The following is a 55,989-nucleotide window of genomic DNA, read 5'->3' on the forward strand; positions in this document are numbered from 1 at the left end:
AGGCGCACTCCGCGGCGTACGGCCTCGTCTCCTACTGGACGGCCTACCTCAAGGCGAACTACCCGGCCGAGTACATGGCGGGCGTGCTCACCTCCGTCGGCGACGACAAGGACAAGAGCGCCCTGTATCTGTCGGAGTGCCGCCGGATGGGCCTGAAGGTGCTGCCGCCCGACGTCAACACCTCCGAGGCCGACTTCACCCCGCTCGGCGACACCGAGATCCGCTTCGGGCTGTCGGCCGTCCGCAACGTCGGCACCAACGTCGTGGACGGCATCGTCGCGGCCCGCCGCGAGAAGGGCGCCTACACCGACTTCAACGACTTCCTCAACAAGGTCCCGCCGCCGGTGTGCAACAAGCGGGTGGTGGAGTCGCTGATCAAGGCGGGCGCGTTCGACGAGCTCGGCCACCAGCGCAAGGCGCTGCTGATGGTGCACGAGCAGGCCATCGACTCGGTCATCGACATCAAGCGCAAGGAGGCCGTCGGCCAGGACTCCCTGTTCGGCGCCCTGGAGGACGACGGCGGCGAGGACGCGTTCGCCGTCGCGATCCCCGAGGCCGAGGAGTGGGACAAGACCACCCTGCTCGCCTTCGAGCGGGAGATGCTCGGCCTGTACGTGTCGGACCACCCGCTCCTCGGCGTCGAGCACATCCTCGAACGGGAGGCCGACTGCACGATCGCCGTCCTGAACGGCGGCGAGCGCCCCGACGGCCAGGTGGTCATCGTCGCCGGCCTGCTCTCGGGCCTCCAGCGCAAGGTCACCAAGCAGGGCAACTCCTGGGCCATGTTCCAGCTGGAGGACCTGGGCGGCTCCATCGAGGTGATGTGCTTCCCGTCGTCCTACCAGCTGTGCTCGACCCTGCTGGCCGAGGACGCCATCCTCGTCGTCAAGGGCCGCCTCGACCGCCGCGAGGACGTCGCGAAGATCATCGCGATGGAGGTCGTCCAGCCCGACCTCAGCGTCACCGACGCGACCGGTCCGCTCTCGGTCACGCTCCCGCTGGGCCGCTGCACGCCCCCCACGGTCTCCCGCCTCAAGGAAGTGCTGATCACCCACCCCGGCACCGCCGAGGTGCACCTCCACCTCCAGAACGGCCCGCGCACAACAGTCGTCCGCCTGGACGACCGCCTCCGCGTAGCCCCGTCCCCCGCCCTGATGGGCGACCTCAAACAACTCCTAGGCCCCTCCTGCCTGGGTTAAATAGCTGGGCTCGACCAGGCCACTCGCGCAGACCAGAGCCAGAGCACAGACCGCAACCAACACCCCCGACAACCGCAACCAACACCCCCGACAACCGCAACCAACAGTCCCGACGGCCGCAACCAACGCCCCCGACGACCGCAACCGGCACCTCAGCCACCGGTGACCCTGGGAATCGCGATCGCGTCCGAAGGCAGTTTCGAGCGAAGCAAGAAACTGATCGCGCAGCGAGCCGCTAGGCGAGCCGGAGCGATGCCAGCGATCGCCCGCAGTGCCCGACGATGGAGGGCCGCCAGGCCCGAAGGAGGAGGGCACTGCAATAGACACAGCAGCGAGCCGCAAGGCGAGTCGGAGCGATGCAGCGATCGCACGCGGTTTCTTAGTTGTGGGCCCCCAGGCCCACAACTAAGAAACCGCAATAAGCTCAGCTTTCCAGTCGACGAAGCGGCCTGTGCCGTCGAAGTGGGCGCGGGCGGTGCCGCCGCCGGGGAGGGTGACTTCGGTGAGGTCGTCGCTCTGCCGGTAGGGGACGCGGTGGTGTGACAGGAGCCCGGCGAGGGTGAGGCGCGGCTCGTGGGGGAAGAGGCTGGCGGCGTTGGCGACGAGGCGGGGGAGCGGGACGGGGTCCCACTGGGCGGGCGGTGCCTGGGGGTCGTCGACGTGCAGGTAGGCGGAGCCGCCGTCGTAGCCGGCGCCGATGTAGCCGGAGCCGCCGAGGACGCCGCCGGCGGCCATCGCGATCAGTTCGCCGCCGTGGCCCGCGGGGCCTTCGTACCAGGACAGGTCGACTTCGGGGGTGGTGAACTCGGTGATGCCGAGTCGTTCGCCGAGGGCCCGGAGGATCAGGGTGGGGGCGACGGCGGGGTGGGCGTCGCCGAACTGGGGGTTGGCCCAGCCCCACAGCCAGGTGCGCTCGCGGGCGGCGTAGCTGCCGAGCAGCGAGACGCGGACCGTGACGCCGCCGCTGGTGTAGGTGCGGGCGGTCAGGTCGGCGCTCCAGTCCTCGCGCGGCAGGAACTCGGCGAGCGTCTCCTGCTGCTGCAGGACGACGGCCGCCAGGGCGGCGCCGAGGCGTTCGAACGCGGGGCTGAATCCGGACATGTCGGGCACATTATCCCAGTTATCGGGGCTGCCGTGGGCGGGAATCGGACACCCTTCGAGAGTCGATCGGCTGACCTGGGCAGGCTAGGCTTTCGCTGTCGGACGACTTGCAACTAGGAGCGTACGAGGTGCGGCGACCCACCGGGAGGCTCTTGGCGATCTGGGCGGTCACCAGCGCCGTCGTCACGTTGCTGGGGCCGCTCGCCGGCCTGTTGTGGGCGGCGGTCGTCCCGAAGGTGACGTACGTCGTCGTGCAGGGTGAGGCTCTTCTGGCCGACCCGGAAGGCCAGGGCCCGATCGGCATCGACGCCCGCTTCGCGCTGATCGTGCTCGTCGCCGGGATCGTCTGCGGTGTCGGCGCCTACCTGGCGGGCGGGCGCGGCAACGATTCCGCGCTGCTGCTCGGGCTGGCCGTGGGCGGCGCCGCGGCGGCCGTCCTCGCGTGGCAGACCGGGCACCTGATCGGGCTCGGGCACTACGAGGACGTGGTCCGCCACGGGCACGACGGCACCACCGTCACCGGCGTCGCCGACCTGCGCGCCAAGGGCGTGCTGGTGTTCTGGGCGCTGCCGGCGGTCGCCGCCTACGGGCTGCTGGAGCTGGTCGTGCGGCGGCTACCCGCGGGCGATGGCGGCGACGCGGGCGCCGGTGAGGCGGACGAGGTCGGCGGGGACGAGCTCGATCTGGAGGCCGCGCCGGCCGGCCGAGACGTAGACGGTCGCGAGCCCTGACACCGACGCGTCGATCACGGTGGGCAGCCTCCTGCGCTGCCCGAGCGGGCTGATCCCGCCGACGACGTACCCGGTGGCGCGCTCGGCGTCCCGGGGGTCGGCCATCCGCGCCTTCTTGCCGCCGGCGGCCGCCGCGAGCGCCTTCAGGTCGAGGGTGGACGACACCGGGACGACGCCGACGGTGAGGTTCCCGTCCACCTCGGCGAGCAGCGTCTTGAAGAGCCGGTCGTGCGGCACGCCGAGGGCGTCGGCGGCGGCCTCCCCGTAGGACTCGGCGTTCGGGTCCACCTCGTAGGCGTGCAGCGTGAAGTCGGCGCCGGCTTTCGCCGCGGCGATGGTCGCGGGGGTGCCCTTGCCGCCCTTGGCCTTGGCAGTGCTCATGGGGGCAGTCTGCCGTGGGCGTTCAGTTCGGCGTGAACGACCCGTCCAGGAACTGCCCGGCGGGGATCATCGGGAGCACGTCCAGGATGCGGTTCTCTCTGGCCAGCAGGTCGCTCTCCGCCTCCAGCCGCAGCGCCGCGTCCTCGTGCTCCAGCAGGCGCTGCTTCTCGTGCCCGTCCAGGACGAGGGACGCCGCGATCGCGTACGACAGCGCGACCGGGTCGCCGGGCGGCTCGATCTCCTCCAGCGGCCCGGCGCCGGCCGCGCCGAGGCGCTGCCGGTAGCGCCGGAACAGCCGCCGGACCCGCGCCGCGGCGGGCGCCGGGTCGGCGCCGGGCTCCTCGGGCAGGAACTCGACCTCGCCCCGCAGGTAGGGCCGGGACCGGTCCAGCTCCTTCACCCGGAACCGCCGGGTGCCGACGGCGACGATGTCGTACCGCCCGTCGGGGTGCGGCGTGACCTCGCGCAGCTCCGCGACGCAGCCGACCTCGGCGAGGCGGTGCGCCGCGTTCTCGCCGACCTCGTGGCCGAGTTCGATGCCGACGACGCCGAAGCCGCGGGGCTCGGGCTGTTCGAGGAGGTCGGCGACGAGCCGGCGGTAGCGGTCCTCGAACAGGTGCAGGGGGAGCACCAGGCCGGGGAACAGCACGGTGCCGAGGGGGAACAGGGCGAGGCGCTCGGTCACATCTTCTCTCCCGCGCTCCTGGGCGCTACCGGAAACGCCCGTGCCGTCAGGGTACGTCGCAAATGATGATCTTGGTAAGGGGTGATTTTTCACAGTGTGAAGCAGGTGTAGCGTCGGCGCCATGAGGATGCTCGTCGTGGACGCCTTCACCGGCCGCGCGTTCGCAGGCAACCCCGCCGGGGTGTGCCTGCTCACCGGTGCCGCCGACGCGGAGTGGATGCAGCGCGTCGCCGCGGAGATGAGGCATTCCGAGACGGCGTTCGTCCGTCCGCTCCAGGACGGGGACGCCGACTTCGAGCTGCGGTGGTTCACCCCGAAGACGGAGGTCGCGCTCTGCGGGCACGCCACCCTCGGTTCCGCCCACGCCCTCTACGAGACGGGGACGGCCGCGAAGGGCCGCCCGATCAGGTTCCGCACGCTCAGGAGCGGCGTCCTCACCGTCATCCCGGAGGGGGACGGCGCCCTGGCGATGGACTTCCCGGTGATGCGCGCCGACCCGGTCGAGGTGCCCGAGGGGCTCGCGGAGGCGCTCGGCGCCAAGGTGCTGCGCACCGGGCGCAACGCCCAGAACGACCTGCTCACGGAGGTCCCGGACGAGACCTCCGTGCGGGAGCTCGCCCCGGACGTCCGGGCGCTCGCCGCGATCGACGCCCGCGGCGTGATCGTCACGGCGGCCGCCGACCCCGGCGGGGAGCACGACTTCGTGTCCCGGTTCTTCGCCCCGCGCGTCCTGCCGGGCGACGCCGAAGACCCGGTGACCGGCTCCGCCCACTGCGCCCTCGCGCCCTACTGGGCCGAACGCCTCGGCCGCGGCGCCCTCACCGGCTACCAGGCGTCGCCGCGCGGCGGGCACGTCCGCGTGGCGCTGCACGGCGACCGGGTGACCCTCGCCGGCCGGGCCGTCACCGTCCTGGACGGCGCCCTGCGCGTCTGACGCGCCGCCCCGGGGCGCTCGTCCCGGAGAACGCCGCCGCGCCCGCGACGACACGGCGTCTCGGGACGTGAGACGGTGCGCGAGGGACGGAGGGCACTCCGTAGACTGGACGGGTGATTTCCCGTATCGACCTGCGCGGCTCGCTGCCCGGCGATCTGCGCTCCGTGCTGCCCCGCGCCGAACTCGACGTCGAGGCCGCCCTGGACAAGGTGCGGCCCATCTGCGAGGACGTGCGCCATCGCGGCTCGGCGGCGGTACGGGAGTACACCGCCCGGTTCGACGGGGTCGAGCTGGAGCGCGTCCGCGTCCCGGTCGAGACCGTGCACCGTGCGCTCGCCGAGCTCGACCCGGCCGTCCGGGACGCGCTGGAGGAGAGCATCCGCCGCGCCCGGGCCGTGCACCGCGTCCAGCGCCGCACCGACGTCACCACGCAGGTCGTGCCCGGCGGCACCGTCACCGAGCGGTGGATCCCGGTCGGCCGCGTGGGCCTGTACGTGCCGGGCGGCCGCGCCGTCTACCCGTCCAGCGTGGTCATGAACGTCGTCCCCGCGCAGGAGGCGGGCGTCGGCTCCCTCGCCGTCACCTCGCCCGCGCAGAAGGACTTCGGCGGCCTGCCGCACCCCTCGATCCTCGCCGCGTGCGCGCTGCTCGGCGTCGACGAGGTGTACGCCGCGGGCGGCGCGCAGGCCGTCGCGATGTTCGCCTACGGCACCGACGAGTGCCCCCGCGCCGACCTCGTCACCGGGCCCGGCAACGTCTACGTCGCCGCCGCCAAACGGCTGCTCAAGGGCGTGATCGGCATCGACGCCGAGGCCGGCCCGACGGAGATCGCGATCCTCGCCGACGGCACCGCCGACCCGGTGGAGGTCGCCGCCGACCTGATCAGCCAGGCCGAGCACGACACGCTCGCCGCCTCCGTCCTGGTCACCGACTCGGTGCGGCTCGCCGACGAGGTCGAGGCCGAGCTGAAGGCGCAGGTCGCCCGGACCCGGCACGTCGAGCGGGTCACCGAGGCGCTGGCCGGGCGGCAGTCCGGCATCGTCCTGGTCGACGGCGTCGACGTCGGCCTGAAGGTCGTGGACGCCTACGCCGCCGAGCACCTGGAGATCCAGACCGCCGACGCCGCCGCGGTCGCCGCGCGCGTCCGCAACGCCGGGGCGGTCTTCGTGGGCCGGTACGCGCCGGTGTCGCTCGGCGACTACCTGGCGGGGTCCAACCACGTCCTGCCGACCGGCGGGTGCGCCTGCCACTCCTCGGGGCTGTCGGTCCAGTCGTTCCTGCGCGGCGTGCACGTCGTCGAGTACGACCGCGACGCCCTCGCCGACGCCACCGCGCGCGTCGTCGCGCTCGCCGAAGCCGAGGACCTGCCCGCCCACGGCGCCGCCCTCAAGGCCCGCTTCGACTGGGAGATCCCTTCGTGACCTCGCTCAACGACCTGCCGCTGCGGGACGACCTGCGCGGCAGGGAGCCCTACGGCGCGCCCCAGCTGGACGTCCCGTACGCGCTCAACACCAACGAGAACCCCTACCCGCCGTCCGAGCGGCTCGTGAAGGCTCTCGGCGAGGCCGTCATGGACGTCGCCGGGTCGCTGAACCGCTACCCCGACCGGGACGCGGTCGCGCTCCGCGGGGACCTCGCCGCGTTCCTGAACGCCGACACGCCCGGCGCCGGCCTCACCACGGCCCGGGTGTGGGCCGCGAACGGCTCCAACGAGATCATCCAGCAGATCCTGCAGGCGTTCGGCGGCGCGGGCCGCACCGCGCTCGGCTTCGAGCCGTCCTACTCGATGCACCCGATCATCACCGGGGTGTCGGGGACCCGCTGGGTGAACGCCTTCCGCGACGAGGACTTCGGCCTCGAACCCGAGCGGGCCGTCGCGGCCGTCGAGGAGCACCGGCCCGACGTGGTGTTCCTGACCTCGCCCAACAACCCGACCGGCACGGCGCTGCCGCTCGACGCGATCGAGGCCGTCCTCGCCGCCGCGCCCGGCATGGTCGTCGTCGACGAGGCCTACGCCGAGTTCCGCCGGGCGGGCACCCCGTCGGCGCTGACGCTGCTGGACGGCCACCCGCGGCTGATCGTCACCCGGACGATGTCCAAGGCGTTCGCGATGGCCGGGGCCCGGCTCGGCTACCTGGCCGCCGGCCCCGCGGTGATCGACGCGCTGCTGCTCGTCCGGCTGCCCTACCACCTGTCGGCCGTCACCCAGGCCGTCGCGCGCACCGCCCTCGCCCACGGCGAGGAGCTGCTCGGCGGCGTCGAGGCGCTGCGCCGCGAGCGCGACGACCTCGTGGAGTGGCTGCGCGCCGAGGGGCTGCGGGTCGCCGACTCCGACGCCAACTTCGTCCTGTTCGGGACGTTCCCCGACCGCCGCCGCGTCTGGGAGGACCTGCTCGGACGCGGCGTGCTGATCCGTGAGGTGGGCCCGCCCGAGTGGCTGCGGGTCAGCGTCGGCACCCCCGCGGAGATGGCCGCCTTCCGCACCGCGCTCCGCGAGGCGCGCGGCGCGGGCACCGAGAACAGTGAGGAGAGTCCGTGACGCGCAAGGGACGAGTCGAGCGCGGGACCGGGGAGACCCAGGTCCTCGTCGAGATCGACCTCGACGGCACCGGGCGGGTCGACGTCGCGACCGGCGTGGGGTTCTTCGACCACATGCTGGCGCAGCTCGGCAAGCACGGGTCGTTCGACCTGACCGTCAAGACCACCGGCGACCTGCACATCGACAGCCACCACACCATCGAGGACACCGCGATCGCGCTTGGCGCGGCGTTCCGCGAGGCGCTCGGCGACAAGTCCGGCATCCGGCGCTTCGCCGACGCCTCCATCCCGCTCGACGAGGCCCTCGCCCAGGTCACCGTGGACGTCTCCGGGCGCCCCTACCTGGTGCACGTGGAGCCGGACGGCATGGCGCCGATGATCGGCCCCGAGTACGACACCACGATGACCCGGCACGTCTTCGAGTCGTTCGTGTCGAACGCGCGGGTCGCGCTGCACGTCCACGTCCCCTACGGCCGCAACGCCCACCACATCGTCGAGGCGCAGTTCAAGGCCCTGGCCCGCGCGCTGCGCGACGCCGTGGCGTTCGACCCGAAGGTGCACGGCATCCCCTCCACCAAGGGGGCCCTGTAGCCGTGGACGTCGGGGGCCTGCACCTCACCTACGGCACCGTGGCGATCTTCGCGGTGGCCGTGTTCCTGCTGGCGGGCGTGTACAGCTTCGTCAAGCAGGGCCTCAAGATCGCCGCGCTGCTCCTGCTGGTGCTCGCCGGGCTGGCGCTCGCCGGGGGAGTGATGTGGTCGTGAGGGTGATCCGGCCGTGAAGAAGATCGTCATCCTGGACTACGGCTCGGGGAACCTGCGCTCCGCCGAGCGCGCCGTCGCCCGCGCCGGCGCGGAGGTGACCGTCACCGCCGACTGGGACGCCGCGCTCGGCGCCGACGGCCTGGTCGTCCCGGGCGTCGGCGCGTTCGCCGCCTGCATGGCGGGCCTGCGCTCGGTGCGCGGCGACCAGATCATCGGCCGCCGCCTGGCGGGCGGCCGTCCCGTCCTCGGCATCTGCGTCGGCATGCAGATCCTGTTCTCCAAGGGCATCGAGCACGGCGTCACGACCCAGGGCTGCGACGAGTGGCCGGGCACGGTCGACCGCCTGAACGCCCCGGTCGTCCCGCACATGGGCTGGAACACGGTGGACGTCCCCGAAGGCTCCGCGCTCTTCGAGGGCCTGCGCGACGAGCGCTTCTACTTCGTCCACTCCTACGCCGCCCGCAGCTGGGACCTGGAGTCCGACCCGACCGGCACCATCCCGGCGCCGCTGGTCACCTGGTCCGAGCACGGCGACCGCTTCGTCGCCGCGGTCGAGAACGGCCCCCTGTGCGCCACCCAGTTCCATCCGGAGAAGTCCGGCGACGCCGGCGCCCGGCTCCTGCGCAACTGGCTCGCCACCCTGGCCTAGGCCCCCGTCCCATCTGCATCGATAGGGTTTCCGCATGACTTTGACGCTCCTTCCCGCCGTTGACGTCGCCGACGGCCGGGCCGTCCGGCTGGTGCAGGGCGAGGCCGGCACCGAGACCTCCTACGGCGCTCCGCTGGAGGCGGCGCTCGCCTGGCAGAAGGCGGGGGCGGAGTGGATCCATCTGGTGGACCTGGACGCGGCGTTCGGGCGCGGCTCCAACCGGGAGCTGCTCGCCGAGGTGACCGGGAAGCTGGACGTGAAGGTGGAGCTGTCGGGCGGCATCCGCGACGACGCGTCGCTGGAGGCGGCCCTCGCCACCGGGTGCGCCCGGGTCAACATCGGCACCGCCGCGCTGGAGGACCCCGCCTGGTGCCGCAAGATCATCGCTTCGCACGGCGACCGGATCGCGGTGGGGCTGGACGTGCGGGGCACGACGCTGGCCGCGCGCGGGTGGACGCGCGAGGGCGGCGACCTGTGGGAGGTCCTCGCGCGGCTGGAGGACGACGGCTGCCCCCGGTACGTGGTCACCGACGTCACCAAGGACGGGACGCTGCGCGGCCCCAACACCGAGCTGCTGCGCGAGGTCTGCACCCGGACGGACAAGCCCGTCGTCGCCTCCGGCGGCGTCTCGTCGCTGGACGACCTGCGGCAGCTGGCCGGGCTCGTCCCCGACGGCGTCGAGGGCGCGATCGTCGGCAAGGCGCTGTACGCGGGGGCGTTCACGCTGGAAGAGGCCCTGGAGGCCGTGAAGTGACCGTCGCCGTGCGGGTGATCCCGTGCCTGGACGTCGACGCCGGGCGCGTGGTCAAGGGCGTCAACTTCCAGAACCTGCGGGACGCGGGCGACCCCGTGGAGCTGGCCCGCCGCTATGACGCCGAGGGCGCCGACGAGCTGACGTTCCTGGACATCACCGCCTCCAGCGCCGACCGCTCCACGACCTACGACGTGGTGCGGCGCACCGCCGAGCAGGTGTTCATCCCGCTGACCGTCGGCGGCGGCATCCGCACGGTCGACGACGTCGACCGGCTGCTGCGCGAGGGCGCCGACAAGGTCTCGATCAACACCGCGGCGATCGCGCGGCCGGAGTTCCTGCGGGAGGCCGCGCACCGGTTCGGGTCGCAGTGCGTCGTGCTGTCGGTGGACGCCCGGCGCGCCGGGGGGACGCCGTCCGGCTTCGAGGTCACCACGCACGGCGGCCGCAAGGGCACCGGCATCGACGCCGTCGAGTGGGCCCGCCGCGGCGCGGAGCTCGGCGTCGGCGAGATCCTGCTGAACTCGATGGACGCCGACGGCACCAAGACCGGCTTCGACCTGGAGATGCTGCGCCGCGTCCGGGAGGCCGTCACCGTCCCGGTGATCGCCAGCGGCGGCGCGGGCGCCGTCGAGCACTTCGCGCCCGCCGTGGCGGCGGGCGCGGACGCCGTCCTGGCCGCCAGCGTCTTCCACTTCGGGGAGCTGAAGATCTCCGACGTCAAGGACGCGCTGCGCGCCGCCGGCAACCCCGTTCGCTGAAGAGGAAACCCCCCGCATGACCATCGCTCTCGCGACCTGCTCCCTGCTGCCCGACGGAAGCGACGACGTCCAGGACCTGATCGGCGCCCTGGCCGCCGAGGGCGCCGGCGCCGAGCCCGTCATCTGGGACGCCGGCGTCGACTGGACCCGCTACGACCTGGTCGTGATCCGCTCCACCTGGGACTACACCGCCCGGCGGGACGAGTTCACGGCATGGGCGCGGAGCCTGCCCCGCGTCCTCAACCCCGCCGAGGTCGTGCGGTGGAACACCGACAAGCGCTACCTGCGGGAGCTCGCCGGCGCGGGGGTCCCCGTCGTCCCGACCCGGTGGGACCCCGACGACGTCCCCTCCGACTGGCCCGAGTACGTCATCAAGCCGGCCGTGTCGATCGGCGCGGGCGACACCGCCCGCTGGGGTCCCGGCGAGGAGGACGCGGCCCGCGCGCACCTGCGCTCGCTCCGCGAGGCGGGCCGGACGGTGATGGTCCAGCCGTACCTGCCGGCGGTCGACACGGTCGGGGAGACGGCGCTGATCTTCTGCGACGGCGAGTTCAGCCACGCCTGCCGCAAGGCGCGGATCCTCACCGCCGGGGCGGGCGTCCAGGGCCACGTCCGGGACGACCCGGCGCGCGGCCAGGTCACCGCGTCCACGGCGACCGACGGCGAGCTGGAGGTCGCCCGCCGCGCCCTGGCCGCCGTCCCGCACGGCGACGATCTCCTCTACGCCCGCGTCGACATGATCCCCGGCCCGGACGGCGCCCCGATGCTCATCGAACTCGAACTGACCGAACCCGCCCTCTACCTCCACCACGCCCCCGGCAGCGCCGGGAGACTGGCGAAGGCGATCATCTCCCGGCTGCGCTGAGCCGTCTCCCGGCCGCGGTCAGGGCGCGTCCTCGTCCGGGGCAGGGGCCGCGGTCTCGGGGGAGCGCGCCGAGACCGGGAGGATGATCGCGGACGGGTGGTCGGGGTCGTGGAGGACCTGCTGCCGGGCGGTGACCATCCTCGTCGCCGCGGTGGCGAGGGGCTCGCCGGTGCCGGGGTTCACGGCGACCTTGGGGTGCGCGCCGCTGGTGACGTGGATCCGGACGCGGTGCCCGCGCTGGAAGCGGTGGCCCGTGGGCCACAGGTCGACGGCGAGGCGGAACACCCCGCCGGTCCCGACGGGTTTCGCCGCGGCGGCGGGCAGGCGCAGGCCGCCCTCGCAGACGTTGCGGGACGTCCCGTCCGGGGAGACGTCGCAGAGCCGGACGACGAAGTCGGTGTGCTCGCGGTCGGAGCGGACGAACAGGTCGGCCTCGACCGGGCCGATCACGTCCAGGTCGGCGCCGAGGGGCGAGGAGGTGAACACCAGCACGTCCGGCCGCCGCTCCAGGGGGCGGTTGTCGACGGGGCGGGAGCTGCCGAGCAGGGTGGGGCCGCCGAGGGCCGGCGTCGGGCGGGCGGGGTCGAAGCGGTAGGCGCTGGGCGCGGCGCCGCGCGGGCCGTCCTCGCCGAGGCCGCCGCCGGCGTGCAGGTGCCAGCGCGTCCACCGCGTGCCCGGCGGGGGCCAGTCGCTGTAGTGCCGCCACTCGCGGGCGCCGGTGACGTAGACGCGGACGGGGTCGCGCCGCAGCCCGGACGGGTCGCCCTGCAGGTGGGCGCGGAACCAGGCGAGCGACTCGCGGATCGCCGGCAGGCCGTGGCGCGCGTCGGTGTGCCACCAGGGGCCGATCGTCAGGTACGGGTCGCGCCCGGCGGCGCGCAGCGCCAGATAGTCCTTGATCATCCAGGGCAGGAAGATGTCGTACCAGCCGCCGAGGAGGGTGGCGGGCGCGGCGACCTCGCCGACGGTGCCGCTGAAGTCGCGGGTGTCCCAGTAGCCGTCGGCGGTCCCGTGGCCCGCGAGCAGGTCCTGGTAGAAGCGCATGGGCTCGCCGCCCGCCACCATGTCCAGCTCGGCCAGCGGGCGGCCGGAGCGGGCGGCGCGCTGGACGCGGCGCCGCGACATCAGGGGCGCGGTCAGCATGCCGAGCCGCCGCTGCTGCCGGTGCGTGAGGTCGGTCCAGGTGAGCGTGGACTCCAGGGCGAACGATCCGCCCACGTAGGCGGCGTCCCGGAACGTGGACGCGGTGATCTGCAGGGACATCGCCTTCAGCTCGGGCCCGGCCTCGGCGGCGATCGCCCAGGCCGCGTAGCCGAGGTAGCTCGGACCGAACGTGGCGAACGAGCCGTGGAACCAGGGCTGCCGCTTCAGCCACTCGACGGTCGCGAGCCCGTCGGCGCGCTCGCTTCCGAGGGGGTCGAACTCGCCGCCGGACCCGGAGGTCCCGCGGGCGCTCTGCACGACCAGCTGGAAGCCGAACGGGACGAACAGCAGGCCGTTGGCGAGGGCGGCGGGGCCGCGCCGCCCGTAGGGGGTGCGGACGAGGATGGTGGGGGGCCGTTCGACACCGGCCGGGACGTACCGGTCGGCGAGGAGGACGACCCCGTCCGGCATGGTCACCGGCAGGTCGCGCTCGACGGTGTAGGGGGCCAGGCCTCGCGGCCGCGGCAGCCCGGCCGGCCACGGCAGCCCCGCCGGCCATGGCAGGCCTTTGGGCCGGGGCAGCCTGATCGGCGGCACGGGCAGTCGGTCCCAGGGCGCCATGCTGTCTCCGAACGCGGTCGGCTACTCCTAGCGAGATTACCGACCCGCTCCGACGGCGGCGCGTTCAGGTGCCGGTGACGAGCGCCCACGGGTCGGGCGCGGCGGCGAGCGCGGCGCCGAGGTCGTCGGCCCAGGCGGTCTCGTCGCCGTACTCGTCCCGCCACGACCACAGCCGCAGGGTGACCCGGCGCAGGGGGTGCTCCTCGGTGACGCCGAGCGCGCCGTGCACCTGGTGGGCGATCGCGGCGACCGCGCCCGCGGCCCGCGACGCGTTCGCCTTGGCGGCCGCCACCGCGACCGGGTCGCCGGGGGTGCGGACGGCGGCGCGCACCGCGACGTCCGCGACCGTCGCCTCCCCGGCCAGCTCCGCCAGCATCTGCTGGACGGCCTGGAACCGCCCGATCGGCCGCCCGAACTGCTCCCGCTCGCCCGCGTACCGGACGGACAGCTCCAGTGCCCGCGACATCGCCCCGGTCAGCTGGACGGCCCGGGCCAGCGCGCCGCGCCGCCGCAGCTCGGCCGCGTCCACCGCGCACGGCGCCGCCCGCTCCGCCGGGACGCCGGACAGGACGACGTCGTCGCGCGGCTCGCCCGCCACGTTCGCGCCCTCGGCGATCCGCGCCCGCGCCGGATCGACGACGGCGGCGATCCCGTCGCCGAGGACGACCAGGGACCGTGCCGAGCGCGCCCAGGGGACCCGGCGGAACGTCCCGCTCAGGACGGGGACGCCGCGGCTCTCCGCCGCCTCGACCGCGCCGGACATGACGGTGAGAGGGCCCGGAGCGGCCCGCAGCCCGGCATCGGCGAGCAGCCGCCCGGCCAGCAGGGTCTCCGCCAGCGGCACGCCCGCGGCGTGGTATCCGGCCGCGCGCAGGACGGTGGCGGCGTCGGCGAGGTCCCCGCCACTGCCGCCCGCCTCCTCCGGCACTCCGGCCAGCGTCAGACCGGACTCCTCCAGCGCCCGCCACGGGTCGTCGCCGGCCAGGATCTCGTTCGCGGTGTCTTCCAGAAGCCCCATCAGCGCACTCCCAGACCGCGGGCGACGATGCCGCGCAGGATCTCGTTGGTGCCGCCCCGCAGCGTGAACCCGGGCGCCTGGACGACCGACTCCGCCAGCGCGCGGGCCAGCGGATCGGCGGAGCCGGGGTCGGGTTCCACGCCCGCGTGCTCGCGCGCCACCTCGATGACCTCGCGCTCGAACCGCGTCCCGAGGTCCTTGACGAGGGCCGCGGCCAGTTCGGGCGTCTCGCCGCGGGCGAGCGCGCCCGCGACCCCGAGCGACGCCTGCCGCAGCGCCCACAGGCGTGCGATGAGCCCGCCGAGGGCCCGGCGGGCCGCCGGACCCTCGGCGCGGCCGTGCAGGAGCCGGATGAGCATGAACGTGCTGAGCAGCCGTTCGGGGCCGCTGCGCTCGTGGGCCAGCTCGGCCGTGACCTGCCGCCACCCGTCCCCGGCCCGCCCGAGGACGAGCGCGTCCGGCACGAACACGCCGTCGAGCACGACCTCGTTGAAGTGGTGCTCGCCGGACAGTCCCCGGATCGGCCTGACCGTCACGCGGTCGTCCGGCAGGGGCACGATGAACTGGCTGAGGCCCGCGTGCCGGTCCTGCGAGCGTGGTGCGCTGCGGGCCAGGACGAGGATCGCGTGCGCGAGGTGGGCGCCGCTCGTCCACACCTTGGCGCCGTGCAGCCGCCACCCGCCGCCGTCGCGTTCGGCGCGGGTCCGCACTGAGGCCAGGTCGGAGCCGGAGTCGGGCTCGCTCATCCCGATCGCGAAGAAGCACTCGCCGCGCGCGATCGCGGGCAGGAACCGCGCCTTCTGCTCCTCGGTGCCGTGGGCCAGGATGGACGGCCCGGTCTGCCGGTCGGCGATCCAGTGCGCGCCGACCGGGGCCCCGGCGGCCAGCAGCTCCTCGACCACCACGAACCGTTCCAGCGGGGAGCGCCCGTGCCCGCCGTAGCGTTCGGGGAGCGTCATGCCCAGCCAGCCGCGCTCGCCCAGCAGGCGGCTGAAGGCGGGGTCGGCGCCGGTGAGCCAGCTGTCGCAGCGGGCCGTGAACGGTGTCCCGGCGAGGAATTCCCGCACCCGGGCCCGCAGCTCGGCGGTCCCGGGCGGGAGCGTGCCGGGGGTCAGGCCGGGCAGTGCCGCCACACGCACCTCCTCTGTCCAAGGGGACGTTACAGACATGCCCCAATCTTTCGGTCAGCGGCCCCTTACCGGAGGCCGCCTGGCGGGGCGGAGCGTTGTCTGGGATCGTTGTCGTCCGGCACAGGCGTTCCGCAGGGGGAGAAGACATGTGGCCCGGGTCCAACCCACCGATGGGACCGCCGCCCGTGGAACCGGGCCGGCCGGGACCGGGCTGGACGCCGCAGCCGCAGCGCATCAGCCCGAGCGCCGGATGGTACGCGCTGCCGGTCGTCCTGGTCCTGGTCGCCGCCATCGGGTTCCTCACGCTGCTCGCGCTCCTGTGGGACGACTCGGAGGTCGCCGGAGGCCCGTCGGCCGCGGGCGACCCGGCGTCCGGGGTGACCGTCCGCCTCACGGAGGGCTACGGCTACTTCGTCTACGTCCGGGAGGGCGGCCCGTCCCCGTACGCGTGCCGCGTCGAGGCGGGGGAGCGGTCCGGGCCCGTCCAGCTCACGCGGAAGAACTCCTGGAGCGCCTCCGACCACGCGTCCTACCGCTACACCGCCACGTTCAGGGCGCCGGTGTCGGGCGAGGCCCGGCTGACGTGCCGGGGCGCCGACGGGCCGATCCTCGTGACGCCCGACGACACCGCCGACGGCTACCTCGGCCTGGCCCTGCTGGCCGCGCTCGGCCTCAGCGGCCTCGCCGCCGTCGCGTTCATCGTGACGATCCTCAGGCGCAGCGGAGCCCGGCGCCGCGCGGTGACGATCACGGGCCCCCGCTTCTGACGGCCTGAGCCCGCATCGGCCCGCCGGAAGCGGGCCCCGGCTCATGCCGTCAGCTCGCGCTCCAGCGGGGTGCGGAACCGGGGGATCGCGCGGACGTCGCCGTACCACGCCGCCATGCGCGCCGCCTCCCGCTCGACGGCGGCCTCCGCGTCGGCGCCGACGTCCTCCAGGAGGCGGAAGACGATCTCGCCGTCCCTGCGCTGCGCCCACCCGCCGACGATGCGGCCGTCCCACCAGACCGACGGCCCGGCGTTGCCGTTGCGGTCGAACAGCAGCGGGCCGTGGGGGCCGAGGAACCAGCCCCGCTCCTGCCAGCCCATCGGGGTCGGGTCGAGCGCGGGCAGCAGCGCAGCCCACGGCTCCGGCGCGGGCGCGGGCTCCAGGTCGTCGGACAGGACGAGGCCGGTGGCGCCGCCGCCGAGGTCGACCTCGGTGACGTCCAGGAGCGCGAGGGCCTTCCCGACGTCGCCGGCGCTCCAGCCCGTCCACCACTTCAGGTCGGTGACCGGTGCCGGCCCGAACGCGCGCAGCCAGCGGCGGACGAGGCCGGCGCGGGCCTCGCCGGCCGGGAGCGACTCGATGCCGCCGGGCAGCCACGTCTCGACGGGCGACCACACGTACTGGCTGCTCGTCCACGACCCGTTCGGTCGCCCGCGCACGATGCGGCCCTCGCAGCCGAGCGTGACCAGGATCCAGGTGGTGATGCCCGTGACCCGCGAGTAGGACTTGCCGGGCGCCATCTCGACCTGGGTCCGCAGCAGGGGCACGTCGGCGCTGAGCTGGGCCCCCGTCGCCATGCCGCGCGCCAGCAGCGCCTCGTGCGCGGCCTCCTCGGCCCGGGCGAACAGGGCCGGCGCGTCGGTGACGTCGCCGCCGCGCTCGATCATCTTGGTGTACCTGGCGCGCTGCTTGGCCGCCAGCCCGTTCGCCGTGGACGCCTGCAGCACCGGGACCAGCTCGGTCGGCGCGACGAACATCGTCCGGCGCATCGCGAGCATCCGCAGCAGCGTGCGGTCGTCGTACAGGGCCTTCTCCACCGCCGCCGGGACGGCGTGGACGCTGCGGGCCGCGACCGACAGGTGGACGGTGGCCGGGTCGGTCGCGTGCAGCACGACCATGGCCCGGACGACGTCGAGGACGTCGTCGGTCCGGGCCGGAGGGCAGAGCCGGTGGCGGAGCGCGAGCCGGGCGCGGCGCTCCGCCGTGTTCATCGAACGCATGAGCGAATGGTAGACCCGGTCAGCCGTTGTTGGAGATCTTCACCACCACCTGGTCCTGGGTGACGGACTGCACCGAGACGTCGAAGCCCTCGGCCTGCTGCCCGTCCCCGGCCGGCACCGTCACCGTCTGCCCGCCGATCTTGAGGGTGACCATCTGGCCCTGCACCTTCACGAGCTCGGCCTTCACGCCGAGGATGGACGCGCTCGCCTCGACACCGCGGTCGAAGGTCACCGTGCAGGAGTTGACGTCGCAGGAGGTCTTGCTGTTCTCGCCGCCGCACGCGGCCGCGGCGCCGAGGGGCAGCAGGACGAACGGGAGTACGGCCAGCTTCCGCCGAAGGGGAAAGGAGGTCGAGGTCATGCCGGGGAGTCTAGGCGGCCGGGGCGGCCGTCCGCGCCCTCCGTGAGGCGGATCCGCGCCGCCCGGATCCGGCACCTGGCGGCGAGCCGGTGTCGCCCTGCGCGGTGAGCTGACCTCGCCCTGCGCGGTGAGCGAATGTCGCACCGCGCGGTGATGGCGCTGGATCTCGGGATGACCTCGTGTTTCGCTGGGCGGGTGGACTTCACCGAAGGGGCGGACGCCGCCGGAGGGCGGTTCTGGTCCGACGCCGAGGACGCGCCGATGCTCGGCCCGGTGGTGTGCGCCGCCCTCGGCACGGAGGCGCGCGCGATCCGGCGCGGCCTCACCCGGACGCCGGTCGTGGTCGTCGGCTACCGGGCGCGGCGCGCCGACCGGCTGCCCGCCGCCTGCGCCGCCCTCGTCGTCGCCGGGTTCGGCGGCGCGCTCGACGAGCGGCTGAGGCCCGGGGACGTCCTCGTCGCCGACGAGATCCGCGCCGCCTGCGGGGGCGGGAAGGCGGTGCCGTGCGCGGCGCCGCGGCTGCTCGCCGAGGAGATGATCCGGGACGGCCTGAGCGTCCAGGTCGGCCCGCTGGTCACCACCGACCGCGTCGTCCGGGGCGCCGAGCGCGGCCTGCTGGCGGCGCAGGGGGCGCGGCTCGCGGACATGGAGTCGGCGCTCGTCGCCGAGCGCGCCGGACCGCTGCCGGTCGCGGCGGTCCGGGTGGTCGTCGACGGCCCGCGGCACCCGCTGTGGCACCCGGGCATCGTCCGCCGCGGGCTGGCGGGGCGGCGCGTCCTGACCCGCCTCGGCCCGGCCCTGGAGCGCTGGAGCGCCCTGCTCGTGCGGGGCGAGGAGGGCACGAGCGAGGGGAGCGCGGCCGGCCGGGCCTGAGCGCCGCTCAGCCGTGCCCCGAACCGTGCTCCGGGCCGTGGTTGTCGCCCTGCACGATCTTCCCGCCGAGATCCTCGCGCAGCGACTCCAGGGTCTTTTGCTGGCTGACCGCCACCCAGCGCGCCCCGACCAGATACGTCCCGCCCCACGGCTTGGCCTCCTCCAACCAGGCGTTCATACCGTTGTCGGAGGTGAAGCTGAGCAGGACGTAGCGTCCCCGCGCGGTCTTGCAGTTCCCCTGCTCCAGATCCTGCACTTTGCGCTTCCCGGTGAGGGAGCAGTCGGTCTGCTGCGCCAGCTCGGCCAGGCTGGCCGGCTTGGCGGCCTTGCCATCGGACGCGTCCGACGCGGCGGAACAGCCGGCCGCCAGCGGCATCGCCAGCGCGGCGGCGCACAGCGGCACCGTCTTCCACGAGCCGAGCCTCAACAAGCCGAGATGGTGTCGGGAACCCATCGCTCTTCCTCTCCGGGGTGAGACGCGCGATTCGAGAGACGAATACGCGCCCCGCCCCGGAGGGGTTCATCCAGTTCGGGAAACCGGCCGCTCAGGTCATCATGCGGGCGCCCGCGGCGGCGCGGACGCCGGGGTCCTCGGCGTCGTCGTTGTGGAGCCTGCGCAGCCGCAGCGACGTCTCGTCGGTCAGGGGCGCGGTCCGGGCGGCCTCGGCCCGGACGCCCTCCTCGCAGTCCCACAGACCCTCGACGGTGTAGGACTCGGCGGTGTGCGGGGCGGTTCTCGTCAACGCGGTCAGGATGCGGGGTCTCAGATAGGCATAGGTGGATTCGGTCCAAGCGGTCTTCAACAGCGGGACGGCCTCGCCCGCGCGCAGCCGTCCCAGCCCCTCGATCGGGCTCGCGGCGTCGGCCCAGTCGCGCCGGGCGACGGCGGCGTTCAACTCGTCCATCAGCAGGGGGATGTCCTGGCGGGTGCCGTAGCGGGCGAGGATGCGCAGCCCCATGTCCGCGCAGCCGCCGCGCTGCGCCGCCCACATCCGCGCCCGCGGCAGCGTCTCAGGCCCGTACTCGCGCAGCGCCCGGCACACCGCTCCGCCGAACCTGCTCGGCCTCTGGGGCAGCAGTTCCTCCGCGAGGTCCAGCAGGGCCAGCGTCCGGCGGCGGCCCAGCTCGAATATCGCCGCTATGGAGCCCTCGCCGCGGCGCCGCGCGAGATCCAGCAACTCGGCCTCGCTCTGCGCGTCCTTCCCGGGAGCGGGCACCATCGCGCGGCGCGCCGCCCGGCCCGCCTCCCGCTGCCGCGCCAGGGCGTCGGCCACCCGCGGCTGCCGCGCCGCCCACGCCTCGATCACCGGGTTGTACCGGCCCGGGACCAGCAGCGCCAGGTCCGCGTCGTCGCACCGCGCGGCGACCAGGGCGTCCAGGCCGACCGCCAGCGAGGGATCCTCAAGATCGATGAGCTCGGCGACCGCGTCGAACCACTGCGCGCCCTCCTCGGCGTACCGGCGCAGCGGCCCGGCGGCCTCCCGCCGGCTCAGCCGCACCAGATCGGCCAGCACGCCCAGCGCCAGGTCCACCCGCCACTCGTCGGGGTCGGTGTGGTCGGACGGAGCGAACAGATGCTCCGCCACCGGCCCCACCGGCAGCTCCAGATCCACCATCAACCGGGCGTAGTACAGCCGCCGCGACTCGCACTGCCGATCCCAGCGCGGATCCCGCCGGACGCAGGCGTACACGTACTCGCCCGCGCCGGGCTTGTCCGCCGCGCGGCGCGCGGCCCTCCCGAGTCCACGCTGCAGTTGACCGTGCAGCGTGGCCGCCGATTCCAACACGACTTCGTTGCTCACCCCAGCAGAATGCGCACTGGACCAGATATCGGGCAAGTGCTTTAGCTTGCGTTTACCCAGGAAGTAGCCCTGTGGAACCCGTCACAGGCTCCGCTGGGCGATCCAGGACGCGTGCAGATCGGCGTACACCCCCGGCTCGGCGACGAGCTTCGCGTGCGGGCCGCGCTGCACGATCCGCCCCGCCTCGAAGACGATCACCTCGTCGGCCGCCTCGGCCGTGGACAGCCGGTGCGCGATCGAGATCGCCGTGCGGCCCCGCGTCACGCCGTCCAGCGCCCGCTGGATCCGCACCTCCGTGGCCGGGTCCACGGCGGAGGTCGCCTCGTCCAGCACGAGCAGGTCCGGGTCGGCGATGTAGGCGCGGGCCAGCGCGACGAGCTGGCGCTCGCCCGCCGACAGCGACTCGCCCCGCTGCCCGACCGGCGTCGCGAGGCCCTCGGGGAGGCCGTCCAGCCAGTCGGCGAGGCCCAGCTCGGTCAGCGCGAGGACGAGGTCCTCGTCGGAGGCGTCCGGGCGCCCGTACCGGATGTTGTCGGCGAGCGAGGCGTCGAACAGGAACCCGTCCTGGGGCACCATGACGATCCGCTCGCGCAGCGACGAGAACCGGACGCGGTCCAGAGGCACGCCGTCCACCAGCACGCGGCCCGACACCGGGTCCATGAGCCGGGTGAGGAGCTTGGCGAACGTCGTCTTGCCCGACCCGGTCTGCCCGACGATCGCGACACGGCTGCGCGGCGCGATGCCGACGCTGACGTCGTGCAGCACGGGCGGCCCGCCCGGGTAGGCGAACCCCACCGACTCGAACCGCAGATCGATGGGGCCGCGCGGCAGCGTCTCGCCCGCCTCGCCCGGGTCGGCGACGTCCGGGGCGGTGTCCAGCACGCCGAGCACCCGCCGCCACCCCGCGATCGCGTTCTGCGCGTCGTTCAGGACCTCCGTGGCCGTCTGCATCGGGCTGACGAACAGCGTGACCAGGAACAGGAACGCCACCAGCCGCCCGGCCGACAGCTCCCCGGCGATGCCGAGCAGCGTCCCGGCGATGACGACGGCGGCGGTGGCGAGCGCCGCCACCAGCTCGCTGACCGGGAACGTGAGCGCCACCATCGCCTGCGCCCGCGTCTGCGCCGACCGGTAGGACTCCACCGTCTCGTCCACCCGCCGGCCGGTGCGCTCCTCCGAGGCGTAGGCGCGGATCACCGGGGCGCCCACGACCGACTCGCTGACCGCCGCCAGCAGGTCGCCCATCCGCTCCCGCACCCGCATGTACGCCCTCGACAGGATCCGCTGGAAGCGGCGCAGCGCGAACGCCAGCGGCACGAACGCCGCCCACACCAGCAGCGCCAGCGGCCACGAGTAGACGACCATCAGCACGCTCGCCACGACCAGCTGCCCGATCGACACGATGAACATCAGCCCGCCCGACTGCATGAACTGGCTGATCTGGTCGACGTCGCCGGTCACCCGCGACACAAGCGAGCCCCGCCGCTCCCCGCTCTGGGTGAGCATCGACAGGTCGTGGACATGCCGGAACGCCCGCACCCGCAGCGTCGCCAGACCGCCCTCGGACGTCCGGTACAGCCGCACGTTCATCAGGTAGGCGCACACGGCCGTCACCAGGACGGCCGCCGCGCACAACAGCACCGCGGTCCGGATGAAGGCCAGGTCGGGGCCGTTCGGGCGGCCGAGGCCCTTGTCGATCGTCTGCTGGACGGCCACGGGCACCACCACCCGCCCGGCCGTCGACACCAGCGCGAGCGCCAGCGTCCCGGCCAGGCCGGCCCGGAACTCCGGGCTCAGCCGCAGCCCGCGCCGCAGCGTGCTGATCGCGCCCTCCGCCGCGCTGTCGCTCAGTCCCGGCGCGCTCCGCGGCTTCGAGGCCGCCGTGTCGGTCACCGTCGTCATGCCAGGGCCTCCTCTCCGCCCTCGACCGCTTCCTGCTCCGCCTCGGCCCGTTCGTAGGCGTTGACGAGGTTGCGGTAGCCCTCCGAGCCGTCCAGCAGCTCCGCGTGGGTGCCGCGCGCGATCACGCGGCCGTGCTCCATGTAGACGACCTCGTCGGCGAGCGCGATCGTGGCCTTGCGGTAGGCGACGACCACGACGGTCGCGCCCCCGGACTCCTCCGCCTGCGACTCCCGCAGGCTCTGCAGGATGCGCGCCTCGACCTGCGGGTCGACGCTGGACGTCGCGTCGTCCAGGACCAGCAGCCGGGGCCGCCGCACCAGCGCCCGCGCCAGCGCCAGCCGCTGGCGCTGACCGCCCGACAGCGTCGCCCCGCGCTCGCCCACCTTCGTGTCGAGCCCGTCGGCGAGGGCCGCGACGAACCCCTCAGCCTGGGCGAGCCTCAGCGCCTCCCAGACCCGCTCGTCGGGGACGTCGAGACCGAGCGTCACGTTGCCGCGCACGGTGTCGTCGAACAGGAACGTCTGCTGCGGGACCAGGGCCGCCGTCGCCGCGACCCCGCCGCGCCGCACGTCGCGCAGGTCGACGCCGTCCAGCAGGACGGACCCGTCCGCCGGGTCGACCAGCCGGACGAGCAGCGAGGTGAGCGTGGACTTGCCCGACCCCGTCGGGCCCACGACCGCGATCGTCCTGCCGGGCTCCGCCGCGAACGACACGTCGTGCAGGACGCGGCGCCGCGTCCCCTCGCCGGCCGCCTCGTAGGCGAACCTGACCTCCCGGACCCGGAGTTCGGTCGCCGCTCCGCCGGACCCGTCCAGCGAACCGTCCCCGAACGGCAGCGACCCCGTCGCGTCCAGGACTCCGCGGACCCGCTTCCACCCGACGACGCTGCGCGGCACCTCGCCCAGCACCCAGCCCAGCGCCCGGATCGGCCACGACAGCAGCGTGAACAGGTAGGCGACGTTCACCAGGTCGCCCGGCGACATCGCGCCCGAGTCCAGCCGCACCGACCCGATCAGCAGCACGGCCAGCACCCCGAGGTTCGGCAGCGCCTCCAGCACCGGGTCGAACAGCCCCCGGATGCGGCCGACCGCGATGTTGGCGTCCCGCAGCTCCCGCGCCCGCTCGCCGAACCGCTCGGTCTCAGCCGCCTCCCGGCCGAGGGTCTTGACCACCAGGCCGCCCTCGAAGCTCTCGTGCGCGACCTCGCTGACCTCCGCGCGCAGCTGCTGCGCCCGCGTCGCCACCGGCGACAGCCGCCGCTGGTACACCACGTTGATGAGGGCGACGGCGGGGAACACCAGGAATCCGACCGCGGCCACGACCACGTCCGTGACCAGGATCGACACCGCGGCGATCAGCAGCATGAACACGACACCGACCGCCATCGGCAGCGGCGCGATCGGCGCCCACACCGCCTCGACGTCGGCGTTGGCGTTCGACAGCAGCTGCCCGGTCGGGTGCCGGTGGTGCCAGGCCAGCGGGAGCCGCAGGTACTGCCTGGTCACCGCGCGGCGGTAGGACGCCTGGAGCCGGTACTGCATCAGGCCCGCGTAGAACCGGCGGCCCGCGACGCCGAGCGCCTTCAGCAGCGCCACCGCCATGATCAGGGCGGCGGCCCCCGCGAGCGCCCCGGCGGTCGTGTGCCCGGACTCGAACGCCGGCAGCACCACGTGGCCGGTCGCCCAGCCCAGCACCTGCGCCGTCCCCACCGTCATCGCCGCGTACAGGGCGCTCGCCAGCACCGACAGCGCGAACACCCGCGGCTCCGCCTTCACCGCCACCCACAGGACGCCCAAGCCCTCTCTCAGGACGGGCGGGCTGACGCGTCTGGACGCAGGTGGCACGGCGACTCCTCGATCACGGCGGCGCCCCGGAATATGCCCCCTTGCGGCCGCGGCGGGGGGTTTGTGGGGCCGGATATTCCCTACCATCCAGCCGGGGCGCTTATTCCCGGCCGCCCGCCCGCGGCCTACGATCGGCCGATGAGCACGCCCGACGACGGCCCCGCGCCGTCCGCCCCGAAGCAGGACGGATCCGGCCCGGCGGACCCCGGCCCGGTCCGCCGCGAACGGCTGCTGCTGGCAGCGGCACTGTCGGAGGCGGGACCGGAGGCCGCCACCGAGTGCGCCGGCTGGAACGCCCGCGACCTGGCCGCCCATCTGGTCGTCCGCGAAGGACGCCCCGACGCGGCCCCCGGGATCCTGCTTCCCCCGCTGGCCTTCTACACCGAGCGGGTGCGGCGCCGGACGGCCCGCGCCGTTCCGTTCGAACGGCTCGTGGAACGGTTCGCGCAGGGGCCGCCGAAGTTCTCCCCCTACGCCCTTCCCGGAGTCGACAAAAACGCGAACGCCGTCGAGTTCTTTGTTCACCACGAGGACGTCCGGCGTGCACGCCCCGACTGGGAGCCCCGCGCCCTCTCGCCGGAACTAGAGGAACTACTCTGGCGAAGGATAAAAATTGCCCGCTTTGTCCTAAGGAAAGTTCAGGTCGAGGTAACCTTCGTCCGGCCCGACGGCCGGGCCGCCCGCGTCTCCGGCGGCGGTCGCGGAGCCGTCCGCGTGCACGGCCCGGTAGGCGAACTCGTCCTGTGGGCACTGGGCCGCCGGGACGTCGCGAAGGTGAGCCTCACCGGCGCCACGGACGCTGTCAAGACCCTGACCGAGACCGGTTGGAGTCTTTAACGGGCAGGTAACGGCACGGTTCGCCGAGAGGAGAATCGCAAGTCTTGCGGCTCCTCCGCTTTACGCGGAACCGGTGATACGGTGGGGCGGTCGGTTGCAGTCGTGGTTCTCGATCGTTCAAAGACGCCCGCGAACTGATGGCAGCGGGCGTTTTGGCTTTTCCGGGACCGTACCGGGGGCGAGAGCGTTCCGCAGCGACCGCACGGGCCCGCGAGGTGTGGGCCCAGGTTTTGCCGCAAGGAGAAAGACATGCCCCAGCAGGGCACCGTGAAGTGGTTCAACGCCGAGAAGGGCTTCGGCTTCATCGCCGTGGACGGCGGCGGGCCGGACGTCTTCGTGCACTACTCGGCCATCCAGAGTTCCGGCTACCGCAGCCTGGACGAGAACCAGCGCGTCCAGTTCGAAGTGACGCAGGGTAACCGGGGCCCGCAGGCCGACCAGGTCGTCCCCCTGTAAGGCCCGCCAGCCGTACGTGGCAGAGCCCGCCCCCCACCGCCAGGGGGAGGCGGGCTCTGTTTTATTGCGTTTTTCTCCTCCTTCGGGCCTGGCGGCCCTCCATCGTCGATAAACGCTTGCGATCGCTGGCATCGCTTCGGCTCGCCTTGCGGCTCGCTGCGCGATCAGGTTCTTGCTTCGCTCGAACCTGCCGTTGGACGCGATCGCGATCCCTTCGCTTGTTGCGTGGTTGCGCCGTCGGCTGAGGTCGGCGCGGCCGTGGTGGTCTGGGTCGCCCTTCGGGCCTAGCGGCCCTGGGGCTTGTGTTGGTGAGTGGTGCTGTTCGCGTTGCTCGCCTGGCGGCTCGCTCGCGCTGGGGGTCTCGCAAGCTCGAACCCGGTTTGGATGTTGTCGACGTTCTTCTGGGTGTTGTGGGGGTGCTTCAGTGACTGGGGTGGGGTGGGGGCGGGGGTTCTGGGGGCTGCAATAAACTTGGGCGCATGTCCCTGGGAACGTCATTGGTCTTCTCGATTGCTGTGGTGGTCGGGGAGTGGCGCGTGTCATGACGCCTGGGCGTGAACGTGGGCTTACGGCCCTGGTGTGTGCTGCGGGAGCTGGGCTTGCGCTGCTTGCTGCCGGGCGTACCTGGGCCACTGTCAGGGCGCAGGACGCCATCACGCCGTTCTCGCAGCAGCTGACCGGGGGCGACCTTGGTGGTGCGGCCGGTGCGCTCGGGTGGGCCGGGCTTGCTGGGCTTGCCGCTCTGCTGGCGACCCGGGGGCGGGTTCGCGCTGGGGTGGGTGTCTTGATTGCCCTGTTCGGTGTGGGCATCGCCTATGCGTCCACCGTGAGTGTGCAGCGGTCGAGTGTGCTGGCGGCCGCTGGTGACAAGAGCGCTCTGTTGCGACTCGGCGCGGACCCTGTGCTGGACGTCAATCTGTGGTGGCTTGTGTCGGTCACGGGTGGGGTCGTTCTGGCCGTGGGCGGGATCCTCACCGCCGTGCGGGGGGCGCGTTGGCCTGGCATGTCGGCCCGTTACGAGCGCAGCGCGCCGCGCAAGGCGGCGGAGGACGATCCGTCCGCCCTGTGGAAGTCGCTCGATCGTGGTGAGGACCCGACCGCGCACGAGCGGTCGTGAGCATCGACGGGGGCGGGGCCGTCCTCGTGATCGAGCACGACCCCGCCGTCGCCGAGCTGGAGCGCCGCTACCTCGCCCGGGAGGGCTTCGACGTCGAGATCGAGGCCGATCCCGCGCGGGCGCCCGCCGCGGCGCGGCGCCTGCGTCCTGACGTCGTCGTGCTGGACCTGTCCACCTCGGCGCTGCCCGTCGACCTGTACCGGCGCGTCGCCGACGCCGCCCGGCCCGCGCCCGTCGTCGCCGTGACCGGCCCCCTCGACCCGATGATCGCGCGAGCTCTCGGCGACCACCGCGTCGAGCGGCCCTTCGGGCCCCGCGTCCTCGTCGCCGCGGTCGCCGAGGCCCTGCGGGCCGGCGGCCCCGCCCAGGCGCCCGGCCCCCTGCGCGCGGGCCGCATCGCCCTCGAAACCCACGACAGGGCGGCCGTCGTCGGCGACCGTCGCGTCGCCCTCACCGTCACCGAGTTCGACCTCCTCGAGTTCCTGATGGGCAACCCGGGCCGCGTCTTCACCCGCGAGCAGCTCCTCGACGCCGCGTGGGGGCCCGGAGCCGGCGCCGGGAGCCGCACCGTCGACGTCCACGTCGCCCAGTTGCGGGCCAAACTCGGCGACGGCAACCCCATCAGGACCGTGCGCGGCGTCGGCTACGTCCTGGACGCCTAGGGTGGACGACGTGACTCGCGTATCGCGGGCGTTCGCGCCGCACGCGGCGGTGCTGGCCGGGGTCGCCGGCGGCGTCCTGGTGATCGCGTTCCGGGCGGATCCCAACGAGCCGGGGCACTACCCGGGCTGCCCCTTCCTGGCGCTGACCGGCTACTACTGCCCCGGGTGCGGGATGACGCGGCTCGTCTACGCGCTGGCGCACGGGCACGTGGGCACCGCGTTCGGCCTCAACCCGCTGCTCTTCGTCCTGCTCCCGGTCTTCGGGTACCTGTACGCGCGGTGGACGCTCAGGACCGCGCAGGGGCTGCCCATGCGGTCCACCCTGTTCACGCCGGCCGTCGCGTATTCGTTCGTCGGCCTTCTCATCGTCTACTGGATCGTGCGCAACCTGCCGTTCGCGCACGTGCTCGCGCCCTGACACGCGCGGCCCGGCCGGCGGGGAGCCCCGACGGGCCTCCCGGGTGCGGGACGCGTCGGAGGGGGCGGCTACGATCGGTGCACGGAACGACCTGAAATAGGGGGCCTGCGACCTTGAGCGTTTTGGACGAGATCATCGAAGGCGTCCGGGCCGATCTCGCCGACAGGCAGCGCGAGGTCCCGCTCGACGCCCTCAAGGAGCGGGCGGCGAAGGCCCCGGCCCCCAGGGACGCGCTCGGCGCGCTGCGCGGGCAGGGCGTCTCGGTCATCGCCGAGGTCAAGCGCAGCAGCCCGTCCAAGGGCGCGCTCGCCGCCATCGCCGACCCCGCCGCGCTCGCCCGCGACTACGAGGCCGGCGGCGCCAAGGTGATCAGCGTGCTGACCGAGCGGCGCCGGTTCGGCGGCAGCCTGGAGGACCTCGCCGAGGTCCGCGCCAACGTCGACATCGCCCTGCTGCGCAAGGACTTCATCGTCACCTCCTACCAGCTGTGGGAGGCGCGGGCCGCGGGCGCCGACATGGCGCTGCTGATCGTCGCCGCCCTGGAGCAGGACGCCCTGGTCTCGCTGGTCGAGCGCGCCGAGTCGATCGGGCTCCTCCCGCTCGTCGAGGTGCACACCGAGGAGGAGGCGGCCCGCGCGGTCGACGCGGGCGCCAAGGTCATCGGCGTGAACGCCCGCGACCTGCGCACGCTGCAGGTCGACCGCGGCGTGTTCGCCCGGGTCGCGCCCCTCATCCCCAAGGACGTCGTGAAGGTCGCCGAGTCCGGGGTGCGGGGCCCGCACGACCTGCTCGCCTACGCCTCCAGCGGCGCCGACGCTGTGCTGGTCGGCGAGAGCCTCGTGATCGGCAAGGACCCGCGGGCCGCGGTCGCCGACCTCGTCGCCGCCGGCGCCCACCCGGCGCTGCGGCAGAGCGGCTGAGAGACTCCCGCGACGAGTGGATAGGGTTACGGGCATGCAGGTCGAACCGCTCCGGGAGCGATGGCGGGGCTAGTCCAGGACCCCAGTGACCGGATCAGCCGCTTCTCCCACGACAGGACGCGTTTTCTCATGACCATGGACACCGCCGCGCGCGGTGCTGGACCCCTGCCCGACGCCACGGGCCACTTCGGCCGGTTCGGCGGGCGGTTCGCCCCCGAGGCCCTCATGGCGGCCCTGGACGAGCTCGCCCGCGAGTTCGAGACCGCCAAGAACGACCCCGCCTTCACCGCCGAGCTGGAGGACCTGCTCGCCAACTACGCGGGCCGTCCCAGCCTGCTGACCGAGGCCGCGCGCTTCTCCGAGCACGCCGGCGCGCGGGTGCTGCTCAAGCGCGAGGACCTCAACCACACCGGGTCCCACAAGATCAACAACGTGCTCGGCCAGGCGCTGCTCACCCGGCGGATGGGCAAGACCCGCGTGATCGCCGAGACCGGCGCCGGCCAGCACGGCGTCGCCACCGCCACCGCCGCCGCCCTGCTCGGCCTGACCTGCACCGTCTACATGGGCGAGGTCGACACCGAGCGGCAGGCCCTCAACGTCGCCCGGATGCGGATGCTCGGCGCCGAGGTGATCCCCGTCCGGACCGGCAGCCGCACCCTCAAGGACGCCTGCAACGAGGCGTTCCGCGACTGGGTCGCCAGCGTCGACGAGACCCACTACTGCATCGGCTCGGTCATGGGCCCGCACCCGTTCCCGGTGATGGTCCGCGACTTCCAGCGCGTCATCGGCGTCGAGGCCAGGCGGCAGTGCGTGGAGATGACCGGTGCCCTCCCGGACGCCGTGGTCGCCTGCGTCGGCGGCGGCTCCAACGCGATCGGCACCTTCCACGCCTTCGTCGGCGACGAGTCCGTCCGGCTGATCGGTTTCGAGGCGGGCGGCGACGGCGTCGCCACCGGCAGGCACGCCGCGACCCTGGTCGGCGGCTCCCTCGGCGTCATCCACGGCATGCGGACCTACCTGCTGCAGGACGACGACGGCCAGACCCTCGAAACCCACTCGATCTCCGCCGGGCTCGACTACCCCGGCGTCGGCCCCGAGCACTCGTGGCTGCACGACACCGGCCGCGCCGAGTACCGCGAGATCACCGACGCGGAGGCGATGGAGGCGTTCGCGCTGCTGTGCCGCACCGAGGGCATCATCCCGGCGATCGAGTCCGCGCACGCGCTCGCCGGCGCCCTCAAGGTCGGCAAGGAACTCGGCCCGGACGCCACGATCGTCGTGTGCCTGTCCGGACGTGGCGACAAGGACATGCACACGGCCGCCACCTTCTTCGGCCTGATGCCCGAGGGAGAGAACGCGTGAGCGCCCGGACCGCCTACGACAAGGCCAAGGCCGACGGGCGCGCCGCGCTCGTCGGGTACCTGCCCGCCGGGTTCCCCAGCTACGAGGGGGCCGTGCAGGCCGCCAAGACGATGGTGGACGCGGGCTGCGACGTCATCGAGATCGGCCTGCCCTACACCGACCCGATGATGGACGGCCCCACCATCCAGGACGCCGTCCACCGGGCGCTCGTCGGCGGCGTCCGCGTCGCCGACGTGTTCCGCACGGTCGAGGCTGTGGCCGCCACCGGCGTCCCCGTCCTCGTCATGACGTACTGGAACCCCGTCGACCACTACGGCGTCGACCGGTTCGCCCGCGACCTCGCCTCCGCCGGCGGATCCGGCCTGATCACGCCCGACCTCACGCCCGAGGAGGGCGGGCCGTGGCTGGAGGCGTCCGACGCCCACGGCCTCGACCGCGTGTTCCTCGTCGCGCTCAGCTCCACCGACGAGCGCATCGAGGCGATCACCCGGGCGTGCCGCGGCTTCGTCTACGCGGCCTCGCTGATGGGCGTCACCGGCGCCCGCTCCGCCCTCGACACCGGCGCCCCGCGCCTGGTCGAGCGGACCCGCGCCGTCCTGGACAAGGCCGGCTCGGCCCTGCCGGTCGGCCTCGGCCTCGGCGTCGGCACCGGCGCCCAGGCCGCCGAGGTCGCCGGGTTCGCCGACGGCGTGATCGTCGGGTCGGCGTTCATCCGCCGCCTGCTGGACGCCCCCGACCTCGCCGCCGGCCTCGCCGGGGTCCGGGCGCTCACCGAGGAGCTCGCCGCGGGCGTCCGGCACGGCCGCTGATCGTTCCGGACAGCCCCGGGTGTCCGGGCGGGACCGGCGAAACCCGGCTCCGCGCGGACGTCCCGGCAGGTCGCGGGAACTCGCCGCGCCCCCGCCCGAGTTGAAGGCTTGTGGGGCCGCCGGCAGCCAATAGGGTGTGGTCGCCGGCACAGGCGGTCCCGGGAGGATCACGATGGCGCAAGAGATGACGGTGAAGGGCCGGGCGGCGGCTGCGGAGCAGCCGCCGCCCCCCGCGTGGCTCCAGATCGCGGCGTGGGTGCTGACCCTCGGCGGGCTCGCCATCTCCGTCTACCTCACGATCTCGCACTACGACGAGGGCGCCCTGGTGTGCTCGGCGTCCAAAACGGTGGACTGCCACGCCGTCACCACCAGCGAGTACTCCACCCTGGCGGGCATCCCGATGCCGCTGTTCGGCCTCGCGTTCTTCGTGGCCTTCGGTGCGCTGATGACGCCGTGGGCGCTGCGGTCGACCTGGTCGCCGCTGCGGTGGGGCCGGGTCGCGTCCACCGCGGTGGGCGTGCTGTTCGTGGTCTACCTGGTCACCGTGGAGCTGGCGCTCCTGCACAAGATCTGCCTGTGGTGCACCGGCGTCCACGCCATCACCGTCCTGCTGTTCCTCCTCGTTCTGGCCGACGAATTCCGGCGGGTCGGCCAGGTCGACTAGTCTCGCCGTCGTAGCGCGCCGCACGGTGCCGGCGCGCGTCCGCACGCTTAGGAGAACCAATGAGCAAGGCCGCACGAGAGCGGTCCGCGAGAGAGCGCCTGGCCGAAGAGCGCAAGCGGCAGGCGGCGCGGGAGAAGCAGCGGCGGCTGCTCGCCATCGTCCTCGGGTCGGTGGTGGTCGTGGCGGTGATCGTGGTCGCGACCGTCCTCATCATCGACCAGAAGAACAAGAACGGCCGGGCCGAGGTGCACCAGGGCGCGCTCGCCCCCGTCAGCCGCCAGGCCGACGGCTCCATCCTCATGGCGCAGTCCGGGGTGAGCAAGCCGGAGCTGGAGATCTTCGAGGACTTCCAGTGCCCGATCTGCAAGCAGTTCGAGGAGGCCACCGGCAAGACCGTCCAGCAGCTCGCCCAGCAGGGCAAGGTCAAGGTCGTCTACCGGCCCTTCCACCTGTTCGGGCAGCAGAAGGACCCCGTCCGCACCAACTCGCTGCGCTCGGCCGAGGCGGCACTGTGCGTGCCGGCCGGCCAGTGGGTCTCCTACCACGACGCGCTCTTCAAGTTCCAGCCGCCCGAGGGCGAGAAGGGCTTCTCGCCCGACGACCTCGTCAAGTGGGGCAAGGACGTCGGCGTCACCGACCCGAACTTCGAGAAGTGCGTGCGGGACGGGCAGAAGAAGTCCACGGTCGACGCGATGACCAAGTACGCCCTGCAGGACCGCGGTGTCCAGGGCACCCCGAGCGTCTTCCTGAACGGCAAGTCGCTCGACCAGTCGGCGCTCATGAACCCCGCCGCCCTGCGCGCGCAGATCGAGTCCGCGGCCGCCAGCAAGTGACCGGCCGCGTCCGGGACGCCTGAACGCCGAACCGCCACGCCGCGCCGCCCCCTCCCGGGACGGCGCGGCGTGGCGTTTTCCCATCGCCCGCGAGCGCCCCGCCCGCTACTCTCGTAGACGCTCACCAACACGCAGAGTGGCGATCGGGGGATCGGATGAGCGAGCAGGGCAGGGAACCGTCCGCGCGCGACCGGCTCGCGGAGGATCGGGCGCGGGCCGCGGCCCGGGTGCGGCGCCGGCGGGCGCTGCTCGTCGTCCTCGGCGCCCTCGCCGTGGCGGCGGTCGCGGTCGTGGTGGTCGTCGTCGCGCTCTCCCGCAGCGGCGAGGAGCCGCTGCGCAACTCCTACAAGGGCGCGCTGGCGCCCGCCACCCGCCAGCAGGACGGGTCGGTCGCCATGGCGCAGCCGGGCGTCGCCTCGCCGGTCCTGGACGTGTGGGAGGACTTCCAGTGCCCCGCCTGCAAGGCGATGGAGGAGCGGGTCGGCGCGACGATGAAGGAGCTCGCCGCGCAGGGCAAGGTCAAGGTCGTCTACCGGCCGTTCCAGCTCTTCCAGCAGGACCCGCTGATGTCCAACTCGCGGCGCGCCGCGAACGCCGCCGCCTGCATGCCCGCCGGCCACTGGGTCGCCTACCACGACAAGCTGTACGCCGAGCAGCCGCCCGAGGGCGACACGGGCTTCTCCACCCGTGACCTCGTCGCGTGGGGCGAGCGGCTGGGGGTCGCCGACCCGTCCTTCGCCGACTGCGTCCGCGGCGACCAGCAGATCAAGACCGTGAACCAGGCGAGCGCCCAGGCCGGCCGGGCGGGCGTCGACGCGACCCCGTATCTCGCGCTGAACGGTAAAAAGGTTGGAAACGACGCCCTGGCCTCGCCGAGCGAGCTCAGGAAGGCCGTCGCGGAGGCCGGGGGCGGCGCGCCCGTCCCGGGGAGCACGCAGTCCAGCGGCACGGCGGGCGGCGCGGGCGCCGGGGCGGCGAAGATGACGATCTCGTCGCGGTCCTAGAGGAGGCGCGCGCTGTGCCCCGGAGGCGGTAACGTCAACGGTCATGCACCCGGTCGCCTACATACCGAGTCCCTCGCAGGGCGTCTGGCACCTCGGCCCCGTGCCGCTGCGCGCCTACGCCATCATGATCATCCTCGGCATCGTCGCCGCGGTCTGGCTCGGCGAGCGCCGCTGGGCCGCCAAGGGCGGCACCCCCGGCGTGATCATCGACGTGGCCGTGTGGGCGGTGCCGTTCGGCCTGGTCGGCGGGCGGCTCTACCACGTGGTCACCGACTACCAGCGCTACTTCGGGGAGGGCGGCGACCCGGTCCGGGCGCTGGAGATCTGGAAGGGCGGCCTCGGCATCTGGGGCGCCGTCGCGCTCGGCGCGGTCGGCGCGATCATCGGCTGCCGGCGGCGCGGGATCTCGGTGCTGGCGCTCGGCGACGCGGTGGCCCCGGGCATCGCGCTCGCGCAGGGGATCGGCCGCTGGGGCAACTACTGGAACCAGGAGCTGTACGGCCGTCCGCTGGACACCTTCTGGGCATTGAAGATCGACGAGAACCACCGGCCGATGCTGGACGGCGGGCCCGGTCTCGACCCCAAGTACGCCGACGTCGCGACCTACCACCCGACGTTCCTGTACGAGTCGCTGTGGTGCGTCGGCGTCGCGATCCTGGTGATCTGGGCCGACCGTCGCTACAAGCTCACGCACGGCCGCGCCTTCGCCCTCTACGTCGCCGCCTACACGGTCGGGCGCGGCTGGATCGAGGCGCTGCGCATCGACGACGCCCACCACGTCCTCGGGCTGCGGCTCAACGACTGGACGTCCATCGTCGTCTTCGCCTGCGCGGTCGCCTACCTGTACATGGCCCGAGGCCGCACCGGCCCCGAGAACGTCGGCGCCCCGGTCGCGGCGCCCGGCGACGTCCCCGTAGCGGAGGAGTCCGCGGCGAAGCCCGGGACGCCGGACGACGGCACCGCCGAAGCCGCCGCGGAGCCCGCGGACGCGGCACCGGTCGTGGAGCCCGCGGCGAAGGACGAGGCTGCGGAGCCGGAGGCCGAGGCCCGGGCCCCGGAGGCCGGGGAGCCTGAGGCGGCGCCCGAGCCGGACGGCGGGGAGCCGGAGGCGACGGCCGTCGAGGAGCCCGAGCCCGTCCCGGAGGCCGCGGAAGAGGATCCGGAGCCGGAGGCGAAGGCCGGCGAGGCGGCCGAGCCGGAGGGCGAGCCCGAGCCGGTGGCCGGGGCCGATGCGGAGGCCGAGTCCGAGGCTCGCAGCGAGGCCCCCGCCGCGGAGGCTGCGGACGAGGCCGGGGAGAATGAGGCCGACGGTGCCGCCGACCACGACCGGGTGGAGAAGGGGGAGCCCGTCAAGGACGGGAAGTAGGAAACGGCGACGGTGTCCGATACAGGCGAGAAGCACGGCGTGCGGCCGGAGCAGCACCACCAGCACCGGGACGTCACCGGCGGCTGGCTGCGGCCGGCGGTGTTCGGCGCGATGGACGGGCTGGTCTCCAACTTCGCCCTGATCGCCGGGGTCGCGGGCGGCCAGGCGACCCAGAAGGTCGTGCTGCTGGCGGGCCTCGCGGGCCTGGCGGCGGGCGCGTTCTCGATGGCGGCGGGGGAGTACATCTCGGTCGCCTCGCAGTCGGAGCTGGCGCAGGCGGAGATCGAGGTGGAGCGGCTGGAGCTGGCCCGCCACCCGGTGGCCGAGCAGCGGGAGCTGGCCGAGGTCTTCGAGGCGCGCGGCGTCGACCCCGAGACGGCCGCCGAGGTCGCGCGGCAGCTGTCCCGCGACCCCGACGAGGCCCTGGAGGTCCACACCCGGGAGGAGCTCGGGGTGACGCTCGGCGACCTGCCCTCGCCGCTTCTGGCGGCGGGCTCGTCGTTCCTGTCGTTCGCGGTCGGCGCGCTACTGCCGGTGCTGCCGTACCTGCTGGGCGCGACCAGCCTGTGGCCCGCGGCGGGCATCGCGGCGCTCGGGCTCTTCAGCGCCGGGGCGCTGGTGTCGCGGATCACGGCCCGCGCGTGGTGGTTCGGCGGGTCGCGGCAGCTCCTGTTCGGCGCCGCCGCGGCGTTGATCACCTATGGCTTCGGCGCGCTGATCGGCAGTAACGGGCTGTAGCCCAAGGAATCTGGGCGAAACACCCTTTTGGGCGCGCGAGGGGGACCCGGACCGCTAAGCTCCGGGGCTGTGATCGAGGCTTCTGACACCGGTTCCGCCGAGGCCGCCGAGGGCCGCCGGCGGGACTTCTGGCCGGAGGACAAGTCCGGCCGCAGGCTCCCCAGTCCGAAGCTGCTGCTCGGCGCGGCCGCCGCGCTGGTCGCGGTGGTCGTCGCGGTGGTCGCGGTGCTCCTGCTGACCGGCGGGGGCGACGAGGCGAAGCCGCAGCAGCGGGCGGTGCCGACCGCCTACGCGCCGGACTACCTCGGCGAGGGCTTCGCCAAGCTCGCCTCGCGTTCGAACGACTCCCGCCCGATCACCGAGGGCGAGGCGTTCTCCACCAAGACGCTGAAGTCGGGCAAGTACACCTTCACGCTGGCCGAGTCCAAGCTGAGCTCCGACTGCAAGGCCGCCACCTGGGGCGGCCGGCTGCAGGGCGACCTCGCCAAGTACCAGTGCAGCCAGGTCGCCCGCGCGGCGTACGTCAGCGCCGACAAGAAGCACGTCGGCCAGTTCGCCGTGATCAACCTCGTGAGCGAGGAGGGCGTCAAGCAGATCCTGCGCGACCTGGATCCGGCGACCGGCGCCGGCTGGGTGTCCCCGCTGCAGCCGAAGGGCACCCCCGCGTTCGGGCCCGGGTTCTCCGCCGCCTACACCAAGACCTACGGCCACTACGCCGTGGTCACCTGGGTGGAGCGGGCCGGCGGCGCGCAGCCCGCCTCGCTGAACGAGATGATCGATGTGAGCCTGGTCATCGAGAACGCCGCCGACTTCCTGTACGGGCGCCTCGACCTGGTCTCCGGCGGGAAGGCCGGGCAGTGAGCCGGCCGGGCGCGGGCGCGTCCTGCGCCCGCGGCGAGTAGTCTGCGCCGTCGTGGATCCCGATGAGCACCGCCGCGGCGGCTCTGGGCGGCCTCCGGTGAACCGTCCGGGCCGCCGGCAGCCCGCCGGGCGCCGGACGGCGCAGTCCCGGTCGGGCGGCCCGCGCCGGACGCCGCCGCCCCGCCGCACTGCGGCGCGCCGGGAACGCCCGGCCCCGCCGCCACCGCGGACGCCTTACGACGACGATCCGTACGAGGGCGTCCCGTACGGGGACGCCCCCTACGAGGACGGCGGCCAGGACGGCCCGTTCGCGTCCGGCGAGGACGCCCGAGGCGCCCTCCCGCCCGAGGGGCCCGCCGCCCACCAGGCCCGCCCCAGGCGCCCGGAGAAGCGCGGCAAAGCCCAGCGCGGCAAGCCCCAGCGCGAGAAGGCCCAGCGCGAGAAGGCCCAGCGCGAGAAGGCCCAGCGCGGCAAGCCTCAGCGCGAGAGGGCACCACGCGGGAAGGCCCAGCGCGGGAAGGCCAAGAACGCGGGCAGGCCCTCGGAACGTTCCGGCGCGGCGGAACCCGGGCAGGCCGCGGCGCGCCGCGCTGGAGGGCCGGGTCCGAAGCTCTACTTCGGTGCGGCTGCCGTCCTGGGCGTGCTGGTGCTGCTCGGCCTCGGCGTCGTCGCCCTGACCGGCGGCGGCGACTCCGCGCCGAAGCCCGGCGGCGCCCCCGGTGCGGCGATCGGGCGTCCCGCCGGGACCGGCCCGTCACCGACGTCCTACTCCAGTTCGCCGTCCAGCTCCGCCTACGCGGGGATCGCGAACCGCGGCGCGGACCCGAAACCCCTCACGGAGGGCGAGGCGTTCCCGTCCGCGGCGGCGAAGCTGCCTCTTCCCGACGGGAAGGTCTCGGTGAAGCTGCGCGCCAAGCGGCTGGACGGCGACTGCGCCGCCGCCGTGTGGGGCGGATCCGTCGGCGAGGAGCTCGGCAAGGGCGGCTGCACACAGGCGGCGCGCGCGATCTACTCCGACACCGAGCACGGGTACGCGCTGTCCGTGGCCGTGTTCAACCTCGCCGGGTCCGCGGACGCCGACCGGTTCGTCGCGAGGCTGGAGACCACGATCGGCGCGGGCTTCGTCCGGCCCCTGGAGGCGCCCGCCCCGCTGGACCGTTTCGGGCGCGGCTTCGGCATGGCCCGGGGCCTCGCGATGGGGCACTTCGCGGTGGTGTCGTGGGCGCAGCGCCTGGACGGCAAGGGCGACGAGAAGGACGAGAACCTGCTGTCGCTGCTGATCGAGGGCGGCAAGGCGCCGGCGGTGCTCGGCCGCGCGGCCCGCGGGACCGGCTGACCCCCGTCCGGCCGAAACCGGTCCGGTCGGGCCCGGTGCCTCCACGGTCCGCCCCGCGTCTGCAGCAGGGCATATTTCGGTAGGTTTTCGGCGCGTTGCCGTAAACATCGCGTACCGGTGATGATCCTCACCGAGGTCAGGGCGTTACGCGGCCCGGGTCAGCCGGGTAACCTGGTCTAAACCACTTGCAGATGACGCACGGCCGATCGCGCCGAAGAAGTTTCGCGATCTGGTGCAGTCGGGCATGATCCCGGCAGTGATGTAATGTCATCTCACCGCAGCAGGGCCAACGCCGTCCCGTGCCGCACTGACATCGAAGCAGTGACACGACGACGGGAGGGTTGATGGCTGCTGCTGCCCTCACACCTGATGGCCGTGCACCGGGCCGCCCCCAGCCGCAGGGCTTGTACGACCCGGCCAACGAGCACGACGCCTGCGGCGTCGGCATGGTCGCCGACCTGCACGGACGCAAGAGCCACGACATCGTCCAGAACGCCCTGGACGTCCTGAAGAACCTGGACCACCGGGGAGCCGTCGGCGCGGAGCCGGACGACGGCGACGGCGTCGGCATCCTCGTCCAGATCCCGGACGCGTTCTTCCGCGAGGTCTGCGACTTCCCGCTCCCGGAGGCCGGCGGCTACGCGGCCGGCATCGCGTTCCTTCCCGCGGAAGGCGACGAGCGCGCCGCCGCGGTCGCCCACGTGGAGACGCTGTGCGTGGAGGAGGGCCTGACGGTCCTCGGCTGGCGCGAGCTCCCGCACGACCCCGACTTCACGGGCCCGGCCGCCCGCCGGGTCATGCCGCACTTCGCGCAGATGTTCGTCGCCCCCGCGCCCGGCGGCCCGCACGACGGCAGGACCGGCCTGGAGCTGGACCGCGCCGTGTTCTGCATGCGCGAGCGCGCCGAGCAGGACGTGCGGGTCTACTTCCCGAGCCTGTCCAGCCGCACGATCGTCTACAAGGGAATGCTGACGACCCCGCAGCTGGAGCCGTTCTTCCCCGACCTGTCGGACCGCCGGTTCACCAGCGCGATCGCGCTGGTCCACTCGCGGTTCTCGACCAACACGTTCCCGGCCTGGGAGCTGGCGCACCCGTACCGGTTCATCGCCCACAACGGTGAGATCAACACCGTGAAGGGCAACCGGAACTGGATGCGGGCCCGCGAGGCGCTGCTGAGGTCCGACCTGCTGCCCGGCGACATCTCCCGGATCTTCCCGGTGATCGACATCGAGGCGTCCGACACCGCGTCGTTCGACGAGTGCCTGGAGCTGCTGCACCTCGGCGGCCGGTCGCTGCCGCACGCGGTGCTGATGATGATCCCGGAGGCGTGGGAGAACCACACCGAGATGGACGCCGAGCGCCGGGCGTTCTACGAGTTCCACTCCACGCTGATGGAGGCGTGGGACGGCCCCGCCAGCGTCAGCTTCACCGACGGTACCGTCGTCGGCGCGGTCCTGGACCGCAACGGGCTGCGCCCGGGCCGGTACTGGGTGACCGACGACGGCCTGGTCGTGCTGGCCAGCGAGGCCGGCGTGCTGGACATCCCCGCCGCCAAGGTCGTCCGCAAGGGCCGCCTGCAGCCCGGCAAGATCTTCCTCGTCGACACCGCCGCGGGGCGGATCGTCGAGGACGACGAGGTCAAGGCCGAGCTGGCCGCCGAGCACCCGTACGGGGAGTGGCTGCACGAGGGCCTGGTCCGGTTCGAGGAGCTGCCGCAGCGCGAGCGGGAGATCCCGACCCACGAGACGCTCGTCCGGCGGCAGCAGACGTTCGGCTACACCCTCGAAGAGCAGCGGATCATCCTGACGCCGATGGCGCGGACGGGCGCGGAGCCGATCGGGTCGATGGGCACCGACACCCCGATCGCGGTGCTCTCCGAGCGCCCGCGGCTGCTGTTCGACTACTTCAAGCAGCTGTTCGCGCAGGTCACGAACCCGCCGCTGGACGCGATCCGCGAGGAGCTCGTCACCTCGCTGCAGTCCACGCTCGGCCCGGAGGGCAACCTGCTGGAGCCCGGCCCGGCCTCGTGCCGGCGCCTGGTGCTGCCGACCCCGATCCTGGACAACGACGAGCTGTCCAAGATCATTCACATCGACGACGAGGGTTCGCTGCCGCACCTGGCCGCGCACGTCGTGCACGGCCTGTACGAGGTCGCCGGCGGGGGAGAGGCCCTGCGGTCCCGCCTGGAGGAGATCAACTCCGAGGTCAGCCGGGCCATCGAGGCCGGCGCGCGGATCATCGTGCTGTCGGACCGCGGCGCCGACTCCGCCCGCGCCGCGATCCCGTCGCTGCTGCTGACCGGCGCCGTGCACCACCACCTGATCCGGGAGAAGACCCGCACCCAGGTCGGCCTGGTGATCGAGACGGGCGAGGCCCGGGAGTGCCACCACATGGCGCTGCTCATCGGGTACGGCGCGTCCGCGATCAACCCGTACCTGGCGATCGAGACCGTCGAGGACCTCGTGCGCGGCGGCGCGATCGAGGGGCCGGACCCGGCCAAGGCCGCCCGGAACCTGGTGAAGGCCTACGGCAAGGGCGTCCTGAAGGTCATGTCGAAGATGGGCGTGTCCACGGTCGCGTCCTACACCGGCGCGCAGATCTTCGAGGCGATCGGGCTCGGCGAGGACGTGGTGGCGCGCTGCTTCACCGGCACCACCTCGCGGCTCGGCGGTGTCGGCTTCGACGTGCTGGCCCGCGAGGTCGCCGAGCGGCACGCGCGCGCCTACCCGCCGGGCGGCAACGACCTGGCGCACCGCACCCTGGAGGTCGGCGGCGAGTACCAGTGGCGCCGCGAGGGCGAGCCGCACCTGTTCAACCCGGACACGGTGTTCAAGCTCCAGCACGCCACCCGCACCCGCCGCTACGAGATCTTCAAGGAGTACACCTCCAAGGTCGACTCGCAGGCCGAGAAGCTGATGACGCTCCGCGGGCTGTTCCGGCTCCGCGAGGGCGACCGGGAGCCGGTGCCGATCGAGGAGGTCGAGCCGGTATCGGAGATCGTCAAGCGGTTCTCCACCGGCGCGATGTCCTACGGCTCCATCTCGGCGGAGGCGCACGAGACCCTGGCGATCGCGATGAACCGCCTCGGCGGCAAGTCCAACACCGGCGAGGGCGGCGAGGACCCGGCGCGCTTCACCCCGGACGAGAACGGCGACCTGCGGCGCAGCGCGATCAAGCAGGTGGCCTCCGGCCGGTTCGGCGTGACCTCGGAGTACCTCACCAACGCCGACGACATCCAGATCAAGATGGCGCAGGGCGCCAAGCCCGGCGAGGGCGGCCAGCTGCCCGGCCACAAGGTCTACCCGTGGATCGCCAAGACGCGGCACTCCACCCCGGGCGTCGGCCTCATCTCGCCGCCGCCGCACCACGACATCTACTCGATCGAGGACCTGGCGCAGCTCATCCACGACCTGAAGAACGCCAACCCGGCGGCGCGCGTGCACGTCAAGCTCGTCGCCGAGGTCGGGGTCGGCACGGTCGCGGCCGGGGTGTCCAAGGCGCACGCCGACGTGGTGCTCATCTCCGGGCACGACGGCGGCACGGGCGCGTCCCCGCTGACCTCGCTCAAGCACGCCGGCGCGCCGTGGGAGCTCGGCCTCGCCGAGACCCAGCAGACGCTGCTGCTGAACGGGCTGCGCGACCGGATCGTCGTGCAGACCGACGGGCAGATGAAGACCGGCCGCGACGTCGTCGTCGCCGCGCTGCTCGGCGCCGAGGAGTACGGCTTCGCGACCGCGCCGCTGGTGGTGTCGGGCTGCATCATGATGCGGGTCTGCCACCTGGACACCTGCCCGGTCGGCGTCGCCACCCAGAACCCGGTGCTGCGGCAGCGGTTCTCCGGCAAGCCCGAGTTCGTGGTGAACTTCTTCGAGTTCGTCGCCGAGGAGGTCCGCGAGTACCTGGCGGCCCTCGGGTTCCGGTCGCTGGACGAGGCAATCGGCCATGTCGAGATGATCGACACCCGGGAGGCGGTCGAGCACTGGAAGGCCGCCGGCCTGGACCTGGCCCCGATCCTGCACGTCCCGGCGCGGGCGGAGGGCGCGGCCCTGCACCGGATGACCGAGCAGGACCACGGGCTGGAGAAGGCCCTGGACAACACGCTGATCCAGCTCGCCGAGGGCGCGATCTCGTTCGGCGACCCGGTGCGGCTGGAGCTGCCGATCCGCAACGTCAACCGGACGGTCGGGACGATGCTCGGCCACGAGGTGACGAAGAAGTGGGGCGGCGGCGGGCTGCCCGACGACACCATCGACGTCACCTTCACCGGTTCGGCGGGCAACTCCTTCGGCGCGTTCGCGCCGCGCGGCGTCACGCTGCGGCTGGTCGGCGACGCCAACGACTACGTCGGCAAGGGGCTGTCCGGCGGGCGGGTCACGCTGCGTCCCCCGCGGGACGCAGGGTTCGCCGCCGAGGAGCAGATCATCGGCGGCAACGTGATCCTGTACGGCGCCACGTCCGGCGAGCTGTTCGCCCGCGGGGTCGTCGGCGAGCGGTTCTGCGTCCGCAACTCCGGCGCCACCGCCGTCGTCGAGGGCGTCGGCGACCACGCCTGCGAGTACATGACCGGGGGCCGCGCGGTGATCCTCGGCCGGACGGGACGCAACCTCGCGGCCGGCATGTCCGGCGGCATCGCCTACGTCCTGGACCTCGTGCCCGAGCGGGTCAACGGCGAGATGGTCGACCTGGAGCCGCTGGACGCCGCGGACACGGACTTCGTCCGGGCGCTCACCGAGCGGCACCTGGCCGAGACCGGCTCGGCGGTGGCCCGGCGGCTGCTGGACGACTGGGACGGCGCCGCCGCCCGCTTCACCAAGATCATGCCGCGCGACTACCGGCGGGTCCTGGACGCGATGGCCAAGGCCGAGGCCGAGGGGCGCGACGTCGACGAGGCCGTCATGGCCGCGGCGCAGAGCTGAGAGAGGGGGACTTCCAACATGGCTGACCCGAAGGGTTTCCTCACCGTCCGGCGGGAGCTCCCGCAGCGCCGCCCGGTCGACGTGCGGATCAGGAGCTGGTCTGAGGTCTACGAGGACTTCGGCAAGGACCGGCTGGAGAAGCAGGCGAGCCGCTGCATGGACTGCGGCATCCCGTTCTGCCACCAGGGCTGCCCGCTCGGCAACCTCATCCCCGAGTGGAACGACCTCGTCTACCGCAAGGACTGGCAGGAGGCCGTGGAGCGGCTCCACGCCACCAACAACTTCCCGGAGTTCACCGGGAGGCTGTGCCCGGCCCCGTGCGAGAGCGCCTGCGTCCTCGGCATCAACCAGGACCCGGTGACCATCAAGCGGGTCGAGGTCGAGATCATCGACCGGGCGTTCGCGGAGGGCTGGGTGCGCCCGCAGCCGCCGGCCGTCCAGACCGGCAGGCGGGTCGCGGTGGTCGGCTCGGGGCCCGCGGGCCTCGCCGCCGCCCAGCAGCTCACCCGCGCCGGACACGACGTCACCGTGTACGAGCGCGCCGACCGGATCGGCGGCCTGCTGCGCTACGGCATCCCCGAGTTCAAGATGGAGAAGCGGCACCTCGACCGGCGCCTCGCCCAGATGCGCGCCGAGGGCACCGCCTTCCGGACCTCGGTGAACGTGGGCGTCGACGTCACCGCCGACGACCTGCGCGCGTCGAACGACGCCGTCGTCCTGGCGGGCGGCGCCACCGCGTGGCGCGACCTGCCCGTCCCGGGACGCGAGCTCAAGGGCGTCTACCAGGCGATGGAGTACCTGCCGCCCTCCAACAGGGCGCAGGAGGGCGACTACGACGAGTCCCCCATCTCCGCGGAGGGCAAGCACGTCGTCGTCATCGGCGGCGGCGACACCGGCGCCGACTGCATCGGCACCGCGATCCGGCAGGGCGCCGCGTCGGTCACCCAGCTGGAGATCATGCCGCGGCCGCCGGAGGCGCGCCCCGACGGCCAGCCGTGGCCGACGTACCCGATGCTGTTCAAGGTGGAGAGCGCCCACGAGGAGCTCGCCGGCATGGGCGGCGACCGCGTGTACGCCGTGTCCACCACCGAGTTCCTGGGCGACGCGGACGGCAACGTCCGCGCGTTGAGGCTGGTGGAGGTCGGCGGCCCGCAGACCGGGTTCGCGCCCGTCGAGGGCAGCGAGCGGGAGATCCCCGCCGAGCTGGTCACGCTCGCCATGGGCTTCCTCGGCCCGGAGCGCGAGGGCCTGCTGGAGCAGCTCGGCGTCGAGCTGGACCAGCGCGGCAACGTGGTCCGCGACGGCGACTACCGGACGTCCGTGGACGGCGTGTTCGCCGCGGGCGACATGGGCCGCGGCCAGTCGCTGATCGTCTGGGCCATCGCCGAGGGCCGCGCCGCCGCGCACGGCGTCGACGCCTTCCTCGGCGGCCGGACCGACCTGCCGTACCCGATCCCGCCGACGGCGCGCCCGATCGCCTGACCCGCACAGCGAGCGGTGGGGCCCTGGAGGAGCGATCCTCCAGGGCCCCACCGCTGTACGGGGTGTTCACCGGTCGGCGGGCCGGTCTCCTGTCGGTGCGGTGTGCCAGCATCGGCCCATGGGAAACGTTCGGACGGGCGCGCCGCCCACCCTGGACACCGGCGTCCTGCGCCGGATGAGGCTCGCCCGCGACGCCATGGACCGCGAGTGGGCGGAGCCGCTGGACGTCTCCGCCGTCGCCGCCCGCGCCGGGTACTCGCGCTACCACTTCGTCCGGCTGTTCCACGACGTCTACGGCGAGACGCCCGGCGCCTACCTCACCCGCCGCCGCATCGAGCGCGCGCAGGACCTGCTGCGCACCGCCAACCTGACCGTCACCGAGATCTGCATGCAGGTCGGCTTCACCAGCCTCGGCACGTTCTGCACCCGGTTCAAGCAGCAGACCGGGGCGACGCCCACCGAGTTCCGCAGGCGCGCCCGCGCCGGAGCCACCTCCGCCATCCCCGGATGCTTCGTGATGTTCTGGGCGGGCGGCTTCCGCGAGCAGCAATAATCGAGAAGGCCGGGCGGCCCGCCGCGCCCTAGCGTGAACGCGTCATCCCCGTTCACCAAGGAGGCACCGGCATGATCACCAACCTCGGTCTGGCCACGGTCTGGGTACTCGACCAGGAGTCGGCCAAGAAGTTCTTCACCGACAAGCTCGGCCTGGAGGTCCGCGACGACCTGACCCTCGGCGAGGGCGGCATGCGCTGGGTCACCGTCGGCGCCAAGGACCAGCCCGAGCTGAGCCTCGCCCTCATGGTCCCCGGCCCGCCCACCATGGATCCCGATTCCGCCGCCCAGATGAGGGCGCTCATCGCCAAGGGCGTCCTCGGCGCCGGCGCCTTCAACACCGACGACTGCCAGGCCGAGTACGAGCGCCTGTCGGCCAACGGCGTCGAGTTCGTCCACCCGCCCCAGAAGCGCCCGTACGGGATCGAGGCGATATTCCGGGACGACTCCGGCTGCTGGTACAGCCTCACCCAGCCCTTCGACGAGCTCGACGAGACCGTTCCCTGGGGCTGAGCGGCCCCGGGGGGGCGGATCAGCCGGTGAGGCGGGCGCCGAGCTCGCGGAGCACCTCCACCAGCCGCTCCACGTCGGACTTCGTCGTCCGCCAGTTGAGCGGCGCCGGACGGAACACCGTCATGCCCCGGTAGGTGCTGGTCCCCGCGTAGACGCGGCCGTCCGCGAGCAGCGCCTCGCCCAGGCGCGCGTTCAGCTCGTCCAGCCGCTCCTCCGGGACGCCCTCGGGCCGGTACCGGAAGCACGCGATGCAGAGCCGCACCGGGGCGAGCAGCTCCAGGTCGGGCGCCGCCTCGACGAGCCCGCCCAGATGGGCGGCCACGTCGAGGTGACGCTCCACCATCTCCCGGTACCCGTCCCGCCCGTACGCGCGCAGCGTCGCCCAGATCGGCAGCGCCCGCGCGCGGCGGGACGACTCCGGGCCGAGCATGTTGTAGTTGATCCGCTCCTCGTCGGCGTCCGGCAGGTACGCCGCGCCCCACGCCCCGAACGCCCGGCTCAGCGACGCCGGGTCGCGCACGAAGGAGAACCCGCTCTCGTAGGGCACGTTCAGCCACTTGTGGCCGTCCGCCGTCACCGAGTCCGCCCGCTCGACGCCCTGCGCGAGATGGGCCGTCCGGGGGCTGAGGGCCGCGAACAGCCCGAACGCGCCGTCCACGTGCAGCCAGGCCCCGTGCCGCTCCGCGAGGTCCGCCAGCTCGGCGATGGGGTCGCTGTCGCCCGTGTTCACCTCGCCGAGGTTCGCCACGATCACCGCGCGCCCGCCCGCCCCGGCGAGCGCTGCGTCCATCGCCTCCAGATCGACCCGCCCCGCGTCGTCGCGGCCGAACGTCCGCAGGGTGTCCCGGCCGCAGCCGAGGATCTGCAGCGCCTTGCGGGTGCTGACGTGCACGAGCCCGCTGGTGAGCACCGGCATCGCCGGCAGCCCCGCCAGGCCCTGCGACGCGACGTCCACGCCGTGCCCGGCCGCCCACCAGTGCCGCGCGGCCGCCAGGCCCGCGACGTGCGCGAGCGTGGCGCTCGGCGTCAGCACGCCGCCGAACCCCGGGGGCAGCCCGAACAGCTCCTTCAGCCAGCGCAGGACCACCGTCTCCGCCCGCGCCGCCAGCGGCGACGTCAGCCAAAGCCCGGCCGCCTGGTCGAGCAGCGACGCCGCCCAGTCGCCCGCCATCGCCGCGGGCGTCGACCCGCCCACCACGAAGTGGAAGAACCGCGGCCCGGACGAGTGCGTCGCCGCCCGGGTGCCGATCCGCACCAGCCGCTCGACGGCGGCCACCGCGCCGTCCCCCGTGTCCGGAAGCGGCCCGTCCAGCTCGTCCAGGAGGGGGTCCTGCGCCCGGTCGTGGACGGGGCGGTCCGGCAGGCTCGCCAGGTACGGCTCAGCGGCCCGCGCCACCACCGCGAGCGGGGCACCGGCGATGTCACGTTCGTCAAGCGGATCGCTCATGACGCAAGGAGATCACAGAGACGGTGCCATCGGGAATGTCGAGAAACATGAGGAAGAGGGCGACTTGTGGTCTTCGTGCTGGTCGGCTACGGTCCCGCCTGGGTTCGCCCCCGCGGGACCTCAGGGGCCCGGCCACCCACCGCTGGGGTGGCCGGGCCCACCGCCCCGCCCCCGCGAACGGCGTCCGTTTCCTACAAGACGCCCGGCCGCCCCACGCCCTAACGTCACCAGCATGAAAGTCCTGCACGAAACCGGCCTCGCGCGCGCCGCGGAGTTCATGCGCCTCAACGGCCGCCTCATCGACCGGCACCGCTTCGCCCTCCACTTCCGCGGCGGCCCCGCCGCGCCCGTCCTCGCCGCCCTCAGGGCCTACGAGAACCCCGACGGCGGCTACGGCCACGCCCTCGAACCGGACCTGCGCGGCGAGGCCAGCCAGCCCGTCCCCGCCCAGCACGCCCTGGAGATCCTGCACGAGGCCGGCGCCGACGACGACCCCGCCGTCACGCGCATCGCCCGCTACCTGGCCTCCATCACCACCGACGGCGGGGGAGTGCCGTTCGTCCTGCCGACCGTCCGCGACGCACCCCACGGCCCCTGGTGGCGGACACCCGACGACCCGCCCGGCGCCATCAACCCCACCGCCACCCTCGCCGGCCTGCTCCACAGGGCCCGCGCCGACCACCCCTGGCTCGAACCCGCCACCGCCTTCTGCTGGCGCTACCTGGAGACCCCCGGCGCCGAACCCGGCGGCTACGACGTCCTCGCCGTCCTGACGTTCCTCGACCACGTCCCCGACCGCGACCGCGCGGAGGCCGCCTTCACCCGCGTCCGCGGCGTCCTCGCCGCCCACGCCACCAGCGACCACCAGGGACCGCTCGACTTCGCGCCCGCCCCCGGCGGGTACGGGCGCCGGCTCTTCGACGCCCGCGAGATCGACGCCGGCCTCGACGCCCTCATCGACGAGCAGGGCGACGACGGCGGATGGGACGTCGACTTCCCCATCTGGACGCCCGTCACCGGCCCCGAATGGCGCGGCAACGTCACCGTCGAACGCCTCAGGACCCTGCGCGCCTACGGGCGCCTCAAGCCCTGAGCGGGCCCGGAGGCGCTCACAGCAGGTTCCGGACGGGCTCGCCCGCCAGGTCCCTCACCTCGTGCGCGAAATGGGCCTGGTCGGCGTAGCCCGCCGCGAACGCGACCTCCGCCAGCGGCCCGCCCGCCCGCGCCAGGCCCAGCGCCCGCTGGAACCGCAGCACCCGCTGCAGCGTCTTCGGCCCGTAACCGAACGCCGCCAGCGACCGGCGCCGCAACTGCCGCTCGCCGATCCCGAGCGCGTCCGCCACATCGCGGACCGACCCCTCGGCCAGGCCCGCGACCACCGGGCCGACGAGCGGATCAGCCGGGCCCATCCGCCCCCGCACCGCCGCCACCAGCGCCGCGCGTCGATCGCCCGCCGCCGCCACGGCCGCCGCCAGCCGGTCGGCCTCACCGCCCCACAGCTCCCGCAACGGCACCCGCCCGTCCCGCAGAGCGTCCGCCGGGACGCCCAGCACCGGCGGCGCCGTCCCCGGCGCGAACCGCACCGCCGCGATCTCCTCGCCCGGCCGCATGGCCGCCGGCATCGGGCCCGTGTCCGGCCCCGCCACCACGATCCCGCCGGCCGTCCAGAGGAGGTCGACGCAGCCGTCCGGGAGCACGCGCTGGACGAACGGCCCGGCGTCCGGAGGCAGCGCCGCCGTCCACGAGCAGGCCAGCCCCGGCGTCCGGTACTCGCGGTAGCCCGTGGGGTTCATCCTTCCTGCATACCACCCGCGTTCACGGGCAGGGGCCCCAGTACACACCGACCACCGGAGGAGACCATGCCGAACAACGATCTTCAGGGCGGGGCCGTCGCCTTCCTGTGCGCCCCCGAGGGCACCGAGCAGGTCGAGCTGACCGAGCCGTGGAAGGCCGTGGAGCAGGCCGGCGCCACCCCGCGCCTGGTGTCCACGCAGTCCGGCCGCCTCCAGGCGTTCGACCACCTGGACAAGGGCGACACCTTCCCCGTCGACACCACCGTCGACGCCACCGACCACAGTGAGTTCGACGGCCTCGTCCTTCCCGGCGGCGTCGCCAACCCGGACTTCCTGCGCACCGATGCCGGCGCCGTCGCTTTCGTCCGGTCGTTCTTCGACGCGGGCAAGCCCGTCGCCGTCATCTGCCACGGCCCGTGGACCCTGATCGAGGCCGACGTCGTCCGGGGACGGACGATGACGTCCTGGCCGAGCCTCCAGACGGACCTGCGCAACGCGGGGGCCACCTGGGTGGACGAGGAGGTCAAGATCTGCGAGGACGGCCCCAACGTCCTGGTCAGCAGCCGCAAGCCCGACGACCTCAAGGCGTTCTGCCAGGCCGCCGTGGAGGCGTTCAAACGGTGACGCGGCCACATGTGGTCTAGACCTCTGACCTAGACCACTCGGTGAACCCCGGGCGACCATATCCTGCACGAATATCCGTACCGGCTGGTAACTAAGTACGGTTGTGCACGTGACCCGTCGAGCGAAGATCGTCAGCACCATCGGTCCGGCCTGCTCCAGCAGCGAGCAGATCCACGCCCTCGTCGATGCCGGCATCGACGTCGCCCGCCTCAACATGAGCCACGGCGACTACGGCGTCCACGAGGAGGTCTACCACCGGATCCGCGCCGCCGCCGACGCCACCGGGCGCGGCGTCGGCATCCTCGCGGACCTGCAGGGCCCCAAGATCCGCATCGGGCGCTTCCCCGACGGCCCCGTACGGCTCACCCTCGGCGACGAGTTCACCATCACCACCGACGACGTCCCCGGCACCCGCCGCGAGGTGTCCACCACCTACCAGGGGCTGCCGGGCGACGTCAGCCCCGGCGACACCGTCCTCATCGACGACGGCCGCGTCGCCCTCAAGGTCACCTCCGTCGAGGGCACCCGCGTCCACACCACGGTCACCGTCGGCGGCATGGTGTCCGACAACAAGGGCCTCAACCTGCCCGGCGTCCCCGTGAGCGTGCCCGCCCTCACCGAGAAGGACGAGCGCGACCTGCGCTGGGCCCTGCGCCTCGGCGTCGACCTCGTCGCCCTGTCCTTCGTCCGCACCCCCGCCGACGCCGACATCTGCTACCAGATCATGGAGGAGGAGGGCGTCCGCGTCCCCCTCATCGGCAAGATCGAGAAGCCGCAGGCCGTCGAGCGGCTCCCCGAGATCGTCGCCGCCTTCGACGGCATCATGGTGGCCCGCGGCGACCTCGGCGTCGAACTGCCCCTCGAGCAGGTGCCGATCGTCCAGAAGCGCGCCATCGAGCTGTGCCGCGAGAAGGCCCGCCCGGTCATCGTCGCCACCCAGATGCTCGAATCCATGATCTCCGCGCCCCGCCCCACCCGCGCCGAGACCTCCGACGTCGCCAACGCCGTCTTCGAGGGCGCCGACGCCGTCATGCTCTCCGGCGAGACCAGCGTCGGCCAGTACCCCATCGAGTCCGTCCTCACGATGAGCCGCATCGTGCAGACCGCCGAGCAGGCCGCCCTCCAGGCCACCCACACCCTGGAGCGGATGCCCGAGACCGTCGGCGGCGCCATCGCCCGCGCCGCCGCCGAGGTCGGCGCGATCGTCGGCGCCGAGGCCCTCGCCGCCTTCACCATGTCCGGCGAGACCGCCCGGCGTTTGTCCCGCTACCGCTCGCCGATCCCGCTCCTGGCCTTCACCTCCGTGCCCGCCGTGCGCGGCAGGCTCGCCCACGTCTGGGGCGTCGAGACCTTCATCGTCCCCCAGGTCGACCACACCGACGCCATGTTCCGCCAGGTCGAGCAGGCTCTCCTCGAACTCGGCCGGTGCCAGAAGGGCGACAAGGTCGTCGTCGTCGCCGGCTCGCCCCCCGGCACCGCCGGCTCGACCAACGCCCTCCGCGTGCACAGCCTCGGCGAGGCCATCGCCATTCCCCACTGACCCACCACCCCTGCCGGGCACCGCGCGACCCGCACCCCGCGCGGTGCCCGGCTTCCTCCACACCCGCGGACCGCGCGCCAATCACCGCCCGGTCTCAATTCCACGACGCTCCGGAAACCCGCCGAGCCCTCAGAACTTCGGCCCGACGAACGCGTCCAACCGCGCCACCGCCTCCCTCTTGGCGACCGAGATGTTCGTCGCGTTCATCTGCGTCCACGCGACCCCGAGCCGATCCAACGCACCGGTGAACATCCCCTGGATGTCCAGCGAGACGTTCGTGAAGTTGTAGCGCGGGTACTCGTACCAGCGGTCCCCGTCCTTGAGAGGGCGCCGTACGCGGTTGACGAATCGGCACCCGTCGGAGTGGAGCAGTCCGCGGACGAACTCCTCGGCGAACTCGTCCACGATCTTCTTCTGCCAGGGAAGTAACTCGATCTTCCTCTCGTGCTTCTTGCCCGGCCCGTGCTGGGGGAACAAGCGGGGCCAGTGCCTGGAGTGGCTGTTGACCTCGACGCAGCCGACACGCTGGATGGTTCGCACCTTGTTCCCCGGCCGGATGGCCTTGACGGCCTTCACGCACTCCTCGATCAGTCCGGGCCAGGCGTCGGCGCAGGCGATCCGGAGAGCCCAGATCATCTTTGTGCGGTCACCCACCGGACTGATGTAGCCGTCGCCCAGGTACAGGCCGAGGAGGTAGGCATAGGAGTCCTCCGGTTCGGGCGACCTCGGTAATGCGGTGCACCGTGGACATACTCGGTGGGGGTGCACATAAAGCTCGCGTCCTTGCTCTGCCCGCAGGAGCCATTCGCGGAGCGCGCCACGCGAAACACCGGTCCGGCGGCTTACGTCGCTGATCGTGAGGCCCTGTTCCAGCAATGTGAGAGCGCGGCGGCGCACAGTGATGTCATACATGCGCACAGTGTCGCGGTGGGCTATGACAGAACCGTGCCCACGTAGAGGAGGGGACTACGGGGCGGAAAAGCGAACTAGGGGAGCTTTGTGGAGAGGTGCCCCGAGTGGGATTCGAACCCACACTTGATGTGGTTTGAGCACATTGCCTCTGCCATTGGGCTATCGGGGCTAATGTCCTAATAATTTGGACATCTAGGTTATCCGCGAGAGCAGGGCTCTCCGGGCGGCCCTGACGGGGACCAGGGTAGCGGGTTTCGGTAGGGTCGTGGGCGTGGAGAGCGCTCGGCGAGTTGTGATCGCGGAAGACGAGGCCCTGATCCGGCTGGACCTGAAGGAGATGCTTCAGGAGGACGGCTACGAGGTGGTCGGGGAGGCCGGTGACGGTGAGACGGCCGTCCGGCTGGCCGGGGAGCTGAGACCCGACCTCGTGATCCTCGACGTGAAGATGCCGGTGCTGGACGGCATCTCGGCGGCCGAGCGGATCTCCGCGGAGCGGATCGCGCCGGTGGTGATCCTCACCGCGTTCTCCCAGCGCGAGCTCGTCCAGCGGGCGACGGACGCGGGCGCGATGGCCTACCTCGTCAAGCCGTTCTCCAAGACCGACCTCACGCCGGCGATCGAGATGGCGGTGAGCCGGTACACCGAGCTGCGCGCGCTGGAGGCCGAGGTCGCGGGGCTGCAGGAGCGGCTGGAGACGCGCAAGGTGGTCGACCGCGCCAAGGGGCTGCTCCAGCAGGCCCACGGCTGGTCCGAGCCCGAGGCGTTCCGGTGGATCCAGAAGACCTCGATGGACCGGCGGCTCACGATGCGGGCCGTCGCCGAGGCGGTCGTGGCCGGCGCCTCCGGAGGCCGGGACGAGTCCGCCGCGGGCTGACTCCTCAGCGTGGTCCAACCCCTGGTTGTCAAGGTCCAAAGCGCAGGTGCCGGACCGGGCCGCAGGTGTCACGTTTCGTAATCGTCCCAGGCAATGCCCTGTATCGGATGGGCACAGGGGCGTAACGAACGAGTAACCCTTCGATCCGGGGGTCCTGTTCTGGGGTGGGTCGACGGTGTACGACATACCTGGTCCCCGAGTGACCGGTTTCCTCCTTTGAGGCGTCGGCGTCGGGGCTTCACTCGTACCCGATCCACCCGGATCCGGATGGAAAGGTTGGGCACCTTGCGGCGCAACATGATGAGGATCACCGGCGCGGTTGCGGTGAGCGCGGCGCTCGCGCTCAGCGCCGTGGCGTGTGGTGACGGCGATAGCGACTCCGGTAACGGCAACGAGGTCACGATCGGGTTCATGGGTGACCTGACCGGTGAGAACTCGGGCCTGGTGATCCCGCCCAAGCAGGGCGCGCAGCTGGCCATCGAGCAGTACAACGCCACGAACCCCAAGGTCAAGATCAAGTTCAAGACCTACGACAGCCAGGGCAAGCCGGAGCAGGCGACGACGCTGGCGCAGGGCGCGATCAAGAACGACAAGATCGCCGGTCTGATCGGCCCGGCGTTCTCCGGTGAGTCGCAGAGCGTCGCCCCGATCCTCGAAGAGGCCAAGGTCCCGAGCGTGTCGCCGTCGGCGACCAACATCACGCTCGGCGAGAAGGGCTGGAAGTTCTGGCACCGGGTCGTGGCCGACGACGCCGTGCAGAGCGACGGCGCCGCGAACTTCCTGGTGAACTCGGTGAAGGCGAAGAAGATCTTCACGGTGTCGGACAACCAGGACTACGGCAAGGGCCTCGCCGACGCCATCGGCAAGGCCGCCGGCGCCAAGGGCGTGCAGACCCAGACCGACGCGGTCGACGACAAGGCGACGGACTACTCCTCGACCGTCAACAAGATCAACCAGTTCAAGCCGGACGCGGTCTACTTCGGTGGCTACTACGCGGTGGCGGGCCGGCTGTTCAAGCAGCTGCGCGAGGCCGGCTACAAGGGCAAGATGATGTCCGGCGACGGCTCGCTGGCGACCGGCCTGATCGAGGGCGCCGGCCAGGAGAACGCGCAGGGCGCGCTGCTGAGCTGCGGCTGCCTGATCGACGCCGAGGGCAAGACGAACCCGAAGGCCAAGAAGTTCGCCGACGACTACAAGGCGAAGTTCAACTCCGAGGTCGCCATCTACTCGACCGAGGGCTTCGACGCCGCGACGGCGTTCATCGAGGCGGTCAAGGCCGGCAAGACCGAGCCGGAGGACATCAACAACTTCCTCAAGACCGAGGACATCCAGGGCGTCGGAAAGCAGATCAAGTTCGCCGAGAACGGCGAGCTGGCGGCCAAGGACATCTTCATCTACGAGGTGAAGGACAACAAGCTGCCGCTGCTCGGCAACAGCAACGAAGCGAAGGTCTCGTAGGCGTCACCACGCCCGGACCGACCGCCCCCGGCCCCGGGGGCCCCTGATGGCGCGGGAGCGGGAGCGCTACAGCGCTCCCGCTCCTTTTGACGAAGGCGACCGAAGGTGCTCGACGACTTCATCAATCAATTCTGGCCGTCGACCGTCGACGGCCTGGCGCTGGGCGCGATCTACGCGCTGCTGGCGCTGGGCTACACGATGGTCTACGGCGTGCTCCGGCTGATCAACTTCGCGCATGCCGACATCTTCATGGTCGGCACGTTCGCGGCGCTGTGGACGGTGCGGACCCTGGACGTGTCCGCGGTGGGCGGCGTCGCGCTGATCGGCGTGGTGGCGCTCATGGCCGTCGTCGGCGGCGCGGTCGCGGGCGGCGGCGCGATGCTGCTGGAAGTGGCCGCCTACCGGCCGCTGCGCAAACGGGGGGCGTCGAGACTCGCGGCGCTGATCTCGGCGATCGGCGCGTCGATCTTCATCCAGCAGCTGATGGGCACGGTGCTCATCCACCGGGTGTTCGGGACGTCCAAGGAGGGCGGCAAGCTCGACGTCAACGAGCACTTCAAGAAGCTGTCGGACGTCGTGGACGTCGGGCCGATCCTCATCCGCAACGACCAGCTGATCGTCTTCCTGGGCGCGGTGCTCATGATGGTCGCGCTGGACCAGTTCGTGAACCGCACGAAGCTCGGCCGCGGTATCCGCTCGACGGCGCAGGACCCGGAGACGGCCGTGCTGATGGGCGTGAACATCGACCGGGTCGTGCAGGTGACGTTCCTGGTCGGCGGGGTGATGGCCGGCGTGGCCGCCGCGCTGTACTTCCTGCGCTTCGAGAGCACGAACTACTTCGTCGGCTTCCTGCTCGGGATCAAGGCGTTCACGGCGGCGGTGCTCGGCGGCATCGGCAACATCCGGGGCGCCCTGGTCGGCGGCTTCACCCTCGGGTTGCTGGAGATGTACGGTTCGAGCTTCTTCGGTTCCCAGTGGCGCGACGTGGTCGCGTTCTCCGTGCTGATCTTGGTCCTGATGTTCCGTCCCACCGGCATCCTCGGTGAGTCGCTCCAGAAGGCGCGCGCATGAACCTCACGAAGAACGGAAACGGCAACGGCGGCGCGGGCGGTGTCCGCTCGGCGCGCGACAAGTTCTCCCTGGACCCGCTGCGCGACTGGTGGGCGTCGGCTCCCGGCGCGGTGCGGTGGGCGGTCTACCTGCTGCTGATCGTCGGCGCGCTGCTGCTGCCGAGCGAGGCGATCGGCTCGTTCATGGCGCCGAGCGGCAGCGACTGGCCGTCGATGCTGAGCAGCCAGATCGCGATCTACGTGCTGCTGGCGATCGGGTTGAACGTGGTGGTCGGGATGGCCGGCCTCCTCGACCTCGGGTATGTGGCGTTCTACGCGGTCGGCGGCTACACGATGGCCATCTTCGCGACGCGCTACGAGTGGAACTTCTGGGAGTCGCTGGGGCTGGCGATCGGGTTCTCGGCGCTCGCGGGGGTCATCCTCGGCGCGCCGACGCTGCGGTTGCGCGGCGACTACCTGGCGATCGTGACGCTCGGCTTCGGTGAGATCGTCAAGCGGACGGCGAACAACAGCTCGTACGTCAACGGCCCGCGCGGCGTGCAGGGGATCCCGCACCCGCCGTCGCTGTCGGAGTTCGAGATCCTGGGCGTGCAGCCGCTGAAGTACGGGCTGCTGGACGCGCGGCCGTACTACTACCTGCTGGTGCTGTTCATCATCATCGCGATCGTCTTCGTGAAGCGGCTGGAGCGGTCGCGGGTGGGTCGCGCGTGGGCGTCGATCCGTGAGGACGAGGACGCGGCGGAGCTGATGGGCGTGCCGACGTTCAAGTTCAAGCTGGCGGCGTTCGCGATCGGCGCGGCGATCGGCGGCAGCGGCGGCGTGGTGTTCGCCGGCCAGATCACCTCGATCAACCCGCAGAACTTCGAGTTCCTGGTCTCGGCGCTGATCCTGGCCGGGGTGGTGCTCGGTGGTTCGGGCAACCTCCCGGGCGTGATGCTGGGCGCGGCGGTGCTGGCGTGGCTGCCCGAGCGGTTCCGGTTCCTGCACGACTACCGGATGCTGATCTTCGGTGCCGCGCTCGTCATGATGATGATCTTCCGTCCGGAGGGCCTGTGGCCGTCGCGGCAGCGGAAGGCGGAGCTGGCCGAGGGCACCGGCGGCATGGGCAGCATGGGCGCCGAGGTGGCCGGTCCGGGCCAGTCCGGCGCGGCCGCCGTGGAGGAGGGCAAGTGAGCGAGGCGAAGGGCGCGTCGCCCGTCCTGGAGCTGCGGGACGTCGTCATGCGGTTCGGCGGCGTGGTCGCGCTCAACAAGGTGGACATCACGATCCGCGAGGGCGAGATCTTCGCGCTGATCGGCCCGAACGGGGCGGGGAAGACGACGGTGTTCAACGTGACCACCGGCGTCTACCGGCCGACCGAGGGCCAGGTGGTGTTCCGCGGGAAG

The 55,989-nt window shown here is 72.9% G+C and carries 55 protein-coding genes, 1 tRNA gene and 1 pseudogene (2 of these 57 only partly in view); 40 read left to right on the top strand and 17 right to left on the bottom strand.

Features of this window, described 5'->3' with window-relative positions:
• Positions 1-1,199 carry the end of a DNA polymerase III subunit alpha gene (gene dnaE, locus AB0C84_RS01075; RefSeq protein ID WP_361059883.1) on the top strand. Its footprint begins 2,332 nt before the window's first position, so only the last 1,199 of its 3,531 coding nucleotides appear in the window; its start codon lies beyond the left edge, outside the window; it ends in the stop codon at positions 1,197-1,199.
• 405 nt (positions 1,200-1,604) lie between these two features.
• Here the strand turns inward: dnaE and AB0C84_RS01080 are convergent, their stop codons facing one another.
• A complete protein-coding gene (locus tag AB0C84_RS01080; protein WP_361059886.1) occupies positions 1,605-2,300 on the bottom strand; it encodes a DUF6882 domain-containing protein in 696 nt (231 codons plus the stop codon).
• 128 nt (positions 2,301-2,428) lie between these two features.
• Here AB0C84_RS01080 and AB0C84_RS01085 point away from each other — a divergent pair, with 128 nt between their 5' ends.
• Positions 2,429-3,031: a hypothetical protein gene (locus tag AB0C84_RS01085; RefSeq protein ID WP_361059889.1), complete on the top strand. Its 603-nt coding sequence runs from the start codon at positions 2,429-2,431 to the stop codon at positions 3,029-3,031.
• Here the strand turns inward: AB0C84_RS01085 and ybaK are convergent.
• Both ybaK and AB0C84_RS01095 read right to left on the bottom strand, forming a co-directional pair.
• Positions 2,915-3,412: a Cys-tRNA(Pro) deacylase gene (ybaK, locus tag AB0C84_RS01090; protein WP_258939010.1), complete on the bottom strand. Its 498-nt coding sequence runs from the start codon at positions 3,410-3,412 to the stop codon at positions 2,915-2,917. The two genes, AB0C84_RS01085 and ybaK, sit on opposite strands and share 117 nt — an antisense overlap.
• Before the next feature lie 22 nt (positions 3,413-3,434).
• Positions 3,435-4,097, bottom strand: a complete 663-nt coding sequence (locus tag AB0C84_RS01095; protein WP_179842765.1) for an LON peptidase substrate-binding domain-containing protein — start codon at positions 4,095-4,097, stop codon at positions 3,435-3,437.
• A 121-nt stretch (positions 4,098-4,218) separates the two neighbouring features.
• On the opposite strand from AB0C84_RS01095, the gene AB0C84_RS01100 reads away from it, so the two are divergent.
• The 9 genes from AB0C84_RS01100 (at position 4,219) to AB0C84_RS01140 (ending at position 11,359) form a co-directional block, all read left to right on the top strand.
• On the top strand, positions 4,219-5,031 hold the full coding sequence (locus AB0C84_RS01100; protein ID WP_361059893.1) for a PhzF family phenazine biosynthesis isomerase: 813 nt from the start codon (positions 4,219-4,221) through the stop codon (positions 5,029-5,031).
• A 113-nt stretch (positions 5,032-5,144) separates the two neighbouring features.
• Positions 5,145-6,452 carry a histidinol dehydrogenase gene (hisD, locus tag AB0C84_RS01105; protein WP_361059896.1) on the top strand — a complete coding sequence of 436 codons (1,308 nt, stop codon included), beginning with the start codon at positions 5,145-5,147 and terminating at the stop codon, positions 6,450-6,452.
• On the top strand, positions 6,449-7,570 hold the full coding sequence (locus AB0C84_RS01110; protein ID WP_361059899.1) for a histidinol-phosphate transaminase: 1,122 nt from the start codon (positions 6,449-6,451) through the stop codon (positions 7,568-7,570). The genes hisD and AB0C84_RS01110 overlap by 4 nt, the downstream gene beginning before the upstream one ends.
• Positions 7,567-8,160, top strand: a complete 594-nt coding sequence (gene hisB, locus AB0C84_RS01115) for an imidazoleglycerol-phosphate dehydratase HisB (RefSeq protein WP_179842761.1) — start codon at positions 7,567-7,569, stop codon at positions 8,158-8,160. Before AB0C84_RS01110 ends, hisB begins: the two co-directional genes overlap by 4 nt.
• A 2-nt stretch (positions 8,161-8,162) precedes the next feature.
• Positions 8,163-8,333, top strand: a complete 171-nt coding sequence (locus AB0C84_RS01120; RefSeq protein WP_361059902.1) for a hypothetical protein — start codon at positions 8,163-8,165, stop codon at positions 8,331-8,333.
• Between the two features lie 13 nt (positions 8,334-8,346).
• Entirely contained in the window at positions 8,347-8,982 is a 636-nt protein-coding gene (gene hisH / locus AB0C84_RS01125; protein ID WP_361059905.1) for an imidazole glycerol phosphate synthase subunit HisH, read from the top strand.
• Positions 8,983-9,016: 34 nt separating this feature from the next.
• The gene (priA, locus tag AB0C84_RS01130; protein WP_179842758.1) at positions 9,017-9,736 is read left to right on the top strand and encodes a bifunctional 1-(5-phosphoribosyl)-5-((5-phosphoribosylamino)methylideneamino)imidazole-4-carboxamide isomerase/phosphoribosylanthranilate isomerase PriA; all 720 of its coding nucleotides are present in this window, start codon (positions 9,017-9,019) and stop codon (positions 9,734-9,736) included.
• On the top strand, positions 9,733-10,494 hold the full coding sequence (gene hisF, locus AB0C84_RS01135) for an imidazole glycerol phosphate synthase subunit HisF (protein WP_361059909.1): 762 nt from the start codon (positions 9,733-9,735) through the stop codon (positions 10,492-10,494). The genes priA and hisF overlap by 4 nt, the downstream gene beginning before the upstream one ends.
• Positions 10,495-10,510: 16 nt before the next feature.
• The gene (locus AB0C84_RS01140; protein WP_361059912.1) at positions 10,511-11,359 is read left to right on the top strand and encodes a hypothetical protein; all 849 of its coding nucleotides are present in this window, start codon (positions 10,511-10,513) and stop codon (positions 11,357-11,359) included.
• 18 nt (positions 11,360-11,377) lie between these two features.
• On the opposite strand, the gene AB0C84_RS01145 is transcribed toward AB0C84_RS01140, so the two are convergent.
• From AB0C84_RS01145 to AB0C84_RS01155, 3 genes are all read right to left on the bottom strand, one after another.
• Positions 11,378-13,123 (bottom strand): CocE/NonD family hydrolase, encoded by a 1,746-nt coding sequence (locus AB0C84_RS01145; protein WP_361059915.1) that lies wholly within the window; start codon positions 13,121-13,123, stop codon positions 11,378-11,380.
• 64 nt (positions 13,124-13,187) lie between these two features.
• Entirely contained in the window at positions 13,188-14,141 is a 954-nt protein-coding gene (locus AB0C84_RS01150; RefSeq protein ID WP_361059918.1) for an acyl-CoA dehydrogenase family protein, read from the bottom strand.
• A complete protein-coding gene (locus AB0C84_RS01155; RefSeq protein ID WP_218905151.1) occupies positions 14,141-15,274 on the bottom strand; it encodes an acyl-CoA dehydrogenase family protein in 1,134 nt (377 codons plus the stop codon). The genes AB0C84_RS01150 and AB0C84_RS01155 overlap by 1 nt, the downstream gene beginning before the upstream one ends.
• A gap of 167 nt (positions 15,275-15,441) precedes the next feature.
• On the opposite strand from AB0C84_RS01155, the gene AB0C84_RS01160 reads away from it, so the two are divergent.
• Positions 15,442-16,038 carry a hypothetical protein gene (locus AB0C84_RS01160; protein ID WP_361059921.1) on the top strand — a complete coding sequence of 199 codons (597 nt, stop codon included), beginning with the start codon at positions 15,442-15,444 and terminating at the stop codon, positions 16,036-16,038.
• Positions 16,039-16,079: 41 nt separating this feature from the next.
• On the opposite strand, the gene AB0C84_RS01165 is transcribed toward AB0C84_RS01160, so the two are convergent.
• Complete coding sequence (locus AB0C84_RS01165) at positions 16,080-17,258, bottom strand: winged helix DNA-binding domain-containing protein (protein WP_361059924.1); 1,179 nt, start codon at positions 17,256-17,258, stop codon at positions 16,080-16,082.
• Between the two features lie 19 nt (positions 17,259-17,277).
• Positions 17,278-17,619 (bottom strand): hypothetical protein, encoded by a 342-nt coding sequence (locus AB0C84_RS01170; protein WP_258939024.1) that lies wholly within the window; start codon positions 17,617-17,619, stop codon positions 17,278-17,280.
• 195 nt (positions 17,620-17,814) lie between these two features.
• On the opposite strand from AB0C84_RS01170, the gene AB0C84_RS01175 reads away from it, so the two are divergent.
• Positions 17,815-18,492, top strand: a complete 678-nt coding sequence (locus AB0C84_RS01175; protein WP_361059928.1) for a hypothetical protein — start codon at positions 17,815-17,817, stop codon at positions 18,490-18,492.
• A 7-nt stretch (positions 18,493-18,499) separates the two neighbouring features.
• Here the strand turns inward: AB0C84_RS01175 and AB0C84_RS01180 are convergent, their stop codons facing one another.
• From AB0C84_RS01180 to AB0C84_RS01195, 4 genes are all read right to left on the bottom strand, one after another.
• Positions 18,500-18,946: a hypothetical protein gene (locus AB0C84_RS01180; RefSeq protein ID WP_361059932.1), complete on the bottom strand. Its 447-nt coding sequence runs from the start codon at positions 18,944-18,946 to the stop codon at positions 18,500-18,502.
• 91 nt (positions 18,947-19,037) lie between these two features.
• Entirely contained in the window at positions 19,038-20,294 is a 1,257-nt protein-coding gene (locus tag AB0C84_RS01185; RefSeq protein WP_312879023.1) for a hypothetical protein, read from the bottom strand.
• Positions 20,295-20,375: 81 nt separating this feature from the next.
• Positions 20,376-22,196, bottom strand: coding sequence for an ABC transporter ATP-binding protein (locus tag AB0C84_RS01190; RefSeq protein ID WP_361059936.1), 1,821 nt, complete (start codon positions 22,194-22,196; stop codon positions 20,376-20,378).
• Positions 22,193-24,040 carry an ABC transporter ATP-binding protein gene (locus tag AB0C84_RS01195; RefSeq protein WP_312879022.1) on the bottom strand — a complete coding sequence of 616 codons (1,848 nt, stop codon included), beginning with the start codon at positions 24,038-24,040 and terminating at the stop codon, positions 22,193-22,195. Before AB0C84_RS01195 ends, AB0C84_RS01190 begins: the two co-directional genes overlap by 4 nt.
• A 138-nt stretch (positions 24,041-24,178) precedes the next feature.
• On the opposite strand from AB0C84_RS01195, the gene AB0C84_RS01200 reads away from it, so the two are divergent.
• The 19 genes from AB0C84_RS01200 to AB0C84_RS01290 all read left to right on the top strand — a co-directional run bounded on the left by AB0C84_RS01200 (position 24,179) and on the right by AB0C84_RS01290 (position 44,886).
• Entirely contained in the window at positions 24,179-24,877 is a 699-nt protein-coding gene (locus AB0C84_RS01200) for a TIGR03085 family metal-binding protein (RefSeq protein ID WP_338742494.1), read from the top strand.
• 249 nt (positions 24,878-25,126) lie between these two features.
• Positions 25,127-25,333, top strand: a complete 207-nt coding sequence (locus tag AB0C84_RS01205; RefSeq protein ID WP_030144886.1) for a cold-shock protein — start codon at positions 25,127-25,129, stop codon at positions 25,331-25,333.
• A 541-nt stretch (positions 25,334-25,874) separates the two neighbouring features.
• Positions 25,875-26,450: a Trp biosynthesis-associated membrane protein gene (locus AB0C84_RS01210; RefSeq protein WP_179842745.1), complete on the top strand. Its 576-nt coding sequence runs from the start codon at positions 25,875-25,877 to the stop codon at positions 26,448-26,450.
• Positions 26,447-27,112 (top strand): response regulator transcription factor, encoded by a 666-nt coding sequence (locus AB0C84_RS01215; protein ID WP_361059941.1) that lies wholly within the window; start codon positions 26,447-26,449, stop codon positions 27,110-27,112. Before AB0C84_RS01210 ends, AB0C84_RS01215 begins: the two co-directional genes overlap by 4 nt.
• Before the next feature lie 10 nt (positions 27,113-27,122).
• Entirely contained in the window at positions 27,123-27,530 is a 408-nt protein-coding gene (locus AB0C84_RS01220; protein ID WP_361059944.1) for a DUF2752 domain-containing protein, read from the top strand.
• A 113-nt stretch (positions 27,531-27,643) separates the two neighbouring features.
• The gene (trpC, locus tag AB0C84_RS01225; protein WP_179842742.1) at positions 27,644-28,450 is read left to right on the top strand and encodes an indole-3-glycerol phosphate synthase TrpC; all 807 of its coding nucleotides are present in this window, start codon (positions 27,644-27,646) and stop codon (positions 28,448-28,450) included.
• A gap of 129 nt (positions 28,451-28,579) precedes the next feature.
• Positions 28,580-29,812 carry a tryptophan synthase subunit beta gene (trpB, locus tag AB0C84_RS01230; RefSeq protein ID WP_361059948.1) on the top strand — a complete coding sequence of 411 codons (1,233 nt, stop codon included), beginning with the start codon at positions 28,580-28,582 and terminating at the stop codon, positions 29,810-29,812.
• On the top strand, positions 29,809-30,621 hold the full coding sequence (trpA, locus tag AB0C84_RS01235; protein WP_361059951.1) for a tryptophan synthase subunit alpha: 813 nt from the start codon (positions 29,809-29,811) through the stop codon (positions 30,619-30,621). The genes trpB and trpA overlap by 4 nt, the downstream gene beginning before the upstream one ends.
• A gap of 172 nt (positions 30,622-30,793) precedes the next feature.
• Positions 30,794-31,285: a vitamin K epoxide reductase family protein gene (locus AB0C84_RS01240; RefSeq protein ID WP_361059954.1), complete on the top strand. Its 492-nt coding sequence runs from the start codon at positions 30,794-30,796 to the stop codon at positions 31,283-31,285.
• A gap of 59 nt (positions 31,286-31,344) precedes the next feature.
• Positions 31,345-32,118, top strand: a complete 774-nt coding sequence (locus AB0C84_RS01245) for a thioredoxin domain-containing protein (RefSeq protein ID WP_361059957.1) — start codon at positions 31,345-31,347, stop codon at positions 32,116-32,118.
• Between the two features lie 155 nt (positions 32,119-32,273).
• Complete coding sequence (locus AB0C84_RS01250) at positions 32,274-33,122, top strand: thioredoxin domain-containing protein (RefSeq protein WP_361059960.1); 849 nt, start codon at positions 32,274-32,276, stop codon at positions 33,120-33,122.
• Positions 33,123-33,165: 43 nt separating this feature from the next.
• A complete protein-coding gene (lgt, locus tag AB0C84_RS01255; RefSeq protein WP_361059963.1) occupies positions 33,166-34,488 on the top strand; it encodes a prolipoprotein diacylglyceryl transferase in 1,323 nt (440 codons plus the stop codon).
• 12 nt (positions 34,489-34,500) lie between these two features.
• Positions 34,501-35,226 carry a VIT1/CCC1 transporter family protein gene (locus tag AB0C84_RS01260; RefSeq protein WP_258939040.1) on the top strand — a complete coding sequence of 242 codons (726 nt, stop codon included), beginning with the start codon at positions 34,501-34,503 and terminating at the stop codon, positions 35,224-35,226.
• Positions 35,227-35,295: 69 nt separating this feature from the next.
• Positions 35,296-36,087, top strand: a complete 792-nt coding sequence (locus AB0C84_RS01265; protein WP_258939041.1) for a hypothetical protein — start codon at positions 35,296-35,298, stop codon at positions 36,085-36,087.
• 52 nt (positions 36,088-36,139) lie between these two features.
• Positions 36,140-37,423 carry a hypothetical protein gene (locus AB0C84_RS01270; RefSeq protein ID WP_361059967.1) on the top strand — a complete coding sequence of 428 codons (1,284 nt, stop codon included), beginning with the start codon at positions 36,140-36,142 and terminating at the stop codon, positions 37,421-37,423.
• A gap of 344 nt (positions 37,424-37,767) precedes the next feature.
• Positions 37,768-42,339, top strand: a complete 4,572-nt coding sequence (gltB, locus tag AB0C84_RS01275) for a glutamate synthase large subunit (protein ID WP_361059970.1) — start codon at positions 37,768-37,770, stop codon at positions 42,337-42,339.
• An 18-nt stretch (positions 42,340-42,357) separates the two neighbouring features.
• Positions 42,358-43,821: a glutamate synthase subunit beta gene (locus tag AB0C84_RS01280; protein WP_361059973.1), complete on the top strand. Its 1,464-nt coding sequence runs from the start codon at positions 42,358-42,360 to the stop codon at positions 43,819-43,821.
• 118 nt (positions 43,822-43,939) lie between these two features.
• Positions 43,940-44,374 (top strand): helix-turn-helix transcriptional regulator, encoded by a 435-nt coding sequence (locus AB0C84_RS01285; protein WP_361059977.1) that lies wholly within the window; start codon positions 43,940-43,942, stop codon positions 44,372-44,374.
• Positions 44,375-44,445: 71 nt separating this feature from the next.
• On the top strand, positions 44,446-44,886 hold the full coding sequence (locus AB0C84_RS01290; protein ID WP_361059980.1) for a VOC family protein: 441 nt from the start codon (positions 44,446-44,448) through the stop codon (positions 44,884-44,886).
• A 19-nt stretch (positions 44,887-44,905) separates the two neighbouring features.
• Here AB0C84_RS01290 and AB0C84_RS01295 read toward each other — a convergent pair whose 3' ends face one another.
• The gene (locus AB0C84_RS01295; RefSeq protein ID WP_361059983.1) at positions 44,906-46,333 is read right to left on the bottom strand and encodes an aminotransferase class I/II-fold pyridoxal phosphate-dependent enzyme; all 1,428 of its coding nucleotides are present in this window, start codon (positions 46,331-46,333) and stop codon (positions 44,906-44,908) included.
• Between the two features lie 232 nt (positions 46,334-46,565).
• Between AB0C84_RS01295 and AB0C84_RS01300 the strand changes: the two genes are divergently transcribed.
• On the top strand, positions 46,566-47,426 hold the full coding sequence (locus AB0C84_RS01300; RefSeq protein WP_361059986.1) for a hypothetical protein: 861 nt from the start codon (positions 46,566-46,568) through the stop codon (positions 47,424-47,426).
• 16 nt (positions 47,427-47,442) lie between these two features.
• Here AB0C84_RS01300 and AB0C84_RS01305 read toward each other — a convergent pair whose 3' ends face one another.
• Entirely contained in the window at positions 47,443-48,126 is a 684-nt protein-coding gene (locus tag AB0C84_RS01305) for a helix-turn-helix transcriptional regulator (RefSeq protein WP_361059989.1), read from the bottom strand.
• A 66-nt stretch (positions 48,127-48,192) separates the two neighbouring features.
• Between AB0C84_RS01305 and AB0C84_RS01310 the strand changes: the two genes are divergently transcribed.
• Positions 48,193-48,750 carry a type 1 glutamine amidotransferase domain-containing protein gene (locus AB0C84_RS01310; RefSeq protein ID WP_361059992.1) on the top strand — a complete coding sequence of 186 codons (558 nt, stop codon included), beginning with the start codon at positions 48,193-48,195 and terminating at the stop codon, positions 48,748-48,750.
• A 109-nt stretch (positions 48,751-48,859) separates the two neighbouring features.
• Entirely contained in the window at positions 48,860-50,290 is a 1,431-nt protein-coding gene (gene pyk, locus AB0C84_RS01315) for a pyruvate kinase (RefSeq protein ID WP_179842726.1), read from the top strand.
• Between the two features lie 129 nt (positions 50,291-50,419).
• Here pyk and AB0C84_RS01320 read toward each other — a convergent pair whose 3' ends face one another.
• The 3 genes and pseudogenes from AB0C84_RS01320 to AB0C84_RS01330 form a co-directional block, all read right to left on the bottom strand.
• Complete coding sequence (locus AB0C84_RS01320; protein ID WP_361060209.1) at positions 50,420-50,944, bottom strand: hypothetical protein; 525 nt, start codon at positions 50,942-50,944, stop codon at positions 50,420-50,422.
• A gap of 132 nt (positions 50,945-51,076) precedes the next feature.
• A pseudogene (locus AB0C84_RS01325) lies at positions 51,077-51,202 on the bottom strand (helix-turn-helix domain-containing protein); the annotation flags it as partial.
• A gap of 96 nt (positions 51,203-51,298) precedes the next feature.
• Positions 51,299-51,371 (bottom strand) — tRNA-Leu (locus tag AB0C84_RS01330).
• Positions 51,372-51,473: 102 nt separating this feature from the next.
• On the opposite strand from AB0C84_RS01330, the gene AB0C84_RS01335 reads away from it, so the two are divergent.
• The 5 genes from AB0C84_RS01335 to AB0C84_RS01355 all read left to right on the top strand — a co-directional run.
• Entirely contained in the window at positions 51,474-52,076 is a 603-nt protein-coding gene (locus AB0C84_RS01335) for a response regulator (RefSeq protein ID WP_258939052.1), read from the top strand.
• A 297-nt stretch (positions 52,077-52,373) separates the two neighbouring features.
• Positions 52,374-53,534, top strand: a complete 1,161-nt coding sequence (locus tag AB0C84_RS01340; protein ID WP_361059997.1) for a branched-chain amino acid ABC transporter substrate-binding protein — start codon at positions 52,374-52,376, stop codon at positions 53,532-53,534.
• Between the two features lie 105 nt (positions 53,535-53,639).
• Positions 53,640-54,605: a branched-chain amino acid ABC transporter permease gene (locus tag AB0C84_RS01345; RefSeq protein WP_179842724.1), complete on the top strand. Its 966-nt coding sequence runs from the start codon at positions 53,640-53,642 to the stop codon at positions 54,603-54,605.
• Positions 54,602-55,777, top strand: a complete 1,176-nt coding sequence (locus AB0C84_RS01350; protein WP_258939054.1) for a branched-chain amino acid ABC transporter permease — start codon at positions 54,602-54,604, stop codon at positions 55,775-55,777. Before AB0C84_RS01345 ends, AB0C84_RS01350 begins: the two co-directional genes overlap by 4 nt.
• Before the next feature lie 47 nt (positions 55,778-55,824).
• Positions 55,825-55,989: the start of an ABC transporter ATP-binding protein gene (locus AB0C84_RS01355; protein ID WP_179838563.1), read on the top strand. 576 nt of this gene lie beyond the right edge of the window; only the first 165 of its 741 coding nucleotides appear in the window; the start codon lies at positions 55,825-55,827; its stop codon lies off the right edge, out of view.

This window comes from Actinomadura sp. NPDC048955 (genome assembly GCF_040649435.1).
Classification (GTDB): domain Bacteria; phylum Actinomycetota; class Actinomycetes; order Streptosporangiales; family Streptosporangiaceae; genus Spirillospora; species Spirillospora luteofluorescens.

Coding starts and splice junctions, on each gene's coding strand:
- AB0C84_RS01080 (WP_361059886.1), bottom strand. CDS start 2,300: ATGTCCGGATTCAGCCCCGCGTTCGAACGCCTCGGCGCCGCCCTGGCG.
- ybaK (WP_258939010.1), bottom strand. CDS start 3,412: ATGAGCACTGCCAAGGCCAAGGGCGGCAAGGGCACCCCCGCGACCATC.
- AB0C84_RS01100 (WP_361059893.1), top strand. CDS start 4,219: ATGAGGATGCTCGTCGTGGACGCCTTCACCGGCCGCGCGTTCGCAGGC.
- priA (WP_179842758.1), top strand. CDS start 9,017: ATGACTTTGACGCTCCTTCCCGCCGTTGACGTCGCCGACGGCCGGGCC.
- AB0C84_RS01140 (WP_361059912.1), top strand. CDS start 10,511: ATGACCATCGCTCTCGCGACCTGCTCCCTGCTGCCCGACGGAAGCGAC.
- AB0C84_RS01145 (WP_361059915.1), bottom strand. CDS start 13,123: ATGGCGCCCTGGGACCGACTGCCCGTGCCGCCGATCAGGCTGCCCCGG.
- AB0C84_RS01150 (WP_361059918.1), bottom strand. CDS start 14,141: ATGGGGCTTCTGGAAGACACCGCGAACGAGATCCTGGCCGGCGACGAC.
- AB0C84_RS01160 (WP_361059921.1), top strand. CDS start 15,442: ATGGGACCGCCGCCCGTGGAACCGGGCCGGCCGGGACCGGGCTGGACG.
- AB0C84_RS01165 (WP_361059924.1), bottom strand. CDS start 17,258: ATGCGTTCGATGAACACGGCGGAGCGCCGCGCCCGGCTCGCGCTCCGC.
- AB0C84_RS01170 (WP_258939024.1), bottom strand. CDS start 17,619: ATGACCTCGACCTCCTTTCCCCTTCGGCGGAAGCTGGCCGTACTCCCG.
- AB0C84_RS01180 (WP_361059932.1), bottom strand. CDS start 18,946: ATGGGTTCCCGACACCATCTCGGCTTGTTGAGGCTCGGCTCGTGGAAG.
- AB0C84_RS01190 (WP_361059936.1), bottom strand. CDS start 22,196: ATGACGACGGTGACCGACACGGCGGCCTCGAAGCCGCGGAGCGCGCCG.
- AB0C84_RS01200 (WP_338742494.1), top strand. CDS start 24,179: ATGAGCACGCCCGACGACGGCCCCGCGCCGTCCGCCCCGAAGCAGGAC.
- AB0C84_RS01205 (WP_030144886.1), top strand. CDS start 25,127: ATGCCCCAGCAGGGCACCGTGAAGTGGTTCAACGCCGAGAAGGGCTTC.
- AB0C84_RS01210 (WP_179842745.1), top strand. CDS start 25,875: ATGACGCCTGGGCGTGAACGTGGGCTTACGGCCCTGGTGTGTGCTGCG.
- trpB (WP_361059948.1), top strand. CDS start 28,580: ATGACCATGGACACCGCCGCGCGCGGTGCTGGACCCCTGCCCGACGCC.
- AB0C84_RS01240 (WP_361059954.1), top strand. CDS start 30,794: ATGGCGCAAGAGATGACGGTGAAGGGCCGGGCGGCGGCTGCGGAGCAG.
- AB0C84_RS01245 (WP_361059957.1), top strand. CDS start 31,345: ATGAGCAAGGCCGCACGAGAGCGGTCCGCGAGAGAGCGCCTGGCCGAA.
- AB0C84_RS01250 (WP_361059960.1), top strand. CDS start 32,274: ATGAGCGAGCAGGGCAGGGAACCGTCCGCGCGCGACCGGCTCGCGGAG.
- lgt (WP_361059963.1), top strand. CDS start 33,166: ATGCACCCGGTCGCCTACATACCGAGTCCCTCGCAGGGCGTCTGGCAC.
- gltB (WP_361059970.1), top strand. CDS start 37,768: ATGGCTGCTGCTGCCCTCACACCTGATGGCCGTGCACCGGGCCGCCCC.
- AB0C84_RS01280 (WP_361059973.1), top strand. CDS start 42,358: ATGGCTGACCCGAAGGGTTTCCTCACCGTCCGGCGGGAGCTCCCGCAG.
- AB0C84_RS01285 (WP_361059977.1), top strand. CDS start 43,940: ATGGGAAACGTTCGGACGGGCGCGCCGCCCACCCTGGACACCGGCGTC.
- AB0C84_RS01290 (WP_361059980.1), top strand. CDS start 44,446: ATGATCACCAACCTCGGTCTGGCCACGGTCTGGGTACTCGACCAGGAG.
- AB0C84_RS01295 (WP_361059983.1), bottom strand. CDS start 46,333: ATGAGCGATCCGCTTGACGAACGTGACATCGCCGGTGCCCCGCTCGCG.
- AB0C84_RS01300 (WP_361059986.1), top strand. CDS start 46,566: ATGAAAGTCCTGCACGAAACCGGCCTCGCGCGCGCCGCGGAGTTCATG.
- AB0C84_RS01305 (WP_361059989.1), bottom strand. CDS start 48,126: ATGAACCCCACGGGCTACCGCGAGTACCGGACGCCGGGGCTGGCCTGC.
- AB0C84_RS01310 (WP_361059992.1), top strand. CDS start 48,193: ATGCCGAACAACGATCTTCAGGGCGGGGCCGTCGCCTTCCTGTGCGCC.
- AB0C84_RS01340 (WP_361059997.1), top strand. CDS start 52,374: ATGATGAGGATCACCGGCGCGGTTGCGGTGAGCGCGGCGCTCGCGCTC.
- AB0C84_RS01350 (WP_258939054.1), top strand. CDS start 54,602: ATGAACCTCACGAAGAACGGAAACGGCAACGGCGGCGCGGGCGGTGTC.